The following is a 54,061-nucleotide window of genomic DNA, read 5'->3' as shown; positions in this document are numbered from 1 at the left end:
GAGGCTGCCGACCCCGGCGATGGTGACGGGACTGCCGAGGGGGAAGGGCCCGCTCTGGCCGGCGATGGAGAACGAGGCGATCGAGACCGGACCATCGGGACTGGAGGTGCCAGCCAGGAGATTGCCGGTGGCGGTGCCGCTGTCCTCGGCGATGGAGCGGGTTTCGTTGGCGTCGCTGAAGTCGTCGTTGGCCGGCGTCACCGAGATCAGGAACGTCTGGATGGCACTGGTGTCGATGCCGCCGTTGGCGGTGCCGCCGCTGTCGCGAACGCGCACCGAAACGGTGGCCGTGCCGGTGGCATTGGCCGCCGGGGTGTAGGTGAGACGCCCGCTGGCGTCGATGCTGGGCTGGACGCTGAACAGGGCGTTGTTGCTGTTGGTGACCAGGAAGCTGAGGGCCTGGCCGGCTTCATCGCTGCCGCCGCGGCTCAGGCCCGTCGCCCAGCCGGCCACGCTCTGGGCGCCGGCGTCTTCCAGCAGGGTCTGATCCGGCCCCCTGGTGAAGGCCGGCACGTCGTTGACAGGGGTAACCGTGGTGCTGAGGGGGGTGGGGTCGGAGTAGCGGCCGGTGGGCCCGAGCAGGGGGGTGAGGTTGGTGGCGGCGCTGAAGGCCAGGGGGGTGTCGGCGACGCGGACGCTGAGGCCGCCCGGGGTGCCGTTGAAGTTGGGGCTGTTGGGGAGGAAGCGGAGCGAGGCGGAGGTGGGCAGCAGCAGGGCGGCGCTGTCGGAGGGGGAGGCGATGGTGACCCAGCCGGCTCCGGCATTGAGGTTGTATTGCCAGACGCCCTGGGCGGCGGTGGCGGCGTTGCCGGTGATGGCGATGCCGCCGAAGGCGGAGGCGGCATTGGCACCGCCGGTGACGCTGCGCTGGTCGTCGGCCGTATCCCTGAAGCCGAAGCCCAGGGCGGCGATGGTGGCGCCGGGCGGGTTGGGGTTGTCCTCGGTGGTGGCGGCGAGGCTGGCGGCGCTGGCGGTGGGCCGGTCGTTGACGTTGGTGACGGTGGTGGCGATGGTGCGATTGACAGCACTCCACGCACCGGTGGCGGTGGTGCCGCCGGCGGTGGCCAGGTTGAAGGTGGCGCTGGCCGAGGTGCTGGTGGCCAGGGGAGCGCTGGCATCGGCGAGACGCACCAGGAGGCTGCCGGGGGTGCCGTGGAAGTTGGCGGCAGGCACAAACCGCACCCGGCTGGCGGCACTGAAGACGAGGGCGGCGGCGGTGGAGAGGCCGGCGCTGGGGAGGTTGATCCAGTCGCCCGGGACGGCGGGGTTGGGCGTGGCGGAGGTGGAGATCTGCCAGACGCCCTGGGCGGCGGCGTAGTTCGTGGCGCCGACGACGGCGAGGAAGGAGAAGGGGGTGGCCGTGCTGCCGCCGCCGTTGGCGGTCTGGTTGTCGGTGGCGTCGGAATAGCCGAAGGCCAGGGAGCTGAGGGTGGCGCCGGCGATGGCGGCGGCGGCGACGTCTTCCGCGATGGCGGGGAGGACGACGTTGGTGGTGGCGACGGGCTGGTCGTTGAGGGGGGTCACCGTCAGGGCGACGCTCCTGACGGCCTGCCGGGCGCCGCCGCTGCCGGTGCTGCCCAGGTCATTGACGACCACGGTGAGCGTGGCGCTCCCGTGGAAGTTGGCGGTGGGGGTGTAGGTGAGCGAGGCCAGGGCCGCGTTGAGATTGGCCTCGGTGCCGGTCACGGTCAGGCTGGTGGTGCCGTAGTTGCCTCCTGTCACGGTCAGTCCCGTGCGGGTGACCAGGTTGATGGTTCCCCGGTTGACAGCGACGGTGAGCCGCTGGAGGGCGCCGAAGTCGTCGGGGTCGGAGAAGCTGATCAGGTTGGCGCCTGTGAAGGCGTTGGCGCCGCTGTCCTCCACCACGGTGCGGGTAACCGGCGCCGTCAGCACCGGGGCCTCGTTGGTGGAGGACACGTTGATGGTGAACGCGCCGGTGGCGGAGTTGTTTCCGATCACCCCCACGGCTTCGGCCCCGTTGTCGAAATCGAAGGCGGTGGCGGTGATCGTCACCACCCGATCCACGTTGGGGTTGGTCGGGGTGTAGCGGAGGGTGTTCAGGGCCGCCTGCACCTGGGTACGGGTGCCCCGCACCTGCACGCTGGCGGTGCCGTTGGTGGTGAGGGTGGCGCCGTTGGCGTTCTGGATCAGCAGGGTGCCGTAGGGCGTGGCGCCGTCGGCGGCACTGAGGGTCACCCGGATGTCATCGGTGGCCCCCTGGCTGGTGTCCCTCGTGTCCTGGATGGCGAAGCCGCTGCTGATGTTGAGGAAGGTGCCGCTGGCGATCACCGTGTTGGCGGGAACCGCCAGCACCGGCGCATCGTTGACCGGCGTGATGCGTACGCCGTTGTCGACGGACACCCGGTTGCCGGCGGGCACATTGGCGTGGCCGAAATCCGTGAGGCTGGTGCGCAGGAAAAGGTTGCCCAGGCCGCTGCCGGCGCCGTTGAAGTCGGGGGCCCCCTGGAAGCGCAGCAGATTGAGGGCGGTCTGCACCGCCGTCAGCGGGCCGGTGAGGGTGATCGTGTTGGTGCCGTCGCCTGTGGCGGCGCTCAGGCCGGCGATGGCGCCCAGCAGCAGCCGGCCTTCGGTGGCGGCATCGGCAAGGACCGTTCGCGCGGCATCGCGGAACAGCTGCACCTGCACGCTGACGTTGCGGCCGAAGCTGTCGGCGTCGGCCAGCACGAAGCCGCCCAGGCTGACGCTGGCGTCTTCGTTGACGCTGAACAGCGTGGGGTTGGTGATCGTGGGCAGATCGTTGAGGTTGGAGGCCGTCAGAGCGATGTCGCGGCTGATCCGGTTGTTGGCGGCGTCGATGGGCACCGGATTGCCGGCCCCATCGTTCTGGTTGACCGGGCCACCGTTGGCCCCCACCCCCAGCACGCCCGCGGCGCTGTAGAGGCGGTCGTCGACGCTGACGCGCAGCTTGAGGTTGCTGGCATCCAGGTCGGCGCCGAAGGCCACCGTGAGGCTGGCGAGCACCGCATTGATTTCGCTGCGGGTGCCCTGCACCACCAGGCTGTTGCTGCCCTTGCCGCTCAGGAAGGCCCGCGCTGAGCTGGGATTGGCTGAGGTGAAGGAGATCAGCCCGGAGGGCACCACCGCATTGGCCCCATCGAGCAGCTGGGCCTCGATCCGCAGCAGATCGGTTTCTCCGCTCCCGATCGTGTCCAGATCGCTGTCGGTGGCGCGCAGCAGCCCGCCGCTGGCCACGGCCACCGGGGTGGCGCCGCTGCCGAAGACGTCAAGGGAAGCCGGGGAACTCAGGCTGGGCAGGTCGTTGGCGGGCGTGACGGCGATGACAAAGGTGCCGGGAATTTCGTTGGTGGCACCGCTGATCGGGTTGTCGCCACCGCCGTCGCTCACCCGGAAGCTGAAGGCATCGCTGCTGGTCTCGGTCCCGTCGTGCAGGTAGGTGATCAGGTTGTTGTCGAGATCGGCCTGGGTGAACACGCTGTTCACACCCAGGGCACGGCCGTTGAGGAACAGCCGACCGTTGCTGGTGGGGGACGTGATCCGGTACTGGCGCTGGATCGGACTGTTGTCGGAATCGCCGTACGCCAGCCGGAGTGCCGTGCTGCTGCTGGCGCTTCCAGTGATCACACCGCGGGAACCTTCCGCCACGGTGAGGGGCGTGTTTTCGATCGCAGCCGGCGGGTCGTTCAGGGGCGCGATCGTCAGGGGCACCGTCACCGGGGTGCCGGGGGCGTCGAAGCGGTCGAGGGGGGTGAAGACGAAGCTGTCGGTCAGTTCCCCGGGCCCGTCGTTGCCGTTGTGGCGATAGCGCAGGCGGCCCGCCGACAGCTGGCTCTGGCTGATGCGGAGCGTGGCGCGATTGAGGCTGCCGCCGCTGCCATCCCCGATCACGGTCCAGGCGCCGCTGCCGGTGGTGTCGAACTCGAGCACGCCGTTGGCCGGCAGGGTGTCGATCCGCAGCCGTCGCTGGTCGGCTGTGTCGGCCTGGGAGAAGCTGCCCGGATCCCAGAGGGCATCGGCGCCGGGGTTGGGGTTGCTGGGAGCTCCGGCGAACACCTGCTGTCCCGAACCATCCACGTCGGCGATGGTGATGTCGCGGCGCTCCGCCGCCCCCAGCAGCGGTCCGGGGCTGGAACTGTTGAAGGTCAAGGTGCCCCCTTCCACCAGCAGGCTGGTGCTGCCACTGACGCTGGCGCTGGGGGCATCGTTGATCGGCGTGACCCGGATCGCGAAGCGGAAATCGCTGGCTCCGTTGCTGACGACGCTGCGGCCATCACTGATGTTGAAGCGGAAGCCGGAATCGAAGACTTCTCCTCCACCGTGCACGAAGGTGAGCCGCCCGTTGTTGATGTCGTCCTGGGTGAAGACGTCCAGGTTGTTGAGGACCACACCGTTGCGCTGCAGGCTGCCTCCCGCCGGCGCGGCGGTGAGCCGGTAGACCCGCTCGGCCGGGTTGCTGTCGCTGTCGCTGATGGCCAGATCCGTGGCCCGGATCGTCACCGTGGCAGCTTCGCTGGTGCGCAGCAGGTTGTTGGTGGCCAGGCTGGGGGCGGCATTGGCTGGCAGGGAGGTGGGCGCGTTGCCGCCACCGCTGCTGGGGGTGCCCAGGGAATTGAGGTAGGTGAGGCGGAAGCTGATCGGCGTCAGCGGATCCCCCGGCAGGGGCTGGGGCGTGCTGTTGGTGTGGATGCCGCCGTCGCGGGTCTGGGTGAAGCCGCCGGGAAGCAGGCCGATGGCGCCGTCCTCCACCGTGAACGTGAAGTCCGCCGTGGTGCCCGATGGGGTGCCGTTGACGAAGTTGAACCGCAGCCGACCGGTGTCGATGTCGTCCTGGCTGAAGCTGCCGCCGCTGAGCAGGCCCACCCAGGTGCCGCCACGGAACACCTGCAGCTGCCCCCGGGCCGGATCCGCTGCCGCCGTAAGGGTGTAGGTGAGGTTGGAGGACGGCGAATCCGCGTCGCTGACCCTCAGGGCGGCGGCCGTGATCGCCGTGCTGCCGGTGGGGGTGACGATCGGGTTGTTGGCGGTGAGGGTGGGGTCATCGTTGACCCGCTGCACCGCCAGGGTGATGACGGCGTTGCTGCTGAGCACCCCGCCGGTTCCCTGGCCGCCGCCGTCGTCGCTGACGCGGACGCCGAAGCTCTCGTTCGGGGGGAAGCCGCCGTTGAGGTCGTTGCCGTCGTGGTCGTAGGTGAGGCCCGCCAGCGAAGGAAGGGTGAACGGTGCCGTGATCGGGGTGCCGTTGTAGCGGAGCGTGCCCCTTGAGGGCAACGACGTGATCACGACCGTGTGGGCCACGCCCGCGGCCTGGTCGGCATCACTGATGCTGAGGGTGACCGGCACCCCACGCTGGCCCTCGAAGACGGCAACCGAGCCACTCACGGCCGGTGCCTGGTTGACGGGGGTGAGGCTGATCGGAACGGTCGCCGAAGCGATCCGCCCACCGGCACCATCGTCGACGGAGACGGTGACGGCATCACTGTCGCTGCCGGCGATCACCCCGGGCAGCACCTGGGAGCCGTCATGGGTGTAGGTGAAACTTCCCCTGAAGCTGCTGGAGAAGCTGGAGCCCACCACCAGGGGATTGCCATTGAGCCTGATGGTTCCTTTGCCCGGCAGGGAGGTGATCCGGTAGATCACCTGCTCGGGCAGGTTGTCCACATCCGAGAGGGTGAAGTTCGCCAGCGTGAAGTTGGAAGTGCCGCCTTCCGCCACCACCAGGGGGCTGGTGACCAGGGTGGGGGCATCGTTGACCGGGGTGACCTGGATCGGCCCGGTGGTGAGGCTGATGGGGCCGTCGCCATTGGTGAGATCGGTGGCGGTCAGGGTGAGGCTGGGCGCCAGCGGCGTGTTGACGCTGTTGGCGTTGGCCGCCGGCGTGAACAGGAGGCTGGCGATCGCCGCATTGATGGCGGCCAGGCTGCCTTCCAGGGTGAGATCGGCGCTGCCGTTGCTGCCGCTGGTGATCAGGGCGGCGCTGGCCAGGGTGGCGGTGCCCCCCGTGGTGGTGATCCGCAGCCGCAGCGTGATGGGGCCCCCACCGTTGTCGCTGTCGGCCACGCTCAGGCCGGTGATGGCCAGGGGGGTGTCCTCGGCGGTGATGCGGGTGCCGACGAAGCTGTCGTTCAGCACCGGGGCGGCGGCGAACTCCGCGGCCAGCCAGCGGCCATCGATCAGGAGCTGGTGCTGGTCGTTGTCGGCCAGGATCGCCGCCCGCTGCGCCTCAACCAGGGGAGCACCGGTGACCAGGGCGGCGAACAGGGCGCCCTCATCCCCCCGGGCATCGAGGGGGCCGTTCAGCCACTGATCGATGGCGTGACCCACTTCCTCCAGCAGGACGCGCTGAATGGCCTCCACGGAGGTGGCCAGGGACAGCCAGTTGGCATTGATGTAGATCCTCTGCCGCCCATCAGGATCGCCGGGTGTGTAGGCACCGCTGGCGCCTGAGAGTTCCTCTCCGCTGCGCCGTTCGATCGCCAGCTGAAGGCCTGGTCCCCGCAACAACTGAGCGAGCGAAATCACCCGGGACTGGAACTGATTGGAATCGGTGCCGGCGGTGGCGAACGTGTCACTCAGCAGATCCTCATAGCCATCCCGCAGGGGTAGGTCTTCGAGGATTCTGTTGACATTCAGCAGGGCAGTCGCCCATCGCAGCTCCATCTCCCCCGTCAGGGCTTGATCGATCGCTTCCTCGGGGACGACCTGTCGGTGCAGGCTCTCGCTTCTGGGTGCACCGGCAAGGCTGGCTTGGCCCAAAAGTCCTGACAGGAGCTCAAGCCCGAGGAATTTCATGCCTTGATCTGGTCGATAGTTCGCGTGGTGCGGATCCTATGGCAACGACCTCTCTTGCCGATTCTGTGAATCAGGACAGGGCAGTTCTCGAGATCGTCGCGCCCATCTAAAATCCACGTGTTAAGAACATTAAAGTTGCCCTAGAGGATCGTTATAGAGACCCAGGAATGGGCGTTTTCGGCCACGGCTGCCAGTGCATATTGCTAGGAATCCCAAAACAAGAAAAAGTGTTCAAAATCTTGCTTCCGTTTCGACCTGCCCCTGATCGGCCGCTCTCGCCGCGCCCTGCATCCGCCCGTGCCGGGAGGGCCATCGCTGTTCGCCTCGCCCTGCTCCCGTCTTTCGTTCTCGGAGCCGTGGTCGCGATCGGCCCGGCCCGGGCGGCGATCTGCCCCGATGGAACCGAGGCGGAGTTCTGCCTGCCTCCCGTCACCCCGCTGACACCGCCGACACCGCCGACACCGCCGACACCGACGCCTTCACCGTCCACACCGGCGACGCCGGCCTCCGTCGTGCCGATCCGCCCCGTGCGGGTCGATGTCTACCGACTCGACGCCCGGTTGCTTCCCCTTGGCGCCGGGATGGGCTGGCGGAGCTTCAGCCGTGATCTGCTGGAGCCCCTGCCCCAGAAGGTGCGCGAGTCCTCTCCCCTCGCCGACCCGGAGCCGGAGGGGCCGTCCACCTCGGCCTTCCGCTTCAGTGTTCAGCCCGGGGGCTACTTCAGTGACCGAGACGGCTGGCGGCTTCGGGTGTTCGGCAATGGCTTCGGCGGTCCCCTGATCAGCGGTGTCGCTGGGGGTCCCTCCTCGGTGAGTGGGGCCCAGATGGGTCTGCGCCTCGACTACGCCATCGGCGATCTGTTGATCGGTGCCTTCGGCCGCTTCGGGTCACTCCAGGCACAGGGCGGCTCCGTCAATGATTTCGGGGTCCCTTTCAACGGCCAATCCGCCAACGGCAGCCTGGGTGGTGGCGGGGTGCTGGTGCAGTTCGCCAAGCCCGGTTGGTTCATCGGTGCGGCGCTGGGAGGCGATGCTCTGACGACCGATCAACCGTTCGGCATCAGCAGCTCCAACGCCATCGGTGCCCGCTACAGCAAGTCCTCGGTCGGCGGCAGCGCTTTCAATCTGGCCACCAGTTTCGGTGGCAGGATCCGGCTGTCCGATCGTCAGGTTCTCGAACCCAGCGCTCTCCTCACCCTGACCAGCCTCTCGCTGGGCGGTGCAACGGTCTTCGATGGGTTCACCAACCGCTTCTGGAGCGTGCCCGGCTCCAGCAGCACCGTCGGCACCGCCGACATCGGCATCACCTGGAGGGCTCCCCTGCACCAGGGCAGGAATCTGCTCACGCCCTCGGTGCGCCTCAGCTGGCTGGGGGCCGGCTTCCTCGGCCAGGCCCCGGCCAATGCGGTCACCGATGGCATCTCCCTGGCCACCACCCTGCCCGCCGGCTCCCTGACCCAGACCAGTGGACTGGGGCTGCAGGGAGGCCTGGCCTACACCCTGAGGGACAACACCACGTTCTACATCCGTGGCGGGGCGGGGTTCTATGGCGCCGGCACCGCCTGGGATGTCGGTGGCGGGGTGGAGTTCCGCTGGGGGGGAGCCCCACGGGCCACGGCAGCCAAGGCCAGTGGCGCCGATCCTTCCACCTCAAACCCCTGAGGGCTGGCCAAGTTCTGATCTGGAGCCGGTCAGGAAGGACGTTGGAGGGCCTTCAGGCCCCTTCCCCCATCAGTCCGAAGACGGAAGTCTCTTCCTTGCGGACACTGCCGGCATCCCGGGAATCGATGCTGTCCTTCAGCAGGCCATCGACGATGCCGGCATCGAACGAGTAACGGCCTGGACCGACCAGAAGCAGGGCCAGGCTGCCGCCCAGGTACAGAACCACCAGCTCCAGCACGTAGATGTTGAAGCCGCTGGTGAGAATGTGGTGGTAGGCGGCCACGGCCATGGTGCCGGTGAGGGCCAGGGCCCCCAGGGGCGAGAGCAGGCCGAGGATCAGCAGCCAGCTGCCCAGGATTTCCGAGTAGCCCGCCACATGGGCAAGGAACAGGGGGAAAGGCAGGTGCAGGGGCACCACGTAGTTGGTCGCGAACGCCTGCGGATCGGCCAGCTTGTCCTGGCCGTGGTGGATCATCATCGCGCCGATCGCCAGCCTCAGGATCAGCAATCCGACGTTGGCGAGACGCCCTTCCCGCAGGAGGTAGGACCTCAGGGCCTGGCGGACCGTTGCGGCAATGGCGGTGACGGAGGCAGGAGCCGGAGCGGGGGCGTCCACGCCCGTGGGCACGACAGCAGCGACCGTCGGCCGGTTGAGCGCCAGCATCCACAGGGCGATGAAGGCGGTGAAGAAGCCCGCGAAGATCTCGAGCAGGACAGTGGTGGTCATGGTCGGGGGAGAATTATGAAGATTCTGGCGATTCAGGTAACGGAACGTGAAGCGTTCTCCGGACCCAGCCCCAGGTCCAGGCACAGCTGACCCTCGGCCGTCCGCGATGGCCGGCGACGGCCGCCGCCGCTCCTCCTGCCGGAGGGGGGAAGGCCTGAGCGGCGCGAGCCGTGCCGTTCCTGGATCGCGTCGGCGGCGGCGCCGAAGCCGCTCTGGCGCCGCAGGCCCCAGAGCCGTTCCCGGGCCTGGCGGGCGGCGGCGGCCACATCCACGATCGGGGCCGGATAGTCGGGGCCGATGCGGCAGCCGCTGGCCACCTGGGTGGCCGGATCCATCCGCCACGGCTCGTGGCGCCAGATCGCCGGCACCCCGGCCAGCTCCGGCAGCCAGCGCACCAGAAATGTCCCCTCCGGATCGTGGTCGCGGCCCTGCTTGATCGGGTTGTAGATCCGGATCGTGTTGATGCCCGTGGTGCCGCTCTGCATCTGGCACTGGCTCCAATGGATGCCGGGCTCGTAGTCGACGAACTGGCGGGCCAGGTGCAGGCCGCTGTCGCGCCAGTCGATCCAGAGGTGATGGCTGGCGAACGACAGCAGCATCGCCCGCATCCGGAAGTTCATCCAGCCGCTGGCCCGCAGGGCGCGCATGCAGGCATCCACGAACGGCACCCCGGTGCGCCCCTCGCTCCAGGCCGCCAGCCGCCCGGGGTCGGTGACGCGCAGGTTGCGGGTGGCGGGGTGGAGCTCGAGGATCTCGATCGAGGGTTCGCTCTCCAGCTTCTGGATGAAGTGGCAGTGCCAGTGCAGGCGCGAGAGGAAGGCGTCGAGGGCCCGGGGCCAGCCCGCGGCCGCCTCGCCGGGCAGGGTCGACAGGGCGGCCCGCCGCGCCCGGGTGGCCTGGGTCACCTCCCTCATCGACAGGGTGCCCCAGGCCAGGTGGGGGGAGAGCCGCGAGCAGCCCTCGAAGGCCGTCAGGGGACTGGAGAGTCGCCGGTGGTAGCCGCGCCCCCGCTGGTGCAGGAAGCCGTCCAGCAGCTCCAGGCCGGCCCGCCGGCCACCCCGCTGCCGCTCCGGGCAGGGGTCCGACGCCAGGCCCAGGTCGGCGGCGGTGGGCAGGTTCCGGGGGGCGATTCCCTCCAGGGGGGGCAGGGCGACGGGAGCCTCCAGCAGCGGTTCGGCCATGCGCCGCTCCCAGTCCCGGGCCCAGCCGCGGCGATCCCGGCGTCCCCGGGTCACCCCGAAGCTGGCCACCTCCTGCCAGGGGATCCCCCGTTCGCGGGCCCAGGCGGCCACCCGCCGGTCCCGGGCGTAGGTCCAGAGGTTGCCTGTCTCCTGGTGGCTCCAGAGACCGGCGATGCCAAGGCGACGGTGGGCGGCCTCCAGCACGGTCACCACCTCGCCGACCCGCACCACCAGGGGCTGTCCCCGTTCGGCCAGCGCCTGCCCCAGCTCCTCCAGCGCCTCCCGGCAGAAGCTCCACTGGCGGCCCGAGCTGTCGGGTTGCCGCCACAGCTCCGGTTCGACCACGTAGAGGGGCAGCACCGGTCCGCGCCGGGCCGCTTCCACCAGGGGGCGGTGGTCGGCGAGGCGCAGATCGCGCTTGAACCAGACCACCTGAAGCGCCATCACCGCAGCCGAGGAATCCGCTTCAGCGCTTCGGCAGGTCGCTGGGTCGCAGCACCACGACCACCACGCCCACCACCACCATCACGATCAGCACCGCCGCCCCGGCCAGGGGCAGCACCGTTTCCGTCTCCATCCGCCCGCCCGCCGACTGTCACCCCATCCTGGTGGGGCGAACGGGGCAGCGCGGGCAAAAAAAAGGACGGGTCAGCCAGACCTGCCCCCGAAGAACGTCTTAAGAAATGTAAACGCGGCGATGGTGCAACCGCGAGGGCCCCTCCGGATTCGCCCTCTGATGCGCTCGGAGGCCGTCCGCGGTCCCCGGAGAAGCGCGCCATAGTCTTCATGTTCCGTTACATCAGCCATGACGGTCGGCGAGCTCTACCTCGAATCCCTGTCCACCGGCGTCATCACCCCCGCCGAGCTCTCCTGGCTCACCCACGGCCAGGACCGCTTCTCCCGTCTGGAGGAGGCCACCGCTCTGCGGCTCGGCCGCCTGCTCGACCAGGGGGACATCCAGCTGGGTTGCCGTCTGGCCCCCACGGGCGACCCCTCTTTCGCCCCCGCCTCACCGGCCCCGGCGCAGGCCGCTGGGGTGCTGGAGGAGTGGATCGAACCCCTGGGGCGTCGACGGCATCGTTGACGACAGTCACAACGCTTCACGATCGTTTACACTCCCTTCAAGTTTCGCAACGAACCCACCCATGTCTGACTCCACCACCCGCTTCGGCTTCGTCGCCTTCGCTGAAACCTGGAACGGCCGCCTGGCCATGCTCGGTTTCGTCATCGGCCTCGGCACCGAGATCCTGACCGGCCAGGGCATCCTTGCCCAGATCGGCCTCGGCTGATTTCGGCTCCTGCCTTGGCAGCATCGGCCCGGGTGGTTCTGCCATCCGGGCTTTGATGTCTGCGGCGTTCACCCCGCTCCCCCATGGCGCACGCTCTCGTCTTCGTACTGGCTCCTGAGGGAGGCCTTCCCGGCGATGGCGCGTCCTGGGAGGAGATCCTGGCGGCCCAGCGCCTGGGCGTCCGCAGCGGCATCGCCCTGCGCATGTTCCGCGTCCCCGCCGAGCAGCCCCCGAGCCTGGACGACCTGGTCAGCTCCGGCCAGGCCAACGTCAGTGGGGCCGACCCTTTCGAACCGCTGCGCACCAGCCCCTGCCCGGAGGAGCCATCCGCCTCTGTCTCCGCGGATCCGGGCCCGGCGCGGCGGCTGATCTGCGATGCGGTGGTGCCCCATCTCGAACCACGGGCCCTCTGGCTGGGCGCCTACGAACTCAGTGGCCCTGAGCAGCAGCCGACCGGCGGCCACCCGGCCGAGCGCCTGGGGATCGAGACGGTCCGCTGCCTCGACCAGTTCTCCCTGCGGGAGGCGGACAACGAGACCTGCTGGTTCTATCCCACGGAGAACGGCGACTATCTCTGCTGGGAGAACCAGCGCAGCCTCGGGCTGGCCCCCGGCTATCCGGCCGATGCCTGCCTGCAGGAGGGGCCAATCTCCTACCAGCGCAGTGACCTGCAGCTCCTCTGGTCACTGATGGCCGACGATCAGGCCCTGACCTGCGTCGGGCTCACCTACCAGAAACGACGCATCGAATGGCCGATCGCCGCCAGCAATCCGGAACCCTTCGCCACCTGGACCGCGTTCCGGGTCGATGCCATGGCCGATGACACCTACCGGGAAATGGCAAACATCACCGTTTTCCCGACCTGAGCGGCCGCCTCAGCCGGCCTGCTCGTACAGCTGCTCCAGCCGCTCGCGGCTGAGGTCGACGTAGAGAACTTCTTCCCCCTGGGCGGGAGCTTCCGGGTGGCGCTGCCGTGGTGAGGGGGTGGAGGCGGCGCTGCGCAGGTTCTGGGTCATCAGGGCGAAGGCGCCGCCGGCGATCACCGCGAAGCTCACCCCGTAAACGATGGGGAACAGGACGTCCAGCATGGGTCGCTCGCTTTTGCCCAGGCTAATGTAACGATCTGTTAATCGTGGCTGTCGCGCCCCCGCAGCGGGCTATGGATTCAGCCACTCCTCCTTCCAGCTGTTGTCGGCCCGCCAGAGGCGGCGCCGGTGGGGGTGACCGCTCAGCTCCAGCAGCTCCACCCGTTGCAGCCCCACCCGCAGCAGCTCGAAGTGCTCCGGCCGCGGGACCTCCTCCCCCAGTTCCCGGGGGAACGGCCCTTCGCTCTGGAGGGGTTCCCCCGGCGCCGGCCAGCCCCACAGGGCCCGGCCCCGGGGGGTGAGGGCCTGCCAGTGGAACGTCAGGGCCCGTTGCTCCTCCTCGCCAGCCAGCGGCAGCCGCTGGCCCCGCAGCCGGAACTGGCTGCGCGCTCTGGGCAGCAGCCAGCAGAGTTCCACAGGAGCGGTGCCGGCGAGTTCGCCACTCTTGGCGCTGCGGCGGTCGGTGAGCAGATCGAGGCTGGCCGCTCCGGCCCAGCAGCGGAACACCAGGGTGCGCACCCGCGGGGTGCCGTCCGCCGCCACGCTGGCCAGCTGCAGCCAGCGGGCCTGGGGGGAGCGGCCCTGCCGCTCCAGGGCACCGCGCAGCAGCGGCCGCCAGGGGGGCAGGGGCTGCTCAGGGGGCGGCGACGGGTGGGAGTCGGACATCGGCAGGACCTACGGCGTCGGTTTTTCCGCCACCACGGCGAAGAAGGGATCCCCCTGACCCCCCAGCCAGCCCATGGGACCCTCGGCCTTGGTCGGCTCGGCGATCAGCTGCGGCGCCGGCCAGCCCTGGGCCTGCAGCACCCGGCTGACGTAGGCCAGGTGATCCCGGTCGCTGCCGTCGGTCCAGATCTGGGGGGCCTTCTGGAAGAACATCCGGTTCGAGAAGGCCACGATCACCTGGCCGCCGGGGCGCACCACCCGCAGCAGTTCGGCCGCCACCGGCTCGGGCCGCTGCAGGTACTGCCAGCCCGCCACCATCAGCACCGCATCCACGCTGGCGTCCGCCAGGGGCAGGCGCTGGTCCTGGTTGAGGTTCTGCAGCCAGTGCCGATCCAGTCGCGGGTTCGCCGCCAGTTCGGCCCCGTTGAGGCCATGGCCGATCACCTCTTCATAGGTGATGTCCTCCGGCAGGTGGCTCACCCAGCTGCTCATCAGGTCCAGCACCACCGCGCAGGGGGGGATTCGCTCCCGGTAGAGCGCCGTCAGCCGGCGGCGGAAGGCCCCGTCGAGGTGCTGCACGAAGCGGGGTTCGGCATAGAAGAGGGTGTCATCGGAGCTGTCCAGCTTGCGCCGCTCCGCCTCGTTCAGCACCAACACCGCCATGGCCACCGGGGATCCGTTCTGCTGCCATGGTGGCGAGCCGCGGCTGCTTCCGTCATGACGCCCCCCGCCCCGGCGCCTCCCGACCCGTCGTCCTTCCTGGTGCTGGCAGCCGATGACCCCGAGCGGCTGGCCGCCTTCTACGGCGCCCTGCTGGGGACGGACCCGCTGCAGGGATCCAGCCCCAGCCACTGGCGCCTGCTGGGCCCGGGGGATCGCCGGCTGGAGATCTACGCCCCCTCCCGGCGGCGTCCCCGCCCCCGGGGCGAGGGCCGGCTGGCCCTCTGCTTTTCGCGCCCGGCGGGGGAGGCGCCCCCCCTGCAGGTGCTCCACGACTGGCTCGCCGTGGTGCTGGCCCTGGGGGCGGTGGCGGTGGAGCCGGCGCGACAGGAACCGTTCGGAGCCGAGGCCTGGCTGGCCGATCCGGAGGACAACCGTCTGCTGCTGCTGGTCAGCGGCGGCTGAACCGCAGCTGGCTGGCGTAGGGCCCGCGGCCATCGAGGCAGGCGGCGCCGCAGTGGGCGCCGAGGCTGATCGCCTGCCGCAGATCCCAGCCGGCGGCCAGGGCCGTGGTGACGCCGGCGGCGAAGCTGTCGCCGGCGCCGTAGGCATCCCGCACCGGCCCGGTCCGGCGGACGGCGGCATAGCGGCCGCCGGGAACCAGCACCCCGCCCCGCTCGGCCTCGGTGCCGATGCGCAGCCGGGGCGGCGGGTCGAGATCCCCCGGCCGGTAGGCCTCGCCGGGGTCGGTGGCGCTGCCGATCAGGGCGTCGAGGGTCACGCCCGCCTCCGGCAGGGTCGGCAGCCGCAGCCGCGGCGTGGCGGCCAGCACCCGGGCTCGCCGGGCCAGCCGCAGGCCGCCGGCATCGGTGGCGGTGACGAACACCCCGTCGGTCTGAGCCAGCCGCTGCCACGGCAGCCCATCGTCGGCGGTGGGCATCAGCCGCTCGCCGATCACCGTGATCGTGCGCTCGCCGCCGCCGTCGATGAAGGTGATCCCCCGCCGGGTCGGGGCTGCCCGCCAGGCGATGTGCAGCTCCAGCCCCAGCCCCTCGAGCTCTTCGGCGGCCCGGCGCCCGAGGGGGTCGTCGCCCAGGGCCGTGAAGAAGGGAACCCGCTCTCCGGTGAGACGGGCCATCTGCACGGCCACCACGGCGCCGCCGCCGGCGGGGAGCTCGCAGAAATCGTCGGCATGGAGGATCTCGCCGGCCGCCGGCAGATGGTCCACGTCGACGAAGCTCACCATCTCCACATGGCCCACCACCGCCAGGGCCAGCGGGGGAAGCTCCGGCAGTTCCTCCAGAGGCAGGGGGACGAGGGGCTCCATTCAGCTGGAGGCGGAGGTGTAGAAGCGCAGGGCGAACTGCCAGAAGCGACGGCTCACCACCACCGAGCCGATCGCCACCGCGCCACCGGCCAGCAGCCAGGGGCCGGAGGCCCGTCCCAGGATCGCCTCCGCCGGCACCGTGGTGAGAAAGGCCACCGGCACGATGAAGGTGAAGAAGGCCCGCAGGCCGGCCGGGAAGGCACTCACCGGAAAGCGGCCCGCCACCAGCACGCTGCGCAGCACCTCGGTGGCGTTCCAGATCTTCACGAACCAGATGCTGCTGGCCGCCAGCACGAACCAGAGGCTGTACAGGATCATCAGGCTGGCCACCAGCATCAGGGCCGCCCCCAGCAGGGTGAGGGGCGCCGGGGTGGCACCGGCCTTCCAGGCGGCGTAGCCGATCAGGCCCGCCCCCAGGGCGATGCCAGGCAGGCCCCAGGGGGAGAAGGTGCGGGCCGAGAGCCAGAACTGGCTGTCGATCGGCTTGAGCAGGACGAAATCGAGGCTGCCCGTGCGCACGTGGGCCACGATCGTGCTGAGGTTGGGCTGCAGCAGGGTGCTGGTGATGCCCTCCAGCAGGGTGTAGACCCCCAGCACCACCAGGGCCCCTTCCCAGCTCCAGCCCCCCAGCGACTGGCCGCGCCCGTAGAACAGCGACAGCACGAAGATGCTGCCCACCAGATTGCCGGCCGTGGCCACCAGCTCAATCAGGAAATTGGCCTGGTACTCCAGTTCGGCCGTCAGCGAGGCGATCCAGAACACCTTGAGGGTGGTGAGGTAACGGCCCATCACGCCCCCATGGCCGAATAGTGGCGCAGGCCGCGCCGCCAGAGCAGCAGGTTGATCGGCAGCAGCAGGGCGGCCCAGGCGGCCATGGCCGCGAAGCTCTGGAGCACCGGCACGGTCTCACCGGCCAGGATCCTGGCGGGCACATCGACCATGTAGGGGAAGGGGGTCCAGAAGGCGAAGGCCCGGACTCCCTCGGGATAGAGGGCCAGGGGGGCCACCAGGCCGGACAGATAGAGATAGGGCAGATAGAGGAGGCGCTCCAGGGCGCTGGCTTTCTCGCTCCAGAAGCAGACCATCGTCAGGGTGAACTGCATCAGGAAGCGCAGGGCGAAGGCGGCCAGGGTGGCCAGCACCGCCAGCAGCACCGACGGCAATGAGGGCCACCAGAAGGCGGCGGGATAGAGAAGGAAGAACAGCCCCACCAGCATCGCCACGAAGGGCAGCCGGGTGGCCTGCTCCGAAAGGTGGGCGGCCACGTAGCGCCACACCAGCGGCAGGGGCTGGAGCAGGTAGGGCGACAGGCGGCCGTTGAGGTTGTCCTCCTCGAAGGTGTACATCACCCAGACGATCGTGAACTGCCGCACCACGAAGGCCGAGAGGAAGTAGCGGGCCAGCTGCAGGGAGCTCATTCCCAGCCCGCCGCCGGCATCGACGGCGCTCCACAGGCCCAGCATGATGAAGGGCAGCACCCCCGAGAGCGCCCAGAGCACGATCTCGGCCCGGTACTCGAGCATGTAGGCGTACTGGCTGGAGAGCAGCACGGCGGCGATGCGGCGGGCGTGGCCCAGCCGCTGGCGCAGGCCCCCCCTCATGCCAGGGCCCCCTGGTGGAACAGCCGGCCGATGATGTCCTCGATCGGCGGGTCGGACACCGACAGATCGACCACGGCCAGGTCGGCCAGGAGGCGTCCCACCTGCTCGGTGAGCCGCTCCCGCGGGATCAGCAGCCGCACCTCCCGGCCCTCGATGGCCTCCACCTCGCCGTAGCTGGCGAAGGCCTCGGCCCCCATGGGCGCATGCAACTCCAGGCGCACCTCCCGGCAGGGTGCCAGCCGCTGGGTGAGCGTCTCGAGGCTGCCGTCGTAGAAGAGCCGGCCCTCGTGGATCAGCAGCACCCGCGGGCAGAGGGCGGTGATGTCGGCCATGTAGTGGCTGGTGAGCAGCACGGTGGCCCCGAAACGGCGGTTGTAGTCGGCCAGGAAGCTGCGCACCCGGGCCTGGGCGTTCACATCCAGCCCCAGGGTCGGTTCATCCAGGAACAGCACCGCCGGGCGGTGCAGCAGGGCCGCCAGCAGCTCCGCCTTCATCCGCTGGCCGAGGGAAAGCTTGCGCACCGGCCGGCGCAGTTCGTCCCCCAGCTCGAGCATCTCCGCCAGCTCGGCGATGCGGCGCCGGCTCTCCTCAGGGGGGATGCCGTAGACGGCAGCGTTGACCCGCAGGGAATCGAGCGGCGGCAGATCCCAGATCAGCTGCTGCTTCTGGCCCATCACCAGGGTGATCTGGCCGAGGAAATCCGCCTCCCGGCGCTGGGGCTGGCAGCCGGCCACCTCCACCGTGCCGCTGGTGGGGTGGATCAGCCCCGTGAGCATCTTGAGGGTGGTGGTCTTGCCGGCACCGTTGGCCCCCAGGAAGCCGACGAACTCGCCCGGCTCGATCGAGAAGCTCACGTCCTGCACCGCCGCGATCAGGCGCTCGCGGCGGTTCACGAAGTGACGCAGGGTGCCGGCCAGTCCGGGTTGCTTGTCGGCCACCCGGTAGGTCTTGCCGAGGCCCTGCGCGCGGACGATGGCCATGCGGTCGGGGGCGGGCAGGGCCCACCCTATCGAGAGCTCTGCCCCATCTGGAGCCTGTGCTCAGGCGGCCTCCGGGCACCAGCCGGAGCTCCGCTGCAGCGGCTCCAGCCAGCTCGGACAGCGCTGGGTGAGATGGTCGCCGTGGCAGATCAGGGCCTGATGCCACTGGCAGCTCAGCAGGGGGATGCTGTCGACGTCGGCATGGTGACGGAACCACTGGCAGGTGAGGCAGACGTGCCGGCTGCGGCTGGGGAGCAGCTGCTTCGGCCCCAGATAGGGCCAGGCGTCGCAGGCGTCAGTGGGGCTTGGAGCGGGGCCTGGAGCGGGGCCTGGAGCGGAGGGCATGGCTTCGAAAGCGGTACACCTGTACTAGCAGGCATCGCCCCTGGAGGCCAGCGCCACGACTCCGCGGCGCTGCCGCAGCACCAGCGCAGCACCAGTGCAGCAGAAGTTGGGCACCGCCCGCACCGTTCCGCTGCCGTCCCTGTCCCGGCGGCGGCGCAGCGGGCCCGACCACCATCCGGGCCAGGGATCCCCATCACCGATGCCCGCCACGGAACCCCGCCCGGGGGGCGACAATCGACCCTCGGGGCCGCTCCGTTCGCCATGCCTTCTCCATGCTGATCCGGCTCGGTTGCGAACTGACCCTCTCCTGCTGGGCGCCGACCCCGATGCTGGCCCTGGTCCATCCCCATGGCAGCCGCCTGGAGGACCGCCGCGGTCCCGAACGGCTGCGGTTGAGCCCGGACCGGATCGCCGAGGTGCTCACGGATGCCGACGGCAACCGTGCCTGCCGCTTCCTGGCCTCCACGGGCAGCACCACCCTGGGATTCGAGGTGGTGGTGGCCGACCCCGGCCTTCCCGATCCAGTGGCGCCGGAGGTGGGGGAGTGCCCGGTGGGGGCGCTGCCGATCGTGACCTACCCCTACCTCAACCCCAGCCGCTACTGCGACACCGATCGCCTGGCCCAGGTCGCCTGGGGGCGCTTCGGCGGCGTCCGGCCCGGCTGGTCACGGGTGCAGGCCATCTGCGACTGGGTGCACGAGCAGCTCCGCTTCGACTACGGCGCCGCCCGCAGCGACAAGACCGCCCACGACGCCCTGCGGGAAGGGCGTGGCGTCTGCCGCGACTTCGCCCACCTGGCCATCAGCCTCTGTCGCTGCCTCAACATCCCCGCCCGCTACTGCACCGGCTACCTGGGCTACACGGGCACCACGCCCCTGCCCGAGCCGATCGACTATTCGGCCTGGTTTGAGGCGTTTCTCGAGGATCGCTGGCATGTCTTCGACCCGCGCCACAATCGCCCCCGCATCGGCCGGGTGCTGATCGCCCGGGGCCGGGATGCGGCGGATGTGCCCTTCCTGCGCTCCTTCGGTGACCACCAGCTCACCGGCTTCCGCGTCATCACCGAGGAGCTGGCCACCCCCGGGTCCCCCTGCCTCTGACCACGGCGAAGTGTGGAGAATTCATGCGCTGGGCCAGCCTGCCGGGCCTGGGCGGCAGAATCCTCTGAGTTCAGGCACCATCGAGCCCGTCGAACGGTTCCTGATCACAGACCCTGACGACCGTTGGCTGGGTCAGCCTCCTGACCCCCTGAGCCCATGGGGTCCCGACCATGGGACCGGGGTTTCGGGCCCGTCGTCAGCCTGACGTACGCAGCCGGTTTTTTTATTCCTGACTCACGCGGATCGACCAATGGGTTTACGGATCGATGAAGCCACGTTTCTGGAGCGAGCCCGGTCCCGATTCGGCGGCCGATACGATTATTCGCAGATCAACTACAAGAGCTTCCGCAGCCCAGTCAAGATTCGCTGTCTGGAGCATCCTGTCCGGGAGATTGTGATCACGCCGGAGCGGCATCTCCAGACCACCGGCGGTTGCAAGTACTGCCTGAGAACTTATCGCAACCAGACCCTCGAACGGGTCCTGAGGCTCGACTGCGAGCCCAGCGAGCGCCCCGCAACCCTGCCACCGCCACCCGTGGCAGTCCCCGAAAGTAAAGCTGTGTGAGGGATCCGGCCGGTTTCCCAAGGCCGGTTTTGGTCACGGTTATCTTTCCGGGTCATTCACCCTGAATCCCTCCATGGCCCTTCCTTTGCTCGCCGCCCGACCCTCGAGCCTCAATGCCAGGGTGCCGAGTTTCGCGATCGCCAGTGAGGAATCCCCCCGCCAGGCCGTCGCCACCCTGGAGACCCGCAAGGCCTCCGGAGACCGCCTCAGCCTCGATGTCCAGATCGAGCAGGCCTATCGCCAGATCTTCTTCCACGCCTTCAAGGTGGATCGTGAAACGGTGCTGGAATCCCAGTTGCGCAGCGGACAGATCACCATGAGAGATTTCATCCGTGGTCTATTGCTTTCCAGGCGATTCCGCGAGGGTTTCTATGATTGCAACAGCAACTATCGCCTGGCAGAACAACTGGTCGGCAGGGTTCTGGGGCGCCCGGTGTATGGGGAACAGGAACGGATCCGCTACTCGATCCTGATCGCCCAGCACGGGCTCGTGGCCCTGGTGGACACCCTGCTCGACTCGGCTGAGTACCTCGAGGCGTTCGGTTACGACACCGTGCCCTACCAGCGTTCGCGGGTGCTGCCGGGCCGGTCCCAGGGAGAGCGCCCCTTCAACCAGCAGGCGCCCCGCTACGACGGCCGCTGGCGCGACGTGATCGCCAGCCGGGCTCCCCGGGGTTCCAGCCCCTGGTCCCCCGGCACGCCTCGTCCCGCCTGGCTCGGGGAGCAGCCCTCGCCCCTGGCCCGCCAGATCTGGCAGGGCCTGGTCACCACCGGTGGCTTCGCTATCACCGGCCTGGTCCTGTGGACCGCGGCCGCCATGCTCAGCACCGGAGCGCCCTGAGCGCCGCCCCTCGGCGGGGATCGCCGGGAGGTCGTGATCCGCAGCACGGTGAGCTCGATCAGCCACCGACTTGCTGTGCTGACGGACACGAAATCGTGCTTTTCTTGGTGTGAGGTGGTTGCAACGCCGTCGCCGCCACCGCCATGCATTAGGATTTGTAAAGATTTCTTGACCTTCCGGAGGTGCCTGTCATGTTCACGCTCGAAAAAGCGACCCAGATCTTTCCGGATACCCTCTCGGCCGACGTGGTGCCGGCCCTCACCGCCCGCTTCAGCCTCCTGAGCGCCGAGGACCAGCTGGCCCTGATCTGGTTCGCTTACCTCGAGATGGGCAAGACCATCACCATCGCCGCCCCCGGTGCGGCCCGCATGCAGTTCGCCGAGCCGGTGCTCAACCGGATCAAGGCGATGACCTTCGCCGACCAGAGCCAGGTGATGGTGGATCTGGCCAACCGCTCCGACACCGACATCTGCCGCACCTACGCGATCTGGTCGGTCAACATCAAGCTCGGCTTCTGGTATCGCCTGGGTGAGTGGATGGAGGAGGGCATCGTCGCCCCCATCCCCGAGGGCTACCAGCTCTCCGCCAACGCCGCTTCGGTGCTGTCCTCGCTCAAGGGCATCGATGCGGGGCAGCAGATCACCGTGCTGCGCAACTTCGTCGTCGACATGGGCTTCGATCCCAGCAAGGTGGACGGCAGCGAGCGCATCGCCGAGCCGATCGTGCTGCCGACGGCCCCTGAGCAGCGCACCAGGGTCTCGATCGCCGGCGTCGACAACGCCACGATCCTCTCCTACATGGATCTGCTCAATGCCAACGACTTCGACCAGCTGATCCAGCTGTTCCTGCCCGACGGCGCCCTGCAGCCTCCCTTCCAGCGGCCCATTGTCGGCACCGACGCCATCCTGCGCTTCTTCCGCGAGGACTGCCAGAACCTCAAGCTGCTGCCCGAAACCGGCGTGAGCGAGCCCTCCGATGGCGGTTTCACCCAGATCAAGGTGACCGGAAAGGTGCAGACCCCCTGGTTCGGAGCCGGTGTCGGCATGAACGTGGCCTGGCGTTTCCTGCTCGATCCCGACAACAAGATCTACTTCGTGGCGATCGATCTGCTGGCCTCCCCCGCCGAACTGCTCAAGTTCGCCCGCTGAGAAGCCCGTTCACCCTCCCCGCGTCTGCGGGTCCCTTAACCGGGGAGGCACTGGCCTCTCCGGTCACAGTGGCTGGCGGAGACACGGGACTCCTGCTGGGAACGGGAATCTTCGGGGCCTGGCTGGCCACCCTGGTGCTGGCCCTGCTGGCTGAGCCTGCCGGCTGGACACCGGCGGCACTCGGGCTGGTGGTCGCCCTGCGCACGCTCCTGCAGACGGGCCTGTTCATCCTCGGCCACGATGCGATGCACCGCACCCTTGTGCCGGGTCGTCAGCGGCTCAACGACGGCCTGGGTCGGCTGGCCCTGCTCCTCTACGCCGGCCTTCCCTACGCCCGCTGCCGCCGCCACCACCTGCGCCATCACCGCTTCCCGGGCAGCCGCCTGGATCCGGACTTCCGTCGGGCCAGTGGTGACGGGGCCCTGCGCTGGTACGCCCGGTTCATGGGGAACTACCTCTCCCTGGGCCAGCTGGTCCTGCTTCTGGCCAGCTGGCTGGCCGTGGCGGGAGGCCTGATGCTGCTGGAGCCCCGGCAGGCGCTGGCCGTCCCCACCTTCTGGGTGCTGCCGCTGGTTCTCAGCTCGTTCCAGCTGTTTCTGTTCGGCACCTATCTTCCCCATCGCGGCGACGGATCCAGCCCCGCCGGCCGCCATGCGGTCAGAAGTCTGGGGTACCCCCACCTTCTCTCCCTGCTGGCTTGTTACCACTTCGGGTACCACCGGGAGCACCATGCCCACCCGGGGGTGCCCTGGTTCCGGCTGCCGCAGTTGCGGGGCCACGTTCCCCACCAGCACGGCCATGGTTACGGCCCCGCCGATGACTCGCGTCCGCTCAGGCCTGGGCGTTAACGTCCAAATTCAGCTGTTGAGACCCATGGTGAGTGCGGTATTGGAGTGGACGGATCAGGAGCAGCAGGTGGCACGCCGCGCCTTCGACAAGGCCCACTCCAGAGCCGCGATTGGCATCATCCGGGCCGTTCAGGCCCATGCGAGCCGCATGGACTCCGTGGAGGAATGCTGGAAACTGCATGACTTTCTCAGCATCCAGCGCCATGAAATCGAAGGACGTTTCGATTTCCGCCTCCCCGGCCTGCTGTTCGTCTTCGCCAGCCTTGTGAAGGATGGTCTGCTCCAGGTCGAGGAACTCGAAGGACTCGAGCGGGACAAGCTCAACAAGATCACGGCGATGTCGCGGATGTGAGGGGGACGCAGCAGATCTGCTGCACGGCTCCGCTGGGATCGCCTTTCGCGCCTGCTGTTGGCCTCCGCAGACGCCGCCCGGGCGGTCTTCCCGACCCGCTACGCCTGGGGCCCCGGCCCGCGGGGGCTGTAGGGTAGGGAAGATTCCAAGATTTCTCTCCAGCGAGCTCATCACTTTCTAAAAGGGCTTTCGAAGGATCGGTTCATAGTTTTTTTCAGGTTCATGACCATTTACATCGGAAATCTTTCCTTCGACGCCGAAGTGGAAGACGTGAAGAACCTTTTTGCCCAGTACGGCGAACTGCGCCAGTGCACCCTTCCCCTCGATCGCGACACGGGTCGCAAGCGCGGTTTCGCGTTCGTCGAGATGACCAACGACGCCGACGAGACCAAGGCCATCGATGATCTTCAGGACGTCGAGTGGATGGGCCGCAGCATCCGTGTGAACAAGGCCGAACCCCGCACCGGCGGTGGCGGTGGCGGCGGTCGCTCCGGTGGCGGCGGCGGCGGCTACGGCGGCGGTGGCGGTGGGTACGGCGGCGGCGGTGGCCGCAGCCGCTACTGAGTCATTGCCGGATTTCCGGGCCCTGGCGGGTACCGGTTTCCTGATCAACCGCCCCTGGGTCTCCAGGGGCGTTTTTTTTGGTCGGTTCGTTTTCGTCCCGCCGGTGCCGCCGCGTGTGGGGAGTCCGGCACGGATCGAAAGACACTCTGCTGCTGCGGCCTGTTGGCGTGGCCGGGGAGCAGATTGGGCCCATGAGTGATCCCAGCCCTCGCGGCCGGTACCGGGTCCGACCCGCCGACCAGCACGAGACCACCGTGCCCAACGAGGTGACCGGTCCGACCTTCGACCACCGCGACGAGGCGGAGCGGTATGCCCACAGTCTGGTGCTCGCTCACCAGACCCCTGTGGTGGTGGAGAAGCTGGCGCCCGCCGGCTGCTGGCTTCAGCTCGGGATCATCGGCTGAGGCGGCGCCTCTAATCCCTCGATCTCGTCGGCGGCCTGCAGACGGATCAGGTAGGTCAGGCTGGAGCCCACGCCGGTGCCGCGGTAGCGGCCGCTGACCGGCGCCGCCAGATGGTGGTCGGGCGCGGCGGCCAGGACCAGGTGGCCATCGGCCACCGCCAGGCCCAGGCTGGGGTCGAATCCCCGCCAGCCGCCTCCGGGCAGATACACCTCCGCCCAGGCGTGCAGCTCGTGTTCGCTCACCTCGGGGGGATGGTGCATCGAGTAGCCGCTCACGAACCGCGCCGCCAGTCCCTGGCTGCGGCAGGCCACCACATAAAGCATGGCGGTGTCCCGGCAGGCCCCGGTGAGCGTGCGGAGCGTCTCCGCCGCATCCGTGGGCTCCCCCTCCAGCCGGCCGACATGGTGAAAGCCGTGGTGAATCTCATCGGCGAGGGCGCTGAGGAAGGCGGTGGCCGATCCGTCGACCCGGTCGGCGATGGCCTGGGCCCAGGCCCGCACCTCCGGATCGGCCCGATCCTGCAGGCAGCCCGCCAGGGAGCGGGCCTCCGCTTCCGGGTAGGTCACCGGCAGGTGCTGGGCCTCCCGGTGGGTGACGATCCAGTCGTAGGGGTTGCTGCGCAGGGTTTCCACCAGCATGTCCACCGTGATCGTGAGCTGGTCCCGCTCCTGCTGGAACCAGGCCACCATCGCGTCGGTGCCATCGGGCTCCAGGACCCGGCTCAGCCCCGCCGGAGGCTCCTCCAGCCGCAGGTGGTGCTCGAGGATCCTCTGGCTGCCGTCCTGGCGGGGGGTGAGCCGCAGGGCCATCGGCTCCAGGAAGACGGGCCGGTCGTAGGTGTAGCTGAGGCGATGGTGGATGCGGAAGAACATCGCTCAGCCCATGGCCTCGCGCAGGACGTCCTGGAGGTCGTCATCGATGACGTAGGTGTGCAGCGGTGCCGTGTCCAGGTCCTCGACGAGGGGGAAGAAGCGCACGGAGAACCAGGCCTCGAAGAGTTCGAGGCTGCGGGGATGGGGCCAGCGGCTGCGGTCGCGGCACCAGAGGTCGAGCTCGGCGGCGAAGATCTGGCCGTAGCTGTCCAGCAGCCGGTCCTGGGCTTCCAGCTCGCTGTCGTAGGTGGGGATCAGATAGAGGCTGTGGTCCTCCCCCAGCCCTTCCATGTCCTCGCGGGTCCAGAACGGCCGGGTCCAGTCCACCATCGGCTGCCGGGGCGCCACCGCGATCGCGCAGCGGTTGAGAACGGCCATCGATGGAGTGTCTGTGGCTGGTTCAACGCTAGCGAGGCCGGGCCTGGGGGGCATGGGTGAAACCATGGATCCGCCCCGCCTCAACAGCGACGACATCGCAGGCCGAGAGCCATGCTCGATCGCCACGGCCACTGCCGTCAGCCTCACGTTCATCGGCGCTGTCACCTGATCTCCATGGCCCAGGCCTCTGCCGCACTCGTCGGCCTCACCCTGTTCACGATCATGTTCGCCCTCGGCCTGGGGTTGCAGCTGGATGCGATCGCGCAGTTGCGCCACAGGCCCGCCCTGGTGATCCGGGTGCTGATCGGTTCCTGTGTGCTGGTGCCCCTGGTGGCTTTGGTGCTGATGAAGCTGCCCCTGAGCTTCGCCCTCTCTCCAGCGGCCCGCTTCGGCATCGCCCTGATGGCGGCCTGCCCCAGCGCCCCGCTCACCTTGCGCAAGGCCGGCAAGACGGGGGGCGACCGCCAGCTGGCGGCGCTGCTCCAGGCCTTCGCGGCCGTGGCCGCGATCGTTTCGATACCCCTGCTCGCTGATCTGTTCCGGGCCTCGTTCGGCATCGACGGCTGGGACATCGCCCCCCGGGACGTGGCCCTGCAGGTGGGCAAGGCCCAGGTGCTGCCGCTGCTGGCCGGCCTGCTGCTGCGGCGCTGGAAGCCCAATTGGGTGGCGTGGCTGGAGGGGCCGCTCGACAAGCTCGCCAACGGCCTGCTTCTGCTCCTGATCGTGCTCGTGCTGATCAAGGCCGGCCCTTTGCTGCTGCCGTTCGTGACCTCCAACTGGCTGGCCCTGGGCTTCATGGCGGTGATGGTGGCCGCGGCCCTGGCCATCGGCTCCCTCACGGCTGGCCCGGAGCCTCGCGAGCGCATCACCGTGGCCCTGGTCACCTCGATGCGCAACCCGGGCCTGGCGTTGCTGTTCGCCACCACCCACGGCGCCGGGATGCCCGGCCTGAAGCTGGCCGTGCTGGCCTACCAGCTCGTCACCGTTCTGCTCTCGATTCCTTTCCTGCGCTGGCAGAAGGGTCTGCAGGGGGTGGCTTGAGCAGCCGGTCCCTCACAGGTTCCCGGTCATCGGCGCTGTCGGATCTCCAGGCCCCAACGCCTTTGATTACAACGATTTGCGCGTCAGCCCCGTCACCCAGATCCTTGCTGCCCACTCTGGAATCATCGCTGGCCATCGTGCAGCCGCCCCTTTCGTTCCTTTCCCCATGCCCCACCGCCGGATCAGCCTTCAGCCCTGCGGCCGCCACGATGGCGTGACCCGTTTCTGTCCCGCCCTTCTAGGTGGCGGAGTCCTGGCTGGCCTGACGGCCACGTTCCTGCTGGCCCCCCAGCCCGCTGCGGCTGCGAAAGCTGCTCCCACGGGGAAGGTGTTGTACACGCTCACTACCCAGTGCGCGCTCCAGGGGGGGGCTCCCGTGCCCTGCACGGTGGAAGCGGTGGACATGGGAGGGGCCACGCTCTACCGCCACCGCATCGGCACCGGGGTCGAAACGGTCCGCATCACCGCTGAACCGGTGACGATGGCGATCTGGGCCAATGACACCAAGCAATGGAGCCCGCTGCGCGGAGCTTCGGCCCGGTTCTCCACCAACACGGTCTGCTTCAACGGCAAGGACCTCTGTGTGGTCAACCCGAATTACCTCAACAGTGTCCGGGAGGATCGCGCCAACACCCGCCTCCAGGGCCGTGATCTGGTGATGGTCCACTTCGGCTCCGACGGCCGGGTGGACGCCAGCTGCTACGACGACGCCTGCGCGCTGTTGCTGAAATGAAGAACCTGAGCGGACTCGCCCTGTTGGTGGCCGGTGTGATCGCCTCGCCGGTCGGGGCTGGCCTGGCCCTGGAGATCTCCTCCCCCCACGCCCCGGAGCTGATCGCCCGCGGCGGCGGTGGCGGGGCTCGGATGGGCGGTGGCGGCGGTGCCCGGATGGGCGGCGGTGGTGGCGGCGCCAGAGTCGGGGGTGGAGGCGGTGGTCTCGGCCGCGCCGGTGGTGGTGGTTCGCTGGGCCGCAGTGGCTTCCAGGGATCCGGCGGGGCCGGCGGTCTCAACCGGGGCGTCAACAGGCCCGCCGGGGGCTGGAGCAGCGGCGTTGCCGGTGGTGGCCTGGGGGGCCCCTCGTTGAATCGTCCTGCGGCGCGGCCCGGGGGGGTGGTCGGCACCCCTGGCCTCAACAGGCCCGCCGGAGCCGGAACCATCAACCGCAACGCCAACCTCAACCGGAACGTCAACGTCAACCGCAACCTCAACCGCAGCGTCAACGTCAACCGCAACTGGACCCGCGCCGCCAACGTCAACGCCTTCGGTGTCCGGCCCGGCTGGGCCCGTCCGGGCTGGGGCGTCGCCCGACCCTGGAACCACGGCTGGTACGGCGGCTGGGCCACCCCGTCCTGGGGATGGTGGGGGGCCCGGGCCGCCACCTGGGGTGTGGCCACCCTGGCGACGGCTTCGATCATCAACAGTGCCGTTGACGCCGCGGTGGCCAGCAGCCAGACGGTGATCGTGGTGCCCAACACCGAGTACCAGCTGCTGTTCGGCACGGTCCAGCCGACCGGCACCTCGACGGTGGCCTTTGATGTCAGTGCCGACGGCAGCGTCTTTCAGCTCTCCGCCGACTGCCAGCAGGGTCTGCTGAACGGCCAGGAGCCGAGCAGTGCCCAGGAAGCGGAACTCCTCAATGCCGCCTGTCAGGTGGCCTTCGGGACCGCTTCCTGAGCCGGGGGCTCACCAGGGCAGGGGAGCCCGCTGGGCGCCGATGCTGCAGCCCATCTGCTGACCCAGCAGGGCCCCGAGCGGCACGGCCCAGGTGCGGCCGTCCTGGCGGGAGGCGGCGTAGCCCAGGCCACCGCCGATGATGCCGCCCACCAGTCGGCCGACGTTGCAGCGCTGGGCCGTCTGGGCCTGGATGTAGTCGGGAGCCACCGGCAGGTTGGCCCGGTAGCGGTCGACGTCGTAGTCGGCCCGGTAGCCGCCGCCGTAGCCGTCGCCGTAGGACGAGGGGCTGGGCAGGGTCTGCACGGGGTAGGGAACACGGCGGCTGTCGACCTGGCGGGGTGCGCCGGACGGGCCCCAGGGACCGGCCAGGGCCTCCAGGGGAGCGGCGACCAGGGCCAGGACGCCGGTGGTGCCCAGCAGGCCCACGAGGCGGCGGGACCCCTGACGAAGGATGGTGTTCATGGTGTTCGCGTTGTGAGGAGCGACCCCTGAGGTGGGGCTGACATCAATCAAGCGAAGTCATGTGACCGATCCATGAACGGCTCCCGGCCGATGTCCGACAGGATGCGACTGCGGCGATGGCCCTATGCATCGCTTGCTGTCGGACCCCTGGTCGGATCGCGCCGCCGTTGCCAGCTTGAACGGGAGGGTGGGAGAACCCGATGAGCTGGAGCGAACTCGAGCGCCTCGTCGATGAGGCCGAGACGGATGCGGTGATCCGCCGCGGGCTGCGCCATTGCCGCTCCTCCCCGGAGCTGATCCTGGCCGCCCGCCGCCTGGGTTACCACGTCACGCGGGTGGATCTGCAGCGGGCCTGGCAGCTGCACTGGCTGGCGAGGGAATCCCGTCCCGTTCCGGCAGGCCAGCGGCCGGCTCCAGGAGGCTGATCTCGGCGTGCACGCATTCGGCCGTGGGCCGGAGCCGGAAGCCCAGCTTCTGGCAGATGTGCTGCATGCCCCGGTTCTCGTGCAGGATCTCGGCGCAGATCCGCTCCAGTCCCTCCTGGCGCCCGATCTCCAGCAGCAGGCCCAGCAGGGCGGTGCCCAGCCCCTGCCGCTGCCAGGGATCGGCGATCAGCATGGCGAACTCGGCCGCGTTCTCGTCGTGGATCCGGCTGAGCCGCCCCACCCCCAGCACTTCGGCGGGGGCACCGTTCTCCCCGGCCCGCTCGGCCACCAGGGCCATCTCCCGGTCGTAATCGGTGAAGCAGATCCGGGTGAGCCGCTCGTGGGCGATGCGGTGGCCCAGGGTCATCAGATGGAAGTAGCGGAAGTAGACGCTCTGCTCCGAGAGGGTGCGGTGGAACGCCACCACCAGGGGTTCGTCCTCCGGCCGGATCGGCCGCAGGGTCACCGCTGAGCCGTCGGGCAGCCGCCAGTCGCGCACGTACGCGCTGGGGTAGGGACGGATCGCCGGCCTGGGGCTGAAGCAGGTGGCCCCGGAGGACGCCTGCAGCAGCACCCGGGCGTCGAGGGCCACCAGGGCGCCCTCCCCATCCCCCGGCGCCACCCGCAGCGGGTTGATGTCCAGCTCGAGGATGGCCGGGTGCTCCAGCACCAGCCGGCTGAGGCGCACCAGCAGCCGTTCGAGCGCTGCCAGATCCACCGGCGGCCGTCCCCGCACCCCCTGCAGCGCCGCGTAGATCCGGGTGCGCTCCATCAGCCGCCGGGCCAGGGTGGTGTTCAGCGGCGGCAGGGCCACGGCACTGTCGCGGAACACCTCCACCAGCAGGCCGCCGGTGCCGAACAGGATCACCGGCCCGAACTGGGGGTCGATGCTGCTGCCGACGATCAGTTCGTAGGTCCCGGTCAGATCCAGCATCGGCTGGACGGTCACCCCGCCGAAGGCGCTCGCCCCGTGCCGGGCGACGATCGCGCTCTCCATGCTCCGGAAGGCCTGGGCCACCGCCTCGCCGTTGCCCAGGTTCAGCTGCACTCCGCCGACGTCTGTTTTGTGGGTGAGCTCGGCGGAGAGCAGCTTCACCACCACCGGGTAGCCCATGGCGTCGGCGGCGGCCGTGGCCGCCTCGGCGCTGAGGGCCATGTGGGTGGGGACCGTGGGAATGCCGTAGGCGGCCAGCACCTGCTTGGCTTCCCACTCATTGAGCAGGGTGCGCCCCTCCGCGCGGACAGCGGCCAGCAGCTCCTCCACCCGCCCGCGGTCGGCGTGGGGCTCGTCGGCACCGGATGCCACCGCTGCCTCCGTTTCCGGCACCAGGGCCGGCGTCTCATAGAGGGCGCGCAGGTTGTCGCTGTAGCGCCACATGGCATCGAACAGCTGCACGGCCGCGTCCGGGTAGCGGTAGGTGGCGATGCCGGCGGCATTGAGCAGGCGCTCCCCCGCCTCCACGTCCCGGCCCCCCATCCAGCTGGCCAGCAGGGGCTTGGTGGTGCTCGCCGCCAGGGCCACCAGCCGTTCGGCCGTGCCGGTCGGGTCGGTCATGGCCTGGGGGGTGAGCACCACCAGCAGACCGTCGCTGTCGGGGTTCTCCAGGGCCAGGCGGATGGCCCGCTCGTAGCGCTCCGGATCGGCGTCCCCGAGGATGTCGATCGGGTTGGCCCGGCTCCAATGCTGCGGCAGCACGGCATCGAGGGCCGTCAGGGTCGCCTCCGGGAGCCTGGCCAGGGTGCCGCCGTGGCGCACCAGGGCGTCGGTGGCGAGCACGCCAGGGCCGCCGGCGTTGGTGAGGATCGTCAGCCGCGGGCCCATTGGCCGGCGTCTCTGCTTGGAAAGCACCTCGGCCAGGTCGAAGAGGTCGGCGATGCTGTCCACCCGCAGCACGCCGCAGCGCCGGAAGGCGGCATCGAGCACGGCGTCACTGCCAGTGAGGGCCCCGGTGTGGGAGGCCGCCGCCTGGGCCGCCTCGGCCGTGCGTCCCGCCTTGATCACCACGATCGGTTTGGTGAGGGCCACCTCCCGCGCCGCCGAGAGGAACGAACGGGGATCCCCGATCGACTCCATGTAGATGACGATGCTGTGGGTCTCCGGGTCGTCCCCCAGGTAGGTGATCAGATCCCCCCAGTCCACATCGAGCATCGAGCCCATCGAGACGAAGGCGCTGAAGCCCACGTTCTCCTGCAGGCTCCAGTCGAGGACGGCGGTGCAGATGGCCCCCGACTGGCTCAGGAAGCCCACGTGGCCGGGTCGGGCGAAGGTGCCGGCGAAGGTGGCGTTGAGGCCGGTGCGGGGATTCATCAGCCCCAGGCAGTTGGGGCCGACCAGCCGCATGCCGGAGCGGCGCAGGCCATCGCGGATGCGGGCCTCGAGGGCGATGCCGGCGGCGCCGATCTCCCGGAAGCCCGCCGAGAGCACGATCACCCCCTTCACCCCCGCCGCCGCGCAGGCCTCGATCAGCCCCGGCACCGTGGCGGCCGGGGTGGCGATCACCGCCAGATCCACCGGCTCGGGCAGCTCCGCCACCGTGGCGTAGGCCCGGATCCCCAGCACGCTGGCGCGCTTCGGATTGACGGGATAGACGGTGCCGCCGAAGGGATGGCTGATCAGGTTCCAGAGCACCCCCCGGCCGACGCTGCCCGGCCGGTCGGAGGCCCCGATCACCGCCACGCTGCGGGGGGAGAAGAGGGCCGCCAGCGGCTGGTGCTGGGAGCGCAGGATGTCGTAGGCCCGGTCGGAGGCGCCGTCGCCCCCACCGGAGGCGCGGGCACTCATCGGTAGACCAGGACCGGACAGGGGGACTGGACCAGCACCCGCTGGGTCTCGCTGCCGATCAGCATCCCCACCAGGCCGCGGCGGCCGTGGGAGGCCATCAGGATCAGATCGCAACCCAATCGGGTGGCGGCCTCGACGATGGCCTGGTGGGGCAGGTCGCTCATCACCTTCTCGGCATCGGCGCTGACGCCGGCCTGGCGGGCCACCGCCAGGGACTCCTCCAGGATGCGCTCCACGTCCTTGCGGCTGGCGCTCATCAGCGCCTCCATGGTGGTGGCATCGAGCATTTCGCCGAGCCCCACCACCTGCACCGGCACGCTGGCCTGGGCATGGAAGAAGGTGATGCGGGCCCCGAGGGCCGCGGCAAGGGCCACGGCATGGCGCACGGCCGCCATCGAGAGGTCGGAGCCGTCGCTGGGCACCAGAAGGTGGCTGTAGGGCATGGGAGCTGGGGGTCTCCCCTCTGTCTAGTCATGGCCCCTGATCCATGCAGGGGTCAGTGGAGTGGATCGCTGATCACCAGGACCGAGCAGCCCAGCCGCCGCAGCAGCCCGGTGGCCTGGTCGCTGGCGGGAATCGGCATCCCCTCCACCAGGCGCCGCAGGGAGCGCAGGATCACCAGATCGTGGCTCTCGCTGCTGCGCTCGATCGCGTCGGCCACGTTCGGGTCAGCCAGGAGTTCCACCGTCACCGGCACGGCCCCGCCGGCCCTGGCTGGGGACGGGACCCAGGCCTGGAGCCGGCGGGTCAGCCGCTCCCGCTCCGCCTGGGCCAGCCAGGGTTCGTGCACGTGCAGCAGGGTGATGGCGGCCCCCTCCCCGGGCGGGCTGGCGCGCAGCAGCCGCTCCGCCAGCTGGAACTGTTCCAGGGCGCCGGCGGAGAGGTCCTTCACCGGCACGAGCAGCCGGCGGAAGCCGGCCGGATCCTCCCGCAGCCGGGCCATCACCACCGGGCAGTGGGCCTGACGGCAGATGGCGGCCACCAGATCGCCGAACAGCCAGCTCCCCAGCCGGGCGCCCGGCGCCACCCCGACCAGCACCAGGTCGGCCCCCTGCTCCAGGGCCGTGCGGGCGATGCCGCCGGGGATGTCGTTGTCGACCCGCAGCAGCGAGCGGCTGGGCACCCCTGCCGCCGCGGTGCGCACATCGGCCCGCTCCAGCAGCTGGCGCCCCGCGGCCAGGGCCCGGTGCACGACGGGATGGGGCCCGCGGCCCGCTCCGGCCTGCCGGGGCGACACCACCGCCAGGGGCAGCACCGAGCCCTGGTGACCCGCCTCGCCGTCGATCAGCCGCCCGGCCAGGGCCAGCAGGAATTCCTCGCTGCCGGCGTCCCTGATCGGCACCAGCACCCGTAGGGCCCGCCGCACCAGGGCCAGCTGGCCGCTCTCCTGCAGGCTCAGGTCCCGGGAGCGGCGGCTGGCCATCCGGGTCATCGCCACCGTGGTCAGGATCGGCCCCAGGGTCGCGGTCACCACCATCAGGGCCAGGACGCTGTTGAGCATCCGTTCATCCAGCAGGCCCTGGCGGAAGCCCACGTAGGTGGCGGCCAGGGTCGCCGCCACCTGGGGCAGCGACAGCGACCAGAGGGTGAGCATCTGGGGGCCGTCGTAGCGATAGAGCAGCCCCGACCACCAGGAGGCCAGCCCCTTGCTGGCGATCAGGCACAGGATCAGGGCAACCGCGAAGGCGGAGCCCGTCATGGTGCTCAGGAACACCGGCACATCGAGCAGCAGGCCCAGATCGATGAAGAACAGGGGGATGAACAGGCTCGCCCCCACCACCACCACCTGCTCCTTGACGCGCCCGTCCGGCAGCACGCCGTTCACGGCCAGGCCGGCGAGGAAGGCGCCGACGATCTTCTCCACCCCGGCCAGCTCCGCCCCCACCGCCGCCAGGAACAGGGCCAGCAGCACCGCCACGAACAGGCGGCTGTCGCCGTCGACGCTGCGGCGGACCAGGCCCCGGCCCAGCCAGCGGATCAGCAGTAGCACGGCGGCGGCATAGACGGCCACCTTGAGCAGCAGCCCCACCACCCCCTCGGCGCTCAGCTGGCCCCGCCCCAGGCTGACGCAGAGGGCCAGCACCACGAGGGCGGCGATGTCGGTGAAGATCGTGCCGCCGATCGCCACCGTGACGCACTCCTCCCGCATGGCGCCGAAGCTGCGCACGATCGGATAGCCCAGGGGGGTGTGGGAGGCCAGGATCGAGCCGATCAGCACGGCGCTCACCGCGGGGTAGCCATAGGCGAACCCGAGCACGGTGCCGGCCAGCATCGGCAGGGTGAAGGTGAGCAGGCCGAAGCGGAAGGAACGGGCCCGGATCCGCTGGAACTCCCCCAGGTCGATCTCCAGCCCGGCGATGAACAGCAGGTAGATCACCCCCACGTCCGAGAGCAACCGCACCGTCTCATTGCTGGACACCAGCCAGGCCAGGCCGTGGGGACCGATCACCACTCCCGCCACCAGCAGCCCCACCAGATCCGGCAGCCGCAGGGGCCGCACCAGCGGCGGCACCACCACGCTCAGCACCAGCAGCAGGGCGAAGATTGCCAGGGGATTGCCGGTCAGGAAGGTGCCCACGGAAATCGGGAGGGATGGCAGGGGTGTCCTCCAGGCCGTCCTAGGAACGCCGCCACCGGCGATCGCCCTCCCCGCGGCGTCTCGTAACGGGCCCGCATCCGGCCGCCTGCGCCAGCAGAATCGGCTGCATGACGAGTTCCGCCTGGCGCCAGCACTGGTATCCGGTGGCCTATCTGCGGGACCTGGACCGCACCGGGCCCACCGCCTTCACCCTCCTCGATGAGGACCTGGTGCTCTGGTGGGACCGCACCGGCCAGGCCTGGCGCGCCTTCGCCGATGTCTGCCCGCACCGCCTGGTGCCCCTGAGCCAGGGGCGGATCAATGCCGGCGGCGAGCTGGAGTGCCCCTACCACGGCTGGAGTTTCGCCGGAGACGGCCACTGCACCGCCATCCCCCAGGCCGAGCCGGGGGCGAGCCCCAGCGCCGTGCGATCCCGTTGCCGGGCCTACGCCACCGCTGAGGCCCAGGACCTGCTGTTCGTGTTCGCCGGGGAGGCGGCCGACGCCGCGGCGGTGCCCCTGCCGCTGGTGCCGGTGCTGGAGGAGCCGGGCTGGTTCGTCCAGGACACCTTCCGGGACCTGCCCATGGATGCCCTCACCCTGCTGGAGAACGTGCTCGATGTGAGCCACGTGCCCTTCACCCACCACCGCACGGTGGGCAAGCGGGAGAACGCCTCCCCGGTGGCAGCGGCGATCACCAGCTCCGGTCCGGAGGGGTTCACGGCCCTATGGGAGGAGGGCCCCCGCCGGGGCAAGCTCGGCAGCCAGCACACCACCTACGCCGCCCCCGGCCTGATGTGGCACGACCTCACGGCGCCTGGCTTCGCCCGCATCCTCACGGTGGTCTACGCGACGCCGATCCGCCGCGGTGAGTGCCGCCTGTTCGCCCGCTTCCCCTTCCAGTTCAAGTCCCGGCTGCCTCCCCTGCTGCTGGGCCTGCGGCCCCGGTGGCTGCAGCACATCGCCAACCACACGGTGCTGGAGGACGACCAGGTGTTCCTGCACTGGCAGGAGCGGGTGCTGGAGCAGCGGGGCCGCAGCGGCGGCGCCGAGCGGGCGTTCTTCCTGGCCACTGGCGCCGACGTCTATGTGAAGGCCCTGCACGACTGGGTCAACGCCCACGACGGTGACCCCTTCCCCGGCCAGGCCCTGCCCCCCCGCCTCGATCGGGCGGCGCTGATGGACCGCTGGGAGAGCCATGGCCGCCACTGCGCCTCCTGCCGCGGCGCCCTGGAGGGACTGCGGCGCTGGCGGCCGCTGGTGCAGGCCATTCCCTGGCTGGCCCTGCTGGCCATCGCCTGGTGGCAGACGCCCCCGGTGCTGGTCGCGGCCCTGCTGCTGGCGGCGGCCGCGGTGCTGCTGGGCCGGCGCTTCGATCGCTGGGAGCGGCTGCTGCTGGCCGGGGATGGCGAACCGCCCCGCAACCGGCCCGACTGAGCCGGCCGGGCCCGAAGGTTCAGCCCTTCCAGCCGGCCAGGTGGGAGGCGGCCCTGGAGCGCACCAGGGAACGGGCGGCCGCCAGGGCCGGTGCCAGGTTGGCGGAGCTGAAGGGGGGCAGGGGGCGGCTGCGCAGCCAGGCTCCCCAGCGGAATTCGTGGAAGGGGATCAGGGGGGCCGGATCGATCATGCCCTCCTTCTTCAGCCTCCAGACCAGGGAGCGGTAGGGATCGTCCTGCAGGCCCTCCAGGCCCTGGGGCAGGGCCGTGGGGGCCAGGGGGCCATGGCCGCGGCCGTCGTAGAGGTACAGCCAGCCCCGGGCCTGCAGTTCGGCGAGCACCGCCTGGGGCGGGTCGGCCGGCCGATCGAGCACCAGGTAGCCGTAGGCCATGGCGCCGGGATCCAGCTCGATCAGCCCCCGCAGGCGGTGGTGGCGGTCGACCATCCAGAGGGCGTCGCCGGCGCCGCGCACCAGCGGAACGGGTTTGCCGCGCAGGTAGCGCAGGCGCTGCTCGGCTGTCTCCTCGGAGAAGTCCTGCTGGCGGCTGCGCACCTCGGCCAGACCCACGCACATCTGGGTGGGCCGCAGGTCGGCGATGGCGACGCTGAGCAGGTCCGCCTTCGGACCCGGTGGTGGCAGGGGCTGGTATGGGGGCAGGTGCAGGCTCATGGGTGCCGGTGGCTGAGCCCCATCCTGACCGCTCCGAGCCGGTCCCCACCGCCGTGGTTCAGCCCCGGGAATAGGGTCGAGCCAGCCACGGACGTTCATGACCACCGCCCCTGACCGAGCCATCGCTCCGGAGGGACCCCACGGCCCGATCGGGGTGCTGGTCTGTGGCCACGGCAGCCGCAACCGTCTGGCGGTGGCTGAATTCGCCTCCCTGGCCCACCAGCTCCAGCACCACCTCGCCCCGGTGCCCGTCGACCACGGCTACCTGGAGTTCGCCCGGCCGATCCTGCGCGACGGTCTGGATGCCCTGCGCCAGCGTGGGGTGCAGCACGTGCTGGCCGTGCCGGCGATGCTGTTCGCCGCCGGCCACGCCAAGAACGACATCCCCTCGGTGCTCAACACCTACGCCGCCGAGACCGGGCTGCGCATCGACTACGGCCGGGAGCTGGGGGTGGATCTCAAGATGATCCAGGCCGCGGCCGCCCGCATCCGCTCCGCCATCGACGGTGCCGACGCCGACGCCATCACGGCCGGTCGCAGCCCCGTGCCGCTGCACGACACCCTGCTGGCGGTGGTGGGGCGTGGCTCCTCCGACCCGGATGCCAACTCCAACGTGGCCAAGGTCACCCGGATGCTGGTGGAGGGCTTCGGCTTCGGCTGGGGGGAGACCCTCTATTCCGGGGTCACCTTTCCCCTGGTGGAGCCGGGCCTGCGCCAGGCCGTCAAGCTCGGCTACCGGCGCATCGTCGTCTTCCCGTACTTCCTGTTCTCCGGGGTGCTGGTGAGCCGGATCCGCCAGCACAGCGAGCGGGTGGCCGTCGACCATCCCGAGTTGGAGATGGTTCAGGCCGGCTACCTCGGCGACCATCCCCTGGTGCTGGACACCTTCCGGGAGCGGGTCGCCGAGGTGCTCGGGGGCGATGTGGCCATGAACTGCTCGCTCTGCAAGTACCGGGCCCAGGTGCTCGGCTTCGAGCGGGAGGTGGGGGCGCCCCAGCACAGCCACCACCACCATGTCGAGGGGCTGGTGGAGAGCTGCACCCTCTGTGAGCGGGAATGCACCGGGGCCTGCCAGCCCGATGGCGTGCCCGTGCCGCTGGGCGGGACGGGGGCTGGCCATGGCCACGGCCATGAGCACCATCACCACCACCCCGTCTACCCCCATGCGGACCACCCGCTGGGTCCCCGCACCCTGCGGCGGCCGAGCGACTGAGCTGGCGGGGTGTGGGCGGGCTGGCCTCGCCGGTCTCATCTCTGATTGCGTCCAGAGAGACTGAGTTCTGATCAATTGTTCCGATGGTTCGGGACTTTCCCCCACCTCGGCGCCGTTTTCCCCCGATTCGCGGCACTTTTCCACAGTTCATGCCCTTCCGGCCGCCCCGGGACGTCAGGACTGGGGAAAGTCATGGATGGCTTGGAACAGCCTTGACAGGGTCCGCTGGTGGCGGTCCGCTGCTCCCGTGTTCTCCAACACCTCGGCCGCAGCCCAGCCGGGGCCGCGAGTCTCATCCCCCGACGCCGACGGGGCCCCCCGGGAGCCGGTTTTTGACGCCGGCCATCCCCTGTGGCGTACTTGGAACGAACTCAGCCGAATCCCACAAGCATGGCCATGGATCCTGAGCAGCCGGGGTGCGGCGGCGAAGAGGCGAGTGTGAGCCTGGAAGCCGAGGTGCCCGAGGTGCTCTACGCAGGCATGCGGGAGTTCATTGATGCCCATCCGCACTGGGACCAGTACAGCGTCATCACCTCCGCCCTGGCCGGTTTCCTGTTCCAGAACGGCTGCCAGGAGCCCGTGGTCTCCCAGCACTACCTGGACGGGCTGTTCCAGAAGCCCTGAGGACTGAGCAGCCCAGTCAGATGGAGCGGGCGGGGCAGAGGGGCCGGCGAGGCAGAGGGGCCAAAAAAAAGCGGAGGTGCCAACCCCCGCTGATGGTTTTCTCCCTTGCCCGACCCTTTGGAGGTCGCCCCGTCATTGTGCGCATGGGTGGCCAGCAAGATTGTGGTGATCGACACCAGCTGCGCCCCGCTGTGACGGCTCCCTGACCGGACGGCACCGTTCAGTGGCGTCTCATGGCGGCGGCGGCGGCGGCACAGGCCCGCCAGGTGATCGCCATCTCGGTGAGGGTGGGGCTCTGCCACCCGGCGCTGGGCCAGCAGGCCCCATCGGTGACCAGCACGTTGGCGGCCCCCCAGCAACGGTTCCAGGGGTCGACGACCCCTTCCTCGGGGCGCTCGGCCATGCGGGCCCCGCCCAGTTCGTGGATGTAGTAGCCCGGTGGTGGCGGCTCCGGACGCACCGCCAGGCTGTTGCGGATCAGGGGTTCGAGCACCGGCAGCACGAACAGCTCCTCGATCGGCCGGATTCGGCCGCCCGCCGCGGCCACCACGTCCTCCATGCGCGCCTGCATGTGGGCCACCATCGCCGCCTCGTTGGTTCCCCAGCGGCAGTCGATGTGGGGGATGGGCAGGTCCCAGGCGTCGGTGCGGGAGCCATCCAGGCTCACCCGGTTCCCGGCCCGGGGCAGCACCTCCCCATGGCCGATCAGGAAGCCCACCGCTTCCCCGGGACGGCGCCGCAGCAGGGCGGGGGGATCGAAGCGCTGCAGGGCCGCCCAGATCCCATAGCCGCGCAGAAAGGCTTCCGAACGCCCCTCGCCCAGGTTCACGGTATTGGGGATGAAGCAACTGCCGGCCCCGGAGAGCTCGGCCGGTTCGGGGGGTGCTTCGATCGCGGGGATCGAGAAGAAGCGGCTGGTGGAGATGTGGTCCATCAGGTAGCGGCCCAGGCTGCCCGAGGGGTCGCTGAGGCCGCCGCTGCGCACGGCGTCGCTCGAGTGCAGCAGCAGCCGCACCGTTTCGATCGTGGAGGCACAGAGCACCACCAGGGGGGCGGCGAGGCGCTCCCGCCGGCCGCTGGCCGCGTCCACCAGCACCACCGCTTCGGCCAGCCGCCCGGCTGCGTCCATCTCCAGATGGCTCACCACCGCGCCGCTGCGCAGCTGCACCCGGCCGGTGGCCAGGGCCCGGGCGAGGCTGCGGCCCTGGGCGCTGGAGGGGGGCCAGGGCGCCTCCGGCGTGGGCCTGTGCAGGCGGAAGCCGCGGGAGTGGATCAGGGGCAGTCCCAGCTCACGGCCGATCGCCGCCTGCAGGTGCTTCTCCCCCGGGGTGAACGGCAGGGGCGGCAGGTACTGCCCGTCCGGCAGCTGGGGCAGCCCGTCCCGCTGGCCATGCACCCCCAGCAGGGTCTCGAGCCGGTCGTAGAAGGGCGCCAGCTCGCTGCTGCCGATCGGCCAGGCCGGGCCATGGCCGTCCCGCCGGGCCGCCTGGAATTCCGCCTCCGACAGGCGCAGGGTGATGCCCCCCCAGGTGAGGCTCTTGCCGCCCACCTGGCGCCCCCGGGTCCACAGGAAGGGCGCGTCCGGGGGGGTGCTGTAGGGGTTCTGCCGCTCGTCGACGAACAGCTCGGGGTTGTGCTTCCAGAAGCCCGGGTGGTGCCGCTGCAGGCGCTGGCGGCCACTGCTGAGGTGGGCGAGGCGCCGCAGGCTGTTGAGCGGCTCGCTGCCCAGGGCCCGCCGGGCGGAGAGGTCCGGCCCCGCCTCCAGCACCAGCACCCGCAGCCCCGCCTCCGCCAGCACCATGGCGGCCACCGACCCATTCGCTCCAGCCCCCACCACCACGGCGTCCCAGGGGCGGTCGCTGCCGGCGGAGGCGGAAGGGGCCATGGACATCGGCGTGCGAACCGGTCCCGGCATCATGGTGGAGCGACCGCAGGCCGCCGCTGCAGGCCGCAACGGCGTCGCAGGGCCTCCAACAGCCGGGCGACGGCATCGGGCTGACCCTGGAGGTGGAAGGCCTCCTGTTCAGCCACGCGATGGTTGTGGTAACGGGTGGTGAGCAGGCCGGAAATTTCCTGCCGCACCACCGGCTGCACCGGCAACCGCCAGCCGATCGGTGTCACCGTGCCGGTGGGGCAGCTCTGCACCGCATGCACCGCCTCGTGGAGGAACGTCTGCCGGGCGATGCCCAGCTCGAAACTGATCGGGGCGATCCAGATCCTTCGCGACCCGGACTCGAACAGTCCGTAGACGCCACGCAGAGGTGGCGCGCTGATCTGAATCCTGAATCCGAACCGCTGCAGTTCCCGCACCAGGGGCTGCAGGTCCGCCGGCAGTGCCCCCAGGGGTTTCGGCGCCAGGGGGTCCTGCGCCGCCGGCGCTGGACTCGAAGCCAGCTGGATCGGGGGGACCGGGAGCATGGCGGATCGTTGCGTCCACCGCCATCAAACAACAACCCCCCAGCCGATGGCTGGAGGGTTGATGGGTGACAACCCTTGGGAGGTTGTGGATTTGGTGGCGGGGAGGAGATTTGAACTCCTGACCTTCGGGTTATGAGCCCGACGAGCTACCAGACTGCTCTACCCCGCGGTACACAAGTGGCCGGCGGATGTCCGCATCCCACCCAAAAATTGTATCAGGCGATGCCCACGCCTCAGGGGCGTGCGCCGTCGAAGCGCAGCTCGCCGATCACCTCCAGGCGCAGGTGGTCGGCCGGTGTCAGGTAGCGCTGGCGCAGCTCCACCAGGGTGGTGGGGGTGAGCCACTCGAGCTGCTCCAGCAGGTGCAGGGCCACGGCCTGCTTGGCCCGCCGGGCCCCGTCGTCGACCTTGATGGCCACGCCCATGCCCTCGCCCACCCGGCTGAGGCACTGGATGCCTTCGGCGCCTCCCTTGCTCAGCACCTGGCCGTGGGCCAGGCGCATCAGCTCGGTGTCGAAGGCCCCCTCCCCGGCGATCAGATCGGGGTGGGCGAGCATCGCCCGGCTGAGCCGCTCCAGGTCGGCCTGCTCGCCGCCGCCGAGGTGGGCGAACAGCAGGGCCATCTGGGCCAGCTGCAGCTGCAGGGTGGGGGCGCCGCAGTCGTCCCGGGCGCTGATCAGTTCGGCCCCCGGCAGCCCCAGCAGCTCCCCGACCCGCTTGAGCACCGCCTGCTGCAGGGGATGGTCGGCCTGGAGATAGCTCTCCAGGGGCCAGTGCATCTGGCGGCAGGCGGCCAGGAAGGCCGCGTGCTTGCCCGAGCAGTTGTGCTCCAGCGGACTGCTGGCACCGGCGGGGGTGGGGCACTGGAGGTCCTCGGTGTCGAGTTCCGCACCCCAGAGCAGCTTGAACGCCTCCCGGGCATGCAGGGCGGTGCCGGCATGGGAGGCGCAGGCGATCGCCAGGCCCCGTTCCCCGGCCCCCATCCGATCGGCGGCGCCGCTGCCCACGAACACGGTGGCCTGGAATGGCTTGAGGGCCGAGCGCACGAAGCTCAGCTGCTGGGGGTCGCCGGCGCGCATCAGCACCCGGCCCCGCTGATCGCAGACCACCGCATGCACCCGGTGCCGGGACTCGACGATGCCATTGCGCAGCAGGCGGACCTCCAGGGGGGGAATGCCGGGGCGGCCCGGGCCGGCGAAGCTGGAGGACAGGGTCATGGGTGTGGGGGAAGGTCCGTGGAGGCCGACCTCAGAGAGCCTGGCAGAGCCCCGACCCGAGCAGCATCAGGGTGATAGCGACGGCGACCGCCTGGCGCAGGCGGGTCAGCACCGGCTGCACCTGGTGGCGGGCCACCAGCAGATCCTGCTGGCGCCAGGTGATGGGCTTCTCCCAGACCTGACCGTCGTACCAGCCCGATTCCTCGTACTCCACCCGCTCCGAGACCAGCCGCTTCTGCACGTAGGTCCAGCCGAGCCACTGCCGCAGCAGCAGCACCATCGGCAGCAGCACGGCGGCGGTGGCCGCGGCGATCACCAGGCGGACGGGGTCGTGGCGCAGCGGAATGCTGCCGCCGGCCACCAGCAGCGCCGGTGGGAAGGAGAGAAGCCAGGCGAGTCCCAGGGCGCGCCACAGTCCCGCCGGGCCGTTGGCGGGCCAGTGGAAGAACCAGGAGCGGCTGAGCTGGTCGTACTCCTGCAGGGGGCGCTGGGCCGGGGGCACCGGGCAGGGGGTGTCCTGGCTGGGCAGGCTCGGAACGCCGGCGGCCATCGCTGCGTCCCTCAGCCGCCGACCGGGCCGGTGCCACCCACCTCGACCGGGGCGCCGACGTAGCGCTCCTGCTCGCCATGGCCCCAGAAGGACTCGAGGTCGTAGTAGCTGCGTTCCTGGGGGGTGAGCACGTGCACGATCAGCTCGCCGTAATCCAGCAGTACCCAGCGGCCTTCGCTCTGGCCCTCGCGCCGCAGGGGCAGGCGCGTGGCGTCGGTTTCGAGCCGGTCTTCCACCGAGCGGGCGATGGCCCGCACCTGCACGTCACTGAGGCCGCTGCAGATCACGAACCAGTCGGCCAGGGAGGACACCTCATCGACCCGGATCAGACGGATGTCGACGGCCTTGCGGTCGTCGCAGGCCTCGGCGGCGAGCAGGGCCAGGTCGCGGCTATCCATAGACGTTCTCACTGGTGACCGACTGGCGGGAGCCCTGTTGCTGGGCCATCTCGGCCCGGGCCTTGCCGGCGCTCTTGCGCAGGGCCTCGAGGCGGTCTTCGTAGAAGGTGCGGCGGCGCTTCTTGCGGGTCTGCTCCACCAGCTCCTTGAGGGCGCCCCCCAGGCTCTTGTAGGCGTTGGGCAGGCTGTAGCCGAAGCGGCAGGCCAGATCGATGGCCCGCTCGTCGGCCAGGATCGCGTCCTGGAGACGCTTCTCGGAGTTGTTCTTGAGGTAGAGGCGGTAGCCGGCGAAGCCCGACAGCCCCAGGGCCATCACCAGCAGCAGGCCGTCCTGCACCCACAGCTCGCCGATGGCGCCCCCCAGGCCGATGGCCAGGGCGGCCATCTCCCAGCCGTCCCGCGGGATGGCGTCGTTCTGGACGCGGCCCACCTCGTGCCAGAAGAGCAGGTTGCGGTGGTCGAGGGCGAGGGCGTCCCATTTCTCGAGATCCACCTGGATCTCCACCTCGTCGCGGCCGATCTCCTCGATGGTGATCAGGGGAGGATCGACGGAGGCCGCCGCTTCCACGAACACCCAGCTCTGCATCTCAGGGGGCAGCAACCCCTTCAGGCGCTGGAGTTCGCTCATCGGCGGCGTCTCGGGCGAAGGTATCCCGTCAGATTAGCGATTGCCTGCGGTGCCAGCGGTGCGGGGGGCCGGTCGGGACGGCGACCGTGAGAGGCTGGGCGGGTTTGACCGACCACGCCCTATGCCCCGCCGCACGGATCTGAGGCGCATCCTGCTGCTGGGGTCGGGACCGATCGTGATCGGCCAGGCCTGCGAGTTCGACTATTCCGGCACCCAGGCGTGCAAGGCCCTGCGGGCCGAGGGCTACGAGGTGGTGCTGGTGAACTCCAACCCGGCCTCGATCATGACCGATCCGGACCTGGCGGATCGCACCTACATCGAGCCCCTGACCCCCGAGGTGGTGGCCCGGGTGATCGAGCTGGAGCGTCCGGATGCCCTGCTGCCCACCATGGGCGGCCAGACCGCCCTCAACCTGGCCGTCGCCCTGGCGGAGAACGGCACCCTGGCCGCCTACGGCGTCGAGCTGATCGGTGCCGACCTGGCGGCGATCCGCAAGGCGGAGGACCGGCTGCTGTTCAAGGAGGCGATGGCCCGCATCGGCGTGGCCGTCTGTCCGTCAGGAATCGCCAACGACCTCGAGGAAGCGATCCGCGTCGGCGAGGAGATCGGCACCTACCCGCGCATCATCCGGCCGGCCTTCACCCTGGGGGGATCGGGCGGCGGCATCGCCTACAACCCTGAGGAATTCCAGGCCTTCTGCAAGAGCGGTCTTGAGGCCAGCCCCGTCTCCCAGATCCTGATCGAGAAATCCCTGCTGGGCTGGAAGGAATTCGAGCTCGAGGTGATGCGCGACACCGCCGACAACGTGGTGATCGTCTGCTCGATCGAGAACCTCGATCCGATGGGGGTCCACACCGGCGATTCGATCACCGTCGCCCCCGCCCAGACCCTCACCGACCGGGAGTACCAGCGGCTTCGCGACCAGTCGATCGCCATCATCCGCGAGATCGGCGTCGACACCGGCGGCAGCAACATCCAGTTCGCCATCAATCCCGCCAACGGGGATGTAGTGGTGATCGAGATGAACCCCCGCGTCAGCCGCAGCTCGGCCCTGGCCAGCAAGGCCACCGGCTTCCCGATCGCCAAGATCGCCGCCCGCCTGGCGGTGGGCTACACCCTCGACGAGATCGTCAACGACATCACCGGGGCCACGCCGGCCTGTTTCGAACCGACGATCGACTACGTCGTCACCAAGATCCCCCGCTTCGCCTTCGAGAAGTTCCGCGGCTCGCCGGCGGTGCTCACCACCTCGATGAAATCGGTGGGTGAGGCCATGGCCATCGGCCGCAGCTTCGAGGAATCCTTCCAGAAGGCCCTGCGCTCCCTGGAGACGGGCCATGGGGGCTGGGGCTGCGACCGCCCTGACCACCCCCAGGATCCCGCCGAACTGGAGCGCCGCCTGCGTACCCCGTCCCCGGATCGGATCCACGACGTGCGCGCCGCCATGGTGGCCGGCCGCAGCGACGACGAGATCCACCGGCTCAGCGCCATTGACCCCTGGTTCCTGGCCAAGCTGCGCCGGATCCTGACGGTGGAAACCACGCTGCTGCGGGGCCGTTCCCTCGACGCCATCGGCGCCGCCGACCTCCTGGAGCTCAAGCAGACCGGCTTCTCCGACCGCCAGATCGCCTGGGCCACCGGCAGCGACGAGCTCTCGGTGCGCCGCCGTCGCCAGGCCCTGGGGGTCCGGGCCGTGTTCAAGACGGTCGACACCTGTGCCGCCGAATTCGCCTCCTCCACGCCGTACCACTACGCCACCTACGAGCGCCCCCTGGAGCGGCTCGAGGCCGACGGCTCCCTCACCCTGCTGGCCCCCGAGGACGAGGTGACCCCCGAGACCCGCCGCAAGGTGATGATCCTGGGGGGCGGCCCCAACCGCATCGGCCAGGGCATCGAGTTCGACTACTGCTGCTGCCACGCCTCCTTCGCCCTGCGGCAGGCCGGGTTCGCCACCGTGATGGTGAACAGCAACCCGGAGACGGTCTCCACCGACTACGACACCAGCGATCGCCTCTACTTCGAGCCCCTCACCCTGGAGGATGTGCTCAACGTCATCGAGGCGGAGAAACCGGAGGGGGTGATCGTCCAGTTCGGCGGCCAGACGCCCCTGAAGCTGGCGATCCCGCTGCTGCGCTGGCTGGAGAGCGAAGAGGGCCGCGCCACCGGCACCCGGCTCTGGGGCACCTCGCCCGAATCGATCGACCGGGCCGAGGACCGGGAGCAGTTCGAGGCGATCCTGCGCCAGCTGGACATCCGCCAGCCCCGCAACGGCCTGGCCCGCACCGACGGGGAGGCCCGGGCGGTGGCGGCGGCCGTCGGTTACCCCGTCGTCGTACGCCCCAGCTACGTGCTCGGCGGCCGGGCCATGGAGGTGGTCTTCGACGAGGAGGAACTCAACCGCTACATGGTGGAGGCCGTCCAGGTGGAGCCCGACCACCCCGTGCTGATCGACCAGTACCTGGAGAACGCCATCGAGGTGGACGTGGACGCCCTCTGCGACCGGGAGGGGACGGTGGTGATCGGCGGCCTGATGGAGCACATCGAGCCGGCCGGGATCCACTCCGGCGACTCCGCCTGCGCCCTGCCCTCGGTGTCCCTGGGGCCCCAGGCCCTGGCCACGATCCGCCGCTGGAGCACGGAGCTGGCCCTGGCGCTGGAGGTGCGCGGCCTGATCAACCTCCAGTTCGCCGTGCAGAACGATGGCGCCGGCAACGAGACCGTGTTCATCATCGAGGCCAACCCGCGGGCCTCTCGCACCGTGCCCTTCGTGGCCAAGGCCACTGGCGTGCCCCTGGCCAAGATCGCCAGCCAGCTGATGGCCGGTCGCACCCTCACGGAGCTGGGCCTGCTGGCCGAGCCGCGGCCGCCACGGCAGACCGTGAAGGAGGCGGTGCTGCCCTTCAAGCGCTTCCCCGGCGCCGACACCCTGCTGGGCCCGGAGATGCGCTCCACCGGCGAGGTGATGGGGATCGCCGCCAGCTTCGGCCTGGCCTACGCCAAGGCCGAACTCGCCGCCGGCGAACCCCTGCCCACCAGCGGCAGCGTGTTCCTCTCCACCCACGACCGCGACAAGCCCGCCCTGGTGCCGGTGGCCCGCGCCCTGCTGGCGGCGGGATTCACCCTCACCGCCACCAACGGCACCGCCGCGATGCTTAGCCAGGCCGGCCTGGAGGTGACGCCGGTGCTCAAGGTGCACGAGGGCCGGCCCAACATCGAGGATGCGATCCGCTCGGGCCTGGTGCAGCTGGTGGTCAATACACCGGTGGGCCGCCAGGCCGCCCACGACGACCGCTACCTGCGCCTGGCCGCCCTCGACTACGCCGTGCCCACCGTCACCACCATGGCCGCGGCCCGGGCCGCCGTGGAGGCCATCGCCGCCCTGCAGCAGCAGCAGCAGGTGGAGGTGGCGGCCCTGCAGGACATCCACCCGCCCTGGGTAGGGTGAACGCCCGATCGCCCGTGACTCCGTGACCAGCACCCTGGCCGCCCATCCCGTCGCCCCCGGCTCCGACCTGCGCGAGGCCTTCCGCGCCGCCTACGAGAATCGCTACACCTGGGAGCCGGGCTTCGGCGGCTACACCGGTCGCTGCGTCTGGGAGCAGGACGACCGGCGCCTCGAGGGCACCTTCCAGGTCGGCGCCGACCTGAAGGCGACCGTGGAGGGCCTCAGCGACGAGGAGGTGCACAAGGCGGTCGCCTCCCAGCTGTGGGAGGTGGCGATTCACCGGGTGCGGCGCCCCTTCGAGCAGACCCATGGCGCCAACACCTTCACCGCCGGTGACACCGATGCGGTGGGGACCGAGGTGATCATGGGCGGCAAGGCCGAGGGCGACCGCTACCGCATCAAGGACAACGTGGTGACGATGGTGCACCGCCACATCCACGGCACCGTGGTGACGATCTTCACCGAGAGCGTCACCGACACCGGCAACGGCTACCTCAGCCACAGCTACACGAGCCGCTACAGCGACCCCGCCACCGGCGAGGCCCGCGGCGGCACCAGCCGTTTCACCGACACCTTCGTGCCCCTGGCCGGCGAGGGCCCCTGGGTGCTGAGCGAGCGGGTGGTGGAGACGGAAGCCCATGGCGAGACTCCCGCCGGCCGCCAGGTGTTCCGCTTCGAGGATCTGGCCCCCCTGGGCTGATCCCCGGCGGCCTCAGGCCGGCTCCTCCAGGGTCGGGATCCCCTGGAGCCGCTCGTTCAGCTGCATGGCCATGGCCTGGCGGCCCACCGCCAGCACCTTGAGGGTGTCCTCATGCATGCGCAGCTGGGCATCGGCCACCTGCATGCCCCGCACCATCTCCTTGACGTCGTCGGGCAGGCCGTTGAGGTCGTAACGCTTGCCCTCGAAGGTCAGCACGGGCGGTTGCTGGCTGGGGGTCTGCAAGGTTCTGGACTCGGTGCGGATGCAGCCTAGGTGGCGGGCTCAGGCCTCCAGGCGGATGAACTGGCGTTCGCAGAGCTCGCGGTAGCGGCCGCCGCTGGCCATCAGTTCGTCGTGGCTGCCCTGCTGGACGATGCGGCCGCCGTCGAGCACCACGATCAGGTCGGCCTCCTGCACGGTGGCGAGCCGGTGGGCGATCACCAGCACGGTGCGGCCCGCCATGGCCTGTTGCAGGCCCTGCTGCACGGCCTCCTCGGCCTCCGCATCCAGGGCACTGGTGGCTTCGTCCAGGAGCATCACCGCCGGATTCCCCAGCACCGCCCGGGCGATCGCCAGCCGCTGCAGCTGGCCTCCGGAGAAGTTGCTGCCCCGCTCCTCGATGCGGCTGTCGTAGCCGCCGGGCAGGCTCTCGATGAAGTCGGCGGCGTTGGCCAGCCGGGCGGCCTCGCGGATCTGCTCGGCGCTGGCGGGACGCCCGAAGGCGATCGCCTCGGCCACGGTGCCGGAGAAGACACTGCTCTGCTGGGGCACCAGGGCCACGGCCCGGCGCAGGTCCCGGGCCCGCAGGTCGGCCAGGTTCTGGCCATCGAGCAGCACCCGGCCGCTCTGGGCGGTGTTGAAGCGCAGCAGCAGGGAGAACAGGGTGCTCTTGCCGGCGCCGGAGGGCCCCACCAGGGCCACCACCTGGCCCGGAAGGATGTGGAGGTCGAGCTGGCGCAGCACCGGGGTGCCGCTCTGGTAGCCGAAGCTCACCCCGTCCAGCACCAGCTCCCCGGACACGGTCCCCAGGGGCCTGGCCCCGGGGTGGTCGGGCGGTTCCACCGGCTCGTTCTCGATCGCCCGCAGCCGCCGCAGCGAGGCCTGGCCCTGCTGGAACTCGTTGAAGTTGGTGGTGAGGTGGGAGATCGGATCGATCAGCATCAGCAGGGCCGCCACATAGCTGCTGAAGCCCTGGCTGTCGAGGCCGCCGGCCTTGATGCGCGCCGCCCCGATCAGCAGCACCGAGAGGATCCCGGCCGCTTCGATGAAGCCCACCACCGGATGCTGCAGCGCCAGCAGCTCGAGGGTGCGGTAGCGGGCGCGGCGGTGCAGGTCGATCTCGGTGTCGAAGCGCTCCTGCAGCCAGGGTTCGGCGGCGAAGGCCCGCACCAGGGGCAGGCCGCCGATCGCCTCACCCAGCAGGGCCGCCAGATCGCTCACCTGCTTCTGGCTGCGTTCGGCGGCGGTCATCACCCGGGCCCCGAAGGCGCTCACCATCAGCGCCACCAGCGGCGCCAGCAGCAGGGTGGCCAGGGCCAGGGGCCAGTCCAGCCAGATCATGTAGCCCAGCACCACCACCAGCTGCAGGGCGCTGGGGGTGGTGTCCTGGATCGTCTTGTAGATCACCTCACCGACCCGGTCGGCGTCTTCGGTGAGGCGGTAGGTGAGATCGCCGGCGGAGAGTTTCTCCAGGGCGCCGAAGTCGAGCCGCTGCAGGCGGGCGAACAGCTGCCGCCGCAGCTCCTGGCTGACCCGCAGGGCCGGGCCCGCCAGCAGGGTGTCCTGGCCGAACTGGGCGATCTTCTGCACCAGGAACACGGCCAGCGCCGCCGCCACGCTGCGCAGCACCTTGGCGAAGTCGCCGGCGCCGATGGCGGGGATCAGCTGGCCCGCCAGCCAGGCCAGCAGGGGCCAGCAGCCCACGAACACCAGCATGCACAACCCCCCGAGCAGCAGGGGTCGCCGGTGGGGCTTCAGCAGCGGCCAGAGCCTGCGGAAGCCGGCCGGCGAGGGTGCAAGCATCGACGAACCCTATCAGCGCTCTCCGGGCGCCCCCCGACGGTGAAGCTGGATCAGTTCCTCAAATGGCAGGGCCTCGTCGGCACCGGCGGCGAGGCCAAGCAACGCATTCAGCGGGGGGACGTGACCGTGAACGGCGCCATCGAGACCCGGCGCGGTCGCCAGCTGGCCCCGGGCGACGCCGTGGCCATCGACGGCCGGGAGGTGCTGATGCTCTCCCCGCGGCGGGACCGCGGGGGGGACGGCAGGCTCACGCCTTAACCTGCCTCGAATGTCGCTGCCGGGAGACCACGTGCGCAAGGCCGTCATCGCAGGCAACTGGAAGATGCACATGACCTGCGCCGAGGCGCGGGCGTTTGCGGCCACCTTCCGGCCCCTGATCGCCGATCTGCCCGAGGACAGGGAGGTGGTGCTGGCCCCGCCGTTCACCGCCATCCCCACCCTCTGCCGTCACCTGGCCGGCGCCGGTGTCGCCATCGCCGGTCAGAACGTCCACTGGGAGGAGAGCGGCGCCTACACCGGCATGATCTCGGCGCCGATGCTGCTCGAGCATGGCGTCACCCACGCGATCGTGGGCCACAGCGAGCCCCGCAAGTACTTCAGCGAAACCGACGAGCAGATCAACCTGCGGGCCCGCACGGCCCAGAAGTCGGGGCTGATCCCGATCCTCTGCGTGGGCGAGAGCGACGACCAGCGCGAGGCCCGCGAGACCGAGCGGGTGATCCACCGCCAGGTGGAACAGGGGCTGGAGGGCATCGACCCCCTGCGCCTGATCGTCGCCTATGAGCCCATCTGGGCGATCGGCACCGGCAAGACCTGCGCCGCCGAGGAGGCCAACCGCATCTGCGGCCTGATCCGCGGCTGGGTGGGCCATCCCGAGGTGATCGTGCAGTACGGCGGTTCGGTCAACCCCGCCACCATCGACATGCTGATGGCCCAGAGCGACATCGACGGCGTGCTGGTGGGGGGCGCTTCCCTCGATCCGGTCAGCTTCGCCCGCATCGCCAACTACCAGGTGCCGGTGGCGGCCTGAGCCCCTGGCCTCCGCTCCGCTCCCCGTGAGCCCCGCCGGCCCCGTCGCCGCCCCGCCCGGGTTCCGCTGGGGGGACCGCACCCTCGTGATGGGGGTTCTCAACCTCACCCCCGATTCCTTCAGCGACGGTGGCCGTTACCAGGCCCCCGAGGCGGCCCTGCGCCAGGCCCGCCTGCTGCATCGCCAGGGGGCCGACCTGCTCGATCTGGGGGGGCAGAGCACCCGCCCCGGGGCCACCGAGATCGATGCCGAGGCCGAGATCGCCCGGGTGCTGCCCGTCCTGCGGCGGATCCTGGCCTCCCTGCCGCCCCCGGTGGCCGGCGGCCCCCTGCTGTCGATCGACACCTTCCGCGCCCCGGTGGCGGCAGCGGCCCTGGCCGCCGGGGCCCACTGGATCAATGACGTCAGCGCCGGCCGGCGCGATCCCGACCTGCTGGCGGTGGTGGCGGCGGCGGACTGCCCCTGCGTGCTGATGCACAGCCGCGGCGACAGCCGCACCATGGATGGCCTGGCCCGCTACGGCGACGTGGTCGCCGAGGTGCGGCAGGAGCTGCTGCAGGCCACCGATCGGGCCCTGGCGGCGGGGGTGCGTGCGGAGCGGATCCTCTGGGATCCGGGGCTGGGCTTCGCCAAGACCACCGCCCACAACCTCGCCCTGCTGCGGGGTCTGGCCCTGCTGCGGGCCGAGGGTTTTCCCCTGCTGGTGGGGCCGTCCCGCAAGCGCTTCATCGGTGAGGTGCTGGCCGAGCCCCGCCCCCGGGCCCGCCTCTGGGGCACGGCGGCGGTCTGTGGCCAGGCCATCGCCGCCGGTGCCGACGTGCTGCGCGTGCACGACGTCGGGCCGATCGTGCAGACGGCTCGCATGGCCGATGCCCTCTGGCGCGCCTGACCCGTCCGGCCGATCCGGCGCTCCGTCAGGCCGGCGGTTCCTCCTGGCGTCCCGTCAGCAGGGTCTGCACCATCAGCCGCAGGGTCGCCCGGTTGCCGCCGGCGGCCCGCCAGCTTTCCAGCCACTGCAGCAGGGGGGAGGGGGTGCCCCCGTCGTCGCCCTGCTGGCCGATGCCCAGCCGCTCGAGGAAGGCGCTGGCGTCATCCAGGCAGGAGCCCCCTTCGCCGAAGCCGTCCAGGAGCGGATCGAGGGCCGCCAGCAGGGTCTCCAGTTCGGCGGTGCTCAGCTCCGGCAGGGGCTCGATCATCGAAGCAGGCTGGGGCGGCGTTGCCGCTCATCGCCCCCAGCATGACGCCTGGACGGCGTTTCCCGGCCGGCCCCCGGCGGCCGCTCGCCGCCGGCGCCCCTAGGCTGCCCCCAGCACAGCGCCGCAGCTGCTCCCACCGTGCTGAAACTCTGCCTGCAGGTGCTTGTCTGCGTCACCATCGCCCTGCGCTGCATGGTGATCTTCGGCCACCTGCGCAAGCTCTGGATGGCGGACGGACTGGCCGGCGAATTCCGCCGTGAGCTGCGTCGGCGCGGCCTGCTGATGACCCCTCCCGCCCGTCCCACCGATTCGCGCGCCCTGCCCCACCGCGCCGACCCCTGACGCCGCTGGCTGACGCCGATCAGTGACGCCTGGAGGGGGCGCCCGCCAGGTGATGCACGGCGTGGATCACGACGCCCCACAGCTCGGCGCCCCCTGCGTCGCTCCCCTCCGCGCCGCCCCCTTCGTCGCCGGTGAGCAGCAGGGGCGGACTGGTGCCGTCGCTGGCCACCAGCCACAGCGCACCGCCGCGCCGGGCCAGACGGCGCAGCAGGAAGGCGCCGGCATGCACCGCCACCACCACCATGCCGGGCCGGGAGTCGACGCTGCGGTCGATCACCAGCAGGTCGCCGTCGACGATGCCGTCGCCCCGCATGGCATCGCCGCTGACGCGCATGAAGAAGGTGGACAGCGGGCGGGGGATCAGCTCCAGATTGAGGTCGATGCGGGCCTCCACGTAGTCGTCGGCGGGGCTGGGGAAACCGGCGCTGATGGCTTCCGTGGCCAGCAGGCAGAAGAGCGCCGCCGCCCCCTCCCGCAGGGGCAGCGGTGACTGGGGAGGCAGGGGAAGCATCGGGCCGGCAGAACAAGGGAGCTAGTACGGATGTTCTACTCCGGTTGGCCGTCGCCGCGGGATCATCGGCAGCGACCCTCTCCCGTCCGCCAGGCCATGCGTTCCAGTCCGGAGGCGCTGATCGCCCGCTTCGACCTGCAGCCCCACCCGGAGGGGGGCTGGTATCGGGAGCTGCACCGCTCACCCGCTCAGGTGTGCCGGGCCGAGGACGGGCGGCAGCGCGCCGGACTCACGGTGATCGCCTTCCTGCTGACGGAGGGCCAGCTCAGCCGCTGGCATCAGGTGGCGGGGGCGGATGAGGTCTGGCACCACGCCGGCGGCGACCCCCTCGACCTCTGGCGGCTGCCGCCCGGGGGCGGCACGGCCGAGCGGCTGTTGCTGGGCCCGCTCGCTGAGGCCGGGGATCCGGGTCCGGGTCCGCTGCAGATTGTGCCGGCGGGGTGGTGGCAGGCGGCCCGCAGCCGGGGGCGATGGAGCCTGCTGCACTGCTGCGTGGGACCGGGTTTCGCCTTCGAGGATTTCCGGCTGATGGCCGATCTGCCACCGGCCGAGCGGCCCGCCGGCGCCGATCCGACGCTGCTCTAGGTCATTCCGTCACCATGGGGAGCTGATGGATCGGGTGACGAATGGGCTGTCCGAGGTGCGGCAGTTGGGCTGTGCGAGCCGACCGCAGCCTGGCGGGTCGCATGGTCTGTGCCCGTTGCGGAGAGCCGCTGGGCATCGGCAGGGCGCGCCGGGTCGCGGACGGCACACGGCGCCGGGGGCAGGGGGGCCGCAGCGCCCTGGTCCTGCCGCGTCGCTGGCGCCTCTGGCTGCTGCTGGGGGGGCTGCTGGCGGTCTCGGCCGTGCTGGCGTCGCTGCCGGACCGCCCGACCCGGCCCCCGGAGCGACCGGGGGCCGAACCCATGCGGGGGGTGGTGCAGCTGCCGCCGGTGGATCAGGCCCGTTCCGGCGATGTCGCGATCCGCTGACAGGGGCGATCCCGACCGATCCCATCGGCGATCATGGGATGTAACGATTCTTGAAATAGCATGGCCAGGACCAACCCGCTCGCGAACCTGGCCAGCCTCAGCATGCGCCAGCTGCGCGAGCTCGCCAGGACCCTGGGGATCCATCGCTACAGCGCCCAGGACAGGGATTCGCTGGCCGGGGCCATCGCCGATCGCTCGGGCGACAGCCCCGAGGCGGCGGCCCCCGAGGCGGCCCCCCGGCCGGTGGCCGCCATCGAGGCCGAGATGGCCCCGGCGCCGCGGCCGGCCGCCGAGACCCGCGTCGTCTTCCTGCCCCGCGATCCCCAGTGGGCCTACGTCTTCTGGGACATCTCCGAGGACGACCGC

At 70.4% G+C, this 54,061-nt stretch carries 57 protein-coding genes, 1 tRNA gene and 1 pseudogene; 29 read left to right on the top strand and 30 right to left on the bottom strand.

Features of this window, described 5'->3' with window-relative positions; all coding sequences use genetic code 11:
* Positions 1–6,636, bottom strand: a 6,636-nt coding sequence (locus KUG39_RS13625) for a cadherin-like domain-containing protein (protein ID WP_286193172.1), incomplete at its 3' end; no start/stop codon positions are given.
* 488 nt (positions 6,637–7,124) lie between these two features.
* Here KUG39_RS13625 and KUG39_RS13620 point away from each other — a divergent pair.
* On the top strand, positions 7,125–8,429 hold the full coding sequence (locus KUG39_RS13620) for an autotransporter outer membrane beta-barrel domain-containing protein (RefSeq protein ID WP_216915612.1): 1,305 nt from the start codon (positions 7,125–7,127) through the stop codon (positions 8,427–8,429).
* Between the two features lie 52 nt (positions 8,430–8,481).
* Here the strand turns inward: KUG39_RS13620 and KUG39_RS13615 are convergent, their stop codons facing one another.
* Positions 8,482–9,156 (bottom strand): DoxX family protein, encoded by a 675-nt coding sequence (locus KUG39_RS13615; RefSeq protein WP_216915610.1) that lies wholly within the window; start codon positions 9,154–9,156, stop codon positions 8,482–8,484.
* A gap of 32 nt (positions 9,157–9,188) precedes the next feature.
* Complete coding sequence (locus KUG39_RS13610; protein ID WP_216915608.1) at positions 9,189–10,781, bottom strand: FAD-binding domain-containing protein; 1,593 nt, start codon at positions 10,779–10,781, stop codon at positions 9,189–9,191.
* Positions 10,782–11,142: 361 nt separating this feature from the next.
* On the opposite strand from KUG39_RS13610, the gene KUG39_RS13605 reads away from it, so the two are divergent.
* From KUG39_RS13605 to KUG39_RS13595, 3 genes and pseudogenes are all read left to right on the top strand, one after another.
* Entirely contained in the window at positions 11,143–11,421 is a 279-nt protein-coding gene (locus KUG39_RS13605; protein WP_094584180.1) for a PM-15 family protein, read from the top strand.
* 49 nt (positions 11,422–11,470) lie between these two features.
* A pseudogene (locus tag KUG39_RS13600) lies at positions 11,471–11,626 on the top strand (CAB/ELIP/HLIP family chlorophyll-binding protein); the annotation flags it as partial.
* An 83-nt stretch (positions 11,627–11,709) separates the two neighbouring features.
* Positions 11,710–12,492 carry a hypothetical protein gene (locus KUG39_RS13595; protein WP_216915606.1) on the top strand — a complete coding sequence of 261 codons (783 nt, stop codon included), beginning with the start codon at positions 11,710–11,712 and terminating at the stop codon, positions 12,490–12,492.
* A gap of 9 nt (positions 12,493–12,501) precedes the next feature.
* Here KUG39_RS13595 and KUG39_RS13590 read toward each other — a convergent pair whose 3' ends face one another.
* From KUG39_RS13590 to KUG39_RS13580, 3 genes are all read right to left on the bottom strand, one after another.
* Positions 12,502–12,714, bottom strand: a complete 213-nt coding sequence (locus KUG39_RS13590) for a hypothetical protein (RefSeq protein ID WP_216915604.1) — start codon at positions 12,712–12,714, stop codon at positions 12,502–12,504.
* A gap of 69 nt (positions 12,715–12,783) precedes the next feature.
* A complete protein-coding gene (locus tag KUG39_RS13585) occupies positions 12,784–13,377 on the bottom strand; it encodes a pyridoxamine 5'-phosphate oxidase family protein (RefSeq protein ID WP_216915602.1) in 594 nt (197 codons plus the stop codon).
* 9 nt (positions 13,378–13,386) lie between these two features.
* Entirely contained in the window at positions 13,387–14,040 is a 654-nt protein-coding gene (locus KUG39_RS13580) for a methyltransferase domain-containing protein (protein WP_190609695.1), read from the bottom strand.
* A 54-nt stretch (positions 14,041–14,094) separates the two neighbouring features.
* On the opposite strand from KUG39_RS13580, the gene KUG39_RS13575 reads away from it, so the two are divergent.
* Complete coding sequence (locus KUG39_RS13575) at positions 14,095–14,502, top strand: VOC family protein (RefSeq protein ID WP_216915600.1); 408 nt, start codon at positions 14,095–14,097, stop codon at positions 14,500–14,502.
* Here the strand turns inward: KUG39_RS13575 and KUG39_RS13570 are convergent.
* The 6 genes from KUG39_RS13570 to KUG39_RS13545 are packed head-to-tail and all read right to left on the bottom strand — an operon-like array spanning position 14,489 to position 18,500.
* Positions 14,489–15,364 carry a PfkB family carbohydrate kinase gene (locus KUG39_RS13570; RefSeq protein WP_216915598.1) on the bottom strand — a complete coding sequence of 292 codons (876 nt, stop codon included), beginning with the start codon at positions 15,362–15,364 and terminating at the stop codon, positions 14,489–14,491. The two genes, KUG39_RS13575 and KUG39_RS13570, sit on opposite strands and share 14 nt — an antisense overlap.
* Entirely contained in the window at positions 15,365–16,153 is a 789-nt protein-coding gene (locus KUG39_RS13565; RefSeq protein ID WP_216918337.1) for an ABC transporter permease, read from the bottom strand.
* Positions 16,153–16,965: an ABC transporter permease gene (locus KUG39_RS13560; RefSeq protein ID WP_190609689.1), complete on the bottom strand. Its 813-nt coding sequence runs from the start codon at positions 16,963–16,965 to the stop codon at positions 16,153–16,155. Before KUG39_RS13560 ends, KUG39_RS13565 begins: the two co-directional genes overlap by 1 nt.
* Entirely contained in the window at positions 16,962–17,945 is a 984-nt protein-coding gene (locus tag KUG39_RS13555) for an ABC transporter ATP-binding protein (protein ID WP_190609688.1), read from the bottom strand. The genes KUG39_RS13560 and KUG39_RS13555 overlap by 4 nt, the downstream gene beginning before the upstream one ends.
* A gap of 60 nt (positions 17,946–18,005) precedes the next feature.
* A complete protein-coding gene (locus KUG39_RS13550; protein ID WP_216915585.1) occupies positions 18,006–18,290 on the bottom strand; it encodes a galactose oxidase in 285 nt (94 codons plus the stop codon).
* Positions 18,291–18,314: 24 nt separating this feature from the next.
* Positions 18,315–18,500, bottom strand: coding sequence for a hypothetical protein (locus tag KUG39_RS13545; protein ID WP_216918335.1), 186 nt, complete (start codon positions 18,498–18,500; stop codon positions 18,315–18,317).
* Positions 18,501–18,562: 62 nt separating this feature from the next.
* Between KUG39_RS13545 and KUG39_RS13540 the strand changes: the two genes are divergently transcribed.
* From KUG39_RS13540 to KUG39_RS13510, 8 genes are all read left to right on the top strand, one after another.
* Positions 18,563–19,390, top strand: coding sequence for a transglutaminase-like domain-containing protein (locus KUG39_RS13540; protein WP_216915581.1), 828 nt, complete (start codon positions 18,563–18,565; stop codon positions 19,388–19,390).
* Between the two features lie 250 nt (positions 19,391–19,640).
* Positions 19,641–19,955, top strand: a complete 315-nt coding sequence (locus KUG39_RS17365; protein ID WP_286190931.1) for a DUF723 domain-containing protein — start codon at positions 19,641–19,643, stop codon at positions 19,953–19,955.
* Between the two features lie 73 nt (positions 19,956–20,028).
* The gene (locus KUG39_RS13535; RefSeq protein WP_216915579.1) at positions 20,029–20,796 is read left to right on the top strand and encodes a phycobilisome rod-core linker polypeptide; all 768 of its coding nucleotides are present in this window, start codon (positions 20,029–20,031) and stop codon (positions 20,794–20,796) included.
* Between the two features lie 191 nt (positions 20,797–20,987).
* Positions 20,988–21,944: an orange carotenoid-binding protein gene (locus KUG39_RS13530; protein ID WP_094586980.1), complete on the top strand. Its 957-nt coding sequence runs from the start codon at positions 20,988–20,990 to the stop codon at positions 21,942–21,944.
* A gap of 68 nt (positions 21,945–22,012) precedes the next feature.
* The gene (locus KUG39_RS13525) at positions 22,013–22,792 is read left to right on the top strand and encodes a fatty acid desaturase (RefSeq protein WP_190609684.1); all 780 of its coding nucleotides are present in this window, start codon (positions 22,013–22,015) and stop codon (positions 22,790–22,792) included.
* Positions 22,761–23,144, top strand: a complete 384-nt coding sequence (gene frp / locus KUG39_RS13520; protein WP_233134036.1) for a fluorescence recovery protein — start codon at positions 22,761–22,763, stop codon at positions 23,142–23,144. Before KUG39_RS13525 ends, frp begins: the two co-directional genes overlap by 32 nt.
* A 222-nt stretch (positions 23,145–23,366) precedes the next feature.
* Positions 23,367–23,708 carry an RNA-binding regulator gene (gene rbp, locus KUG39_RS13515; RefSeq protein ID WP_094586978.1) on the top strand — a complete coding sequence of 114 codons (342 nt, stop codon included), beginning with the start codon at positions 23,367–23,369 and terminating at the stop codon, positions 23,706–23,708.
* A 191-nt stretch (positions 23,709–23,899) separates the two neighbouring features.
* On the top strand, positions 23,900–24,112 hold the full coding sequence (locus tag KUG39_RS13510) for a hypothetical protein (protein ID WP_216915577.1): 213 nt from the start codon (positions 23,900–23,902) through the stop codon (positions 24,110–24,112).
* Here KUG39_RS13510 and KUG39_RS13505 read toward each other — a convergent pair.
* Positions 24,091–24,984 carry a transglutaminase family protein gene (locus KUG39_RS13505; RefSeq protein WP_216915575.1) on the bottom strand — a complete coding sequence of 298 codons (894 nt, stop codon included), beginning with the start codon at positions 24,982–24,984 and terminating at the stop codon, positions 24,091–24,093. The genes KUG39_RS13510 and KUG39_RS13505 overlap by 22 nt on opposite strands.
* 3 nt (positions 24,985–24,987) lie before the next feature.
* Positions 24,988–25,362 carry a hypothetical protein gene (locus KUG39_RS13500; protein WP_094586972.1) on the bottom strand — a complete coding sequence of 125 codons (375 nt, stop codon included), beginning with the start codon at positions 25,360–25,362 and terminating at the stop codon, positions 24,988–24,990.
* A 174-nt stretch (positions 25,363–25,536) separates the two neighbouring features.
* On the opposite strand from KUG39_RS13500, the gene KUG39_RS13495 reads away from it, so the two are divergent.
* From KUG39_RS13495 to KUG39_RS13485, 3 genes are all read left to right on the top strand, one after another.
* Positions 25,537–26,403, top strand: a complete 867-nt coding sequence (locus KUG39_RS13495; RefSeq protein WP_216915573.1) for a bile acid:sodium symporter — start codon at positions 25,537–25,539, stop codon at positions 26,401–26,403.
* 331 nt (positions 26,404–26,734) lie between these two features.
* Positions 26,735–27,136 carry a hypothetical protein gene (locus tag KUG39_RS13490; RefSeq protein WP_286194014.1) on the top strand — a complete coding sequence of 134 codons (402 nt, stop codon included), beginning with the start codon at positions 26,735–26,737 and terminating at the stop codon, positions 27,134–27,136.
* The gene (locus KUG39_RS13485) at positions 27,133–28,077 is read left to right on the top strand and encodes a hypothetical protein (protein ID WP_216915569.1); all 945 of its coding nucleotides are present in this window, start codon (positions 27,133–27,135) and stop codon (positions 28,075–28,077) included. Before KUG39_RS13490 ends, KUG39_RS13485 begins: the two co-directional genes overlap by 4 nt.
* Before the next feature lie 9 nt (positions 28,078–28,086).
* Here the strand turns inward: KUG39_RS13485 and KUG39_RS13480 are convergent, their stop codons facing one another.
* Positions 28,087–28,539, bottom strand: a complete 453-nt coding sequence (locus tag KUG39_RS13480) for a hypothetical protein (protein ID WP_143594171.1) — start codon at positions 28,537–28,539, stop codon at positions 28,087–28,089.
* Between the two features lie 200 nt (positions 28,540–28,739).
* Between KUG39_RS13480 and KUG39_RS13475 the strand changes: the two genes are divergently transcribed.
* The gene (locus tag KUG39_RS13475; RefSeq protein WP_216915567.1) at positions 28,740–28,964 is read left to right on the top strand and encodes a Nif11 family protein; all 225 of its coding nucleotides are present in this window, start codon (positions 28,740–28,742) and stop codon (positions 28,962–28,964) included.
* Here the strand turns inward: KUG39_RS13475 and KUG39_RS13470 are convergent.
* From KUG39_RS13470 to KUG39_RS13460, 3 genes are read right to left on the bottom strand one after another with little or no spacing between them, the layout of a single operon-like run.
* Entirely contained in the window at positions 28,867–31,746 is a 2,880-nt protein-coding gene (locus tag KUG39_RS13470; protein ID WP_216915565.1) for a bifunctional acetate--CoA ligase family protein/GNAT family N-acetyltransferase, read from the bottom strand. The genes KUG39_RS13475 and KUG39_RS13470 overlap by 98 nt on opposite strands.
* Complete coding sequence (locus KUG39_RS13465) at positions 31,743–32,189, bottom strand: universal stress protein (RefSeq protein WP_094586962.1); 447 nt, start codon at positions 32,187–32,189, stop codon at positions 31,743–31,745. The genes KUG39_RS13470 and KUG39_RS13465 overlap by 4 nt, the downstream gene beginning before the upstream one ends.
* Positions 32,190–32,242: 53 nt before the next feature.
* Positions 32,243–34,324 carry a cation:proton antiporter domain-containing protein gene (locus tag KUG39_RS13460; protein ID WP_216915563.1) on the bottom strand — a complete coding sequence of 694 codons (2,082 nt, stop codon included), beginning with the start codon at positions 34,322–34,324 and terminating at the stop codon, positions 32,243–32,245.
* A gap of 128 nt (positions 34,325–34,452) precedes the next feature.
* Between KUG39_RS13460 and KUG39_RS13455 the strand changes: the two genes are divergently transcribed.
* Positions 34,453–35,760, top strand: a complete 1,308-nt coding sequence (locus tag KUG39_RS13455) for an aromatic ring-hydroxylating dioxygenase subunit alpha (protein ID WP_094586958.1) — start codon at positions 34,453–34,455, stop codon at positions 35,758–35,760.
* 19 nt (positions 35,761–35,779) lie between these two features.
* On the opposite strand, the gene KUG39_RS13450 is transcribed toward KUG39_RS13455, so the two are convergent.
* The gene (locus KUG39_RS13450) at positions 35,780–36,430 is read right to left on the bottom strand and encodes a ParB-like protein (protein WP_216915561.1); all 651 of its coding nucleotides are present in this window, start codon (positions 36,428–36,430) and stop codon (positions 35,780–35,782) included.
* 97 nt (positions 36,431–36,527) lie between these two features.
* Between KUG39_RS13450 and KUG39_RS13445 the strand changes: the two genes are divergently transcribed.
* Positions 36,528–37,643: a sirohydrochlorin chelatase gene (locus KUG39_RS13445; protein ID WP_216915559.1), complete on the top strand. Its 1,116-nt coding sequence runs from the start codon at positions 36,528–36,530 to the stop codon at positions 37,641–37,643.
* A gap of 390 nt (positions 37,644–38,033) precedes the next feature.
* Positions 38,034–38,267 carry a DUF2811 domain-containing protein gene (locus KUG39_RS13440; protein WP_094586952.1) on the top strand — a complete coding sequence of 78 codons (234 nt, stop codon included), beginning with the start codon at positions 38,034–38,036 and terminating at the stop codon, positions 38,265–38,267.
* A 220-nt stretch (positions 38,268–38,487) separates the two neighbouring features.
* Here the strand turns inward: KUG39_RS13440 and KUG39_RS13435 are convergent, their stop codons facing one another.
* The 7 genes from KUG39_RS13435 to KUG39_RS13405 form a co-directional block, all read right to left on the bottom strand.
* Positions 38,488–40,158 (bottom strand): GMC oxidoreductase, encoded by a 1,671-nt coding sequence (locus KUG39_RS13435; RefSeq protein WP_216915557.1) that lies wholly within the window; start codon positions 40,156–40,158, stop codon positions 38,488–38,490.
* Between the two features lie 23 nt (positions 40,159–40,181).
* The gene (locus KUG39_RS13430) at positions 40,182–40,685 is read right to left on the bottom strand and encodes a hypothetical protein (protein WP_216915555.1); all 504 of its coding nucleotides are present in this window, start codon (positions 40,683–40,685) and stop codon (positions 40,182–40,184) included.
* A 92-nt stretch (positions 40,686–40,777) separates the two neighbouring features.
* Positions 40,778–40,854: transfer RNA gene (locus tag KUG39_RS13425), tRNA-Met, on the bottom strand.
* Positions 40,855–40,918: 64 nt separating this feature from the next.
* Positions 40,919–41,902 carry an asparaginase gene (locus tag KUG39_RS13420; protein WP_216915553.1) on the bottom strand — a complete coding sequence of 328 codons (984 nt, stop codon included), beginning with the start codon at positions 41,900–41,902 and terminating at the stop codon, positions 40,919–40,921.
* A gap of 31 nt (positions 41,903–41,933) precedes the next feature.
* Positions 41,934–42,452: a CGLD27 family protein gene (locus KUG39_RS13415; protein ID WP_216915551.1), complete on the bottom strand. Its 519-nt coding sequence runs from the start codon at positions 42,450–42,452 to the stop codon at positions 41,934–41,936.
* An 11-nt stretch (positions 42,453–42,463) separates the two neighbouring features.
* Complete coding sequence (gene rsfS / locus KUG39_RS13410) at positions 42,464–42,850, bottom strand: ribosome silencing factor (protein WP_216915549.1); 387 nt, start codon at positions 42,848–42,850, stop codon at positions 42,464–42,466.
* The gene (locus KUG39_RS13405) at positions 42,843–43,478 is read right to left on the bottom strand and encodes a DUF3318 domain-containing protein (protein ID WP_094586940.1); all 636 of its coding nucleotides are present in this window, start codon (positions 43,476–43,478) and stop codon (positions 42,843–42,845) included. Before KUG39_RS13405 ends, rsfS begins: the two co-directional genes overlap by 8 nt.
* 121 nt (positions 43,479–43,599) lie before the next feature.
* Here KUG39_RS13405 and carB point away from each other — a divergent pair, with 121 nt between their 5' ends.
* Positions 43,600–46,923 (top strand): carbamoyl-phosphate synthase large subunit, encoded by a 3,324-nt coding sequence (carB, locus tag KUG39_RS13400; protein WP_094586938.1) that lies wholly within the window; start codon positions 43,600–43,602, stop codon positions 46,921–46,923.
* Between the two features lie 22 nt (positions 46,924–46,945).
* The gene (locus KUG39_RS13395) at positions 46,946–47,623 is read left to right on the top strand and encodes a DUF3386 domain-containing protein (RefSeq protein WP_216915547.1); all 678 of its coding nucleotides are present in this window, start codon (positions 46,946–46,948) and stop codon (positions 47,621–47,623) included.
* Positions 47,624–47,635: 12 nt separating this feature from the next.
* Here KUG39_RS13395 and KUG39_RS13390 read toward each other — a convergent pair whose 3' ends face one another.
* The gene (locus KUG39_RS13390; protein WP_015108457.1) at positions 47,636–47,866 is read right to left on the bottom strand and encodes a DUF6447 family protein; all 231 of its coding nucleotides are present in this window, start codon (positions 47,864–47,866) and stop codon (positions 47,636–47,638) included.
* A gap of 39 nt (positions 47,867–47,905) precedes the next feature.
* Positions 47,906–49,645 carry an ABC transporter ATP-binding protein gene (locus tag KUG39_RS13385; protein ID WP_216915546.1) on the bottom strand — a complete coding sequence of 580 codons (1,740 nt, stop codon included), beginning with the start codon at positions 49,643–49,645 and terminating at the stop codon, positions 47,906–47,908.
* A gap of 39 nt (positions 49,646–49,684) precedes the next feature.
* On the opposite strand from KUG39_RS13385, the gene KUG39_RS13380 reads away from it, so the two are divergent.
* Genes KUG39_RS13380 through folP form a run of 3 tightly spaced genes read left to right on the top strand, consistent with a single transcriptional unit; the run spans position 49,685 to position 51,564 of the window.
* Positions 49,685–49,903 (top strand): RNA-binding S4 domain-containing protein, encoded by a 219-nt coding sequence (locus KUG39_RS13380; RefSeq protein ID WP_216915544.1) that lies wholly within the window; start codon positions 49,685–49,687, stop codon positions 49,901–49,903.
* A 10-nt stretch (positions 49,904–49,913) separates the two neighbouring features.
* On the top strand, positions 49,914–50,675 hold the full coding sequence (gene tpiA / locus KUG39_RS13375; protein WP_216915542.1) for a triose-phosphate isomerase: 762 nt from the start codon (positions 49,914–49,916) through the stop codon (positions 50,673–50,675).
* Between the two features lie 25 nt (positions 50,676–50,700).
* Positions 50,701–51,564 (top strand): dihydropteroate synthase, encoded by an 864-nt coding sequence (gene folP / locus KUG39_RS13370; protein ID WP_216915540.1) that lies wholly within the window; start codon positions 50,701–50,703, stop codon positions 51,562–51,564.
* Between the two features lie 25 nt (positions 51,565–51,589).
* On the opposite strand, the gene KUG39_RS13365 is transcribed toward folP, so the two are convergent.
* The gene (locus tag KUG39_RS13365) at positions 51,590–51,871 is read right to left on the bottom strand and encodes a hypothetical protein (RefSeq protein ID WP_015108452.1); all 282 of its coding nucleotides are present in this window, start codon (positions 51,869–51,871) and stop codon (positions 51,590–51,592) included.
* Between the two features lie 138 nt (positions 51,872–52,009).
* Between KUG39_RS13365 and KUG39_RS13360 the strand changes: the two genes are divergently transcribed.
* Positions 52,010–52,213, top strand: a complete 204-nt coding sequence (locus tag KUG39_RS13360; protein WP_094586922.1) for a hypothetical protein — start codon at positions 52,010–52,012, stop codon at positions 52,211–52,213.
* Between the two features lie 19 nt (positions 52,214–52,232).
* Here KUG39_RS13360 and KUG39_RS13355 read toward each other — a convergent pair whose 3' ends face one another.
* Entirely contained in the window at positions 52,233–52,724 is a 492-nt protein-coding gene (locus KUG39_RS13355) for a LexA family protein (RefSeq protein WP_094586920.1), read from the bottom strand.
* Positions 52,725–52,820: 96 nt separating this feature from the next.
* On the opposite strand from KUG39_RS13355, the gene KUG39_RS13350 reads away from it, so the two are divergent.
* From KUG39_RS13350 to KUG39_RS13340, 3 genes are all read left to right on the top strand, one after another.
* The gene (locus tag KUG39_RS13350) at positions 52,821–53,309 is read left to right on the top strand and encodes a cupin domain-containing protein (protein ID WP_094586918.1); all 489 of its coding nucleotides are present in this window, start codon (positions 52,821–52,823) and stop codon (positions 53,307–53,309) included.
* 71 nt (positions 53,310–53,380) lie between these two features.
* Entirely contained in the window at positions 53,381–53,695 is a 315-nt protein-coding gene (locus tag KUG39_RS13345) for a hypothetical protein (protein ID WP_198960159.1), read from the top strand.
* A 60-nt stretch (positions 53,696–53,755) separates the two neighbouring features.
* Positions 53,756–54,061, top strand: a 306-nt coding sequence (locus KUG39_RS13340; protein ID WP_216915536.1) for a DUF4912 domain-containing protein, incomplete at its 3' end; no start/stop codon positions are given.

This window comes from Synechococcus sp. CCAP 1479/10 (assembly GCF_019038515.1).
In the GTDB taxonomy this organism is placed as follows: domain Bacteria; phylum Cyanobacteriota; class Cyanobacteriia; order PCC-6307; family Cyanobiaceae; genus Cyanobium.
The sequence above is the reverse complement of the archived record's forward strand: the minus strand, read 5'-3'. Positions and strand labels throughout refer to the sequence as shown.

Coding starts and splice junctions, on each gene's coding strand:
- KUG39_RS13355 (WP_094586920.1), bottom strand. CDS start 52,724: ATGCTTCCCCTGCCTCCCCAGTCACCGCTGCCCCTGCGGGAGGGGGCG.
- KUG39_RS13575 (WP_216915600.1), top strand. CDS start 14,095: ATGACGCCCCCCGCCCCGGCGCCTCCCGACCCGTCGTCCTTCCTGGTG.
- KUG39_RS17365 (WP_286190931.1), top strand. CDS start 19,641: ATGGGTTTACGGATCGATGAAGCCACGTTTCTGGAGCGAGCCCGGTCC.
- KUG39_RS13510 (WP_216915577.1), top strand. CDS start 23,900: ATGAGTGATCCCAGCCCTCGCGGCCGGTACCGGGTCCGACCCGCCGAC.
- KUG39_RS13485 (WP_216915569.1), top strand. CDS start 27,133: ATGAAGAACCTGAGCGGACTCGCCCTGTTGGTGGCCGGTGTGATCGCC.
- KUG39_RS13435 (WP_216915557.1), bottom strand. CDS start 40,158: ATGTCCATGGCCCCTTCCGCCTCCGCCGGCAGCGACCGCCCCTGGGAC.
- KUG39_RS13540 (WP_216915581.1), top strand. CDS start 18,563: ATGCTGATCCGGCTCGGTTGCGAACTGACCCTCTCCTGCTGGGCGCCG.
- KUG39_RS13500 (WP_094586972.1), bottom strand. CDS start 25,362: ATGGCCGTTCTCAACCGCTGCGCGATCGCGGTGGCGCCCCGGCAGCCG.
- KUG39_RS13455 (WP_094586958.1), top strand. CDS start 34,453: ATGACGAGTTCCGCCTGGCGCCAGCACTGGTATCCGGTGGCCTATCTG.
- KUG39_RS13530 (WP_094586980.1), top strand. CDS start 20,988: ATGTTCACGCTCGAAAAAGCGACCCAGATCTTTCCGGATACCCTCTCG.
- KUG39_RS13580 (WP_190609695.1), bottom strand. CDS start 14,040: ATGGCGGTGTTGGTGCTGAACGAGGCGGAGCGGCGCAAGCTGGACAGC.
- tpiA (WP_216915542.1), top strand. CDS start 49,914: ATGTCGCTGCCGGGAGACCACGTGCGCAAGGCCGTCATCGCAGGCAAC.
- KUG39_RS13445 (WP_216915559.1), top strand. CDS start 36,528: ATGACCACCGCCCCTGACCGAGCCATCGCTCCGGAGGGACCCCACGGC.
- KUG39_RS13450 (WP_216915561.1), bottom strand. CDS start 36,430: ATGAGCCTGCACCTGCCCCCATACCAGCCCCTGCCACCACCGGGTCCG.
- KUG39_RS13405 (WP_094586940.1), bottom strand. CDS start 43,478: ATGAGCGAACTCCAGCGCCTGAAGGGGTTGCTGCCCCCTGAGATGCAG.
- KUG39_RS13385 (WP_216915546.1), bottom strand. CDS start 49,645: ATGCTTGCACCCTCGCCGGCCGGCTTCCGCAGGCTCTGGCCGCTGCTG.
- KUG39_RS13555 (WP_190609688.1), bottom strand. CDS start 17,945: ATGGCCATCGTCCGCGCGCAGGGCCTCGGCAAGACCTACCGGGTGGCC.
- rbp (WP_094586978.1), top strand. CDS start 23,367: ATGACCATTTACATCGGAAATCTTTCCTTCGACGCCGAAGTGGAAGAC.
- KUG39_RS13595 (WP_216915606.1), top strand. CDS start 11,710: ATGGCGCACGCTCTCGTCTTCGTACTGGCTCCTGAGGGAGGCCTTCCC.
- KUG39_RS13615 (WP_216915610.1), bottom strand. CDS start 9,156: ATGACCACCACTGTCCTGCTCGAGATCTTCGCGGGCTTCTTCACCGCC.
- KUG39_RS13365 (WP_015108452.1), bottom strand. CDS start 51,871: ATGATCGAGCCCCTGCCGGAGCTGAGCACCGCCGAACTGGAGACCCTG.
- KUG39_RS13535 (WP_216915579.1), top strand. CDS start 20,029: ATGGCCCTTCCTTTGCTCGCCGCCCGACCCTCGAGCCTCAATGCCAGG.
- KUG39_RS13585 (WP_216915602.1), bottom strand. CDS start 13,377: ATGTCCGACTCCCACCCGTCGCCGCCCCCTGAGCAGCCCCTGCCCCCC.
- KUG39_RS13505 (WP_216915575.1), bottom strand. CDS start 24,984: ATGTTCTTCCGCATCCACCATCGCCTCAGCTACACCTACGACCGGCCC.
- KUG39_RS13560 (WP_190609689.1), bottom strand. CDS start 16,965: ATGAGGGGGGGCCTGCGCCAGCGGCTGGGCCACGCCCGCCGCATCGCC.
- KUG39_RS13465 (WP_094586962.1), bottom strand. CDS start 32,189: ATGCCCTACAGCCACCTTCTGGTGCCCAGCGACGGCTCCGACCTCTCG.
- frp (WP_233134036.1), top strand. CDS start 22,761: ATGACTCGCGTCCGCTCAGGCCTGGGCGTTAACGTCCAAATTCAGCTG.
- KUG39_RS13570 (WP_216915598.1), bottom strand. CDS start 15,364: ATGGAGCCCCTCGTCCCCCTGCCTCTGGAGGAACTGCCGGAGCTTCCC.
- KUG39_RS13605 (WP_094584180.1), top strand. CDS start 11,143: ATGACGGTCGGCGAGCTCTACCTCGAATCCCTGTCCACCGGCGTCATC.
- KUG39_RS13415 (WP_216915551.1), bottom strand. CDS start 42,452: ATGGCCGCCGGCGTTCCGAGCCTGCCCAGCCAGGACACCCCCTGCCCG.
- KUG39_RS13610 (WP_216915608.1), bottom strand. CDS start 10,781: ATGGCGCTTCAGGTGGTCTGGTTCAAGCGCGATCTGCGCCTCGCCGAC.
- KUG39_RS13565 (WP_216918337.1), bottom strand. CDS start 16,153: ATGGGCCGTTACCTCACCACCCTCAAGGTGTTCTGGATCGCCTCGCTG.
- KUG39_RS13475 (WP_216915567.1), top strand. CDS start 28,740: ATGAGCTGGAGCGAACTCGAGCGCCTCGTCGATGAGGCCGAGACGGAT.
- KUG39_RS13350 (WP_094586918.1), top strand. CDS start 52,821: ATGCGTTCCAGTCCGGAGGCGCTGATCGCCCGCTTCGACCTGCAGCCC.
- KUG39_RS13470 (WP_216915565.1), bottom strand. CDS start 31,746: ATGAGTGCCCGCGCCTCCGGTGGGGGCGACGGCGCCTCCGACCGGGCC.
- KUG39_RS13495 (WP_216915573.1), top strand. CDS start 25,537: ATGGCCCAGGCCTCTGCCGCACTCGTCGGCCTCACCCTGTTCACGATC.
- KUG39_RS13550 (WP_216915585.1), bottom strand. CDS start 18,290: ATGCCCTCCGCTCCAGGCCCCGCTCCAGGCCCCGCTCCAAGCCCCACT.
- rsfS (WP_216915549.1), bottom strand. CDS start 42,850: ATGGATAGCCGCGACCTGGCCCTGCTCGCCGCCGAGGCCTGCGACGAC.
- KUG39_RS13430 (WP_216915555.1), bottom strand. CDS start 40,685: ATGCTCCCGGTCCCCCCGATCCAGCTGGCTTCGAGTCCAGCGCCGGCG.
- KUG39_RS13480 (WP_143594171.1), bottom strand. CDS start 28,539: ATGAACACCATCCTTCGTCAGGGGTCCCGCCGCCTCGTGGGCCTGCTG.
- KUG39_RS13420 (WP_216915553.1), bottom strand. CDS start 41,902: ATGACCCTGTCCTCCAGCTTCGCCGGCCCGGGCCGCCCCGGCATTCCC.
- KUG39_RS13590 (WP_216915604.1), bottom strand. CDS start 12,714: ATGCTGGACGTCCTGTTCCCCATCGTTTACGGGGTGAGCTTCGCGGTG.
- carB (WP_094586938.1), top strand. CDS start 43,600: ATGCCCCGCCGCACGGATCTGAGGCGCATCCTGCTGCTGGGGTCGGGA.
- KUG39_RS13440 (WP_094586952.1), top strand. CDS start 38,034: ATGGCCATGGATCCTGAGCAGCCGGGGTGCGGCGGCGAAGAGGCGAGT.